General features: G+C 52.9%; 53 protein-coding genes and 1 tRNA gene (1 of these 54 cut by a window edge). 35 read left to right on the top strand and 19 right to left on the bottom strand.

The genetic code is table 11. The features are described 5' to 3' along the window. Positions 1-184 precede the first annotated feature (184 nt). On the bottom strand, positions 185-1,006 hold the full coding sequence (locus BLP45_RS04810) for an OmpA family protein (RefSeq protein WP_090370338.1): 822 nt from the start codon (positions 1,004-1,006) through the stop codon (positions 185-187). An 18-nt stretch (positions 1,007-1,024) separates the two neighbouring features. After that, the gene (locus BLP45_RS04805) at positions 1,025-1,414 is read right to left on the bottom strand and encodes a DUF4398 domain-containing protein (RefSeq protein ID WP_090370337.1); all 390 of its coding nucleotides are present in this window, start codon (positions 1,412-1,414) and stop codon (positions 1,025-1,027) included. Positions 1,415-2,088: 674 nt separating this feature from the next. Here BLP45_RS04805 and BLP45_RS04800 point away from each other — a divergent pair. From BLP45_RS04800 to BLP45_RS04780, 5 genes are all read left to right on the top strand, one after another. Further along, on the top strand, positions 2,089-2,274 hold the full coding sequence (locus BLP45_RS04800) for a CsbD family protein (RefSeq protein WP_090370335.1): 186 nt from the start codon (positions 2,089-2,091) through the stop codon (positions 2,272-2,274). 581 nt (positions 2,275-2,855) lie between these two features. Continuing rightward, the gene (locus BLP45_RS04795; protein WP_090370334.1) at positions 2,856-4,559 is read left to right on the top strand and encodes a RecQ family ATP-dependent DNA helicase; all 1,704 of its coding nucleotides are present in this window, start codon (positions 2,856-2,858) and stop codon (positions 4,557-4,559) included. 279 nt (positions 4,560-4,838) lie between these two features. Beyond that, entirely contained in the window at positions 4,839-5,873 is a 1,035-nt protein-coding gene (locus BLP45_RS04790; RefSeq protein ID WP_090370332.1) for an NAD-dependent epimerase/dehydratase family protein, read from the top strand. Between the two features lie 52 nt (positions 5,874-5,925). Further along, positions 5,926-6,639, top strand: a complete 714-nt coding sequence (locus tag BLP45_RS04785) for a type 1 glutamine amidotransferase domain-containing protein (protein ID WP_090370331.1) — start codon at positions 5,926-5,928, stop codon at positions 6,637-6,639. Between the two features lie 232 nt (positions 6,640-6,871). Beyond that, positions 6,872-7,639, top strand: coding sequence for a Kazal-type serine protease inhibitor domain protein (locus BLP45_RS04780; RefSeq protein ID WP_090370329.1), 768 nt, complete (start codon positions 6,872-6,874; stop codon positions 7,637-7,639). Between the two features lie 71 nt (positions 7,640-7,710). Here the strand turns inward: BLP45_RS04780 and BLP45_RS04775 are convergent, their stop codons facing one another. Beyond that, positions 7,711-7,998, bottom strand: coding sequence for a PEP-CTERM sorting domain-containing protein (locus BLP45_RS04775; RefSeq protein WP_176754665.1), 288 nt, complete (start codon positions 7,996-7,998; stop codon positions 7,711-7,713). Between the two features lie 567 nt (positions 7,999-8,565). Next, a tRNA-Met gene (locus BLP45_RS04770) sits at positions 8,566-8,641 on the bottom strand. A gap of 219 nt (positions 8,642-8,860) precedes the next feature. Here BLP45_RS04770 and BLP45_RS04765 point away from each other — a divergent pair. Together BLP45_RS04765 and BLP45_RS04760 are read left to right on the top strand one after the other, a co-directional pair. Next, a complete protein-coding gene (locus BLP45_RS04765; RefSeq protein WP_090370326.1) occupies positions 8,861-10,030 on the top strand; it encodes a UbiH/UbiF family hydroxylase in 1,170 nt (389 codons plus the stop codon). Between the two features lie 77 nt (positions 10,031-10,107). Beyond that, positions 10,108-10,821 carry a DsbC family protein gene (locus BLP45_RS04760; RefSeq protein WP_090370324.1) on the top strand — a complete coding sequence of 238 codons (714 nt, stop codon included), beginning with the start codon at positions 10,108-10,110 and terminating at the stop codon, positions 10,819-10,821. A 40-nt stretch (positions 10,822-10,861) separates the two neighbouring features. Here BLP45_RS04760 and BLP45_RS04755 read toward each other — a convergent pair whose 3' ends face one another. After that, positions 10,862-12,079, bottom strand: a complete 1,218-nt coding sequence (locus tag BLP45_RS04755) for a murein transglycosylase A (protein WP_090370323.1) — start codon at positions 12,077-12,079, stop codon at positions 10,862-10,864. A gap of 38 nt (positions 12,080-12,117) precedes the next feature. Between BLP45_RS04755 and BLP45_RS14885 the strand changes: the two genes are divergently transcribed. Further along, a complete protein-coding gene (locus BLP45_RS14885; RefSeq protein ID WP_256327684.1) occupies positions 12,118-12,243 on the top strand; it encodes a hypothetical protein in 126 nt (41 codons plus the stop codon). Positions 12,244-12,689: 446 nt separating this feature from the next. Next, positions 12,690-14,033, top strand: coding sequence for an NADP-specific glutamate dehydrogenase (gdhA, locus tag BLP45_RS04750; RefSeq protein ID WP_090370321.1), 1,344 nt, complete (start codon positions 12,690-12,692; stop codon positions 14,031-14,033). Between the two features lie 11 nt (positions 14,034-14,044). Here the strand turns inward: gdhA and BLP45_RS04745 are convergent, their stop codons facing one another. Then, positions 14,045-15,409, bottom strand: a complete 1,365-nt coding sequence (locus BLP45_RS04745; RefSeq protein WP_090370319.1) for an NAD-dependent succinate-semialdehyde dehydrogenase — start codon at positions 15,407-15,409, stop codon at positions 14,045-14,047. Positions 15,410-15,518: 109 nt separating this feature from the next. On the opposite strand from BLP45_RS04745, the gene BLP45_RS04740 reads away from it, so the two are divergent. The 3 genes from BLP45_RS04740 to BLP45_RS04730 are packed head-to-tail and all read left to right on the top strand — an operon-like array spanning position 15,519 to position 19,693. Then, a complete protein-coding gene (locus BLP45_RS04740) occupies positions 15,519-17,495 on the top strand; it encodes a lytic transglycosylase domain-containing protein (protein WP_090370317.1) in 1,977 nt (658 codons plus the stop codon). Continuing rightward, positions 17,492-18,430 (top strand): complex I NDUFA9 subunit family protein, encoded by a 939-nt coding sequence (locus tag BLP45_RS04735; protein WP_090370315.1) that lies wholly within the window; start codon positions 17,492-17,494, stop codon positions 18,428-18,430. The genes BLP45_RS04740 and BLP45_RS04735 overlap by 4 nt, the downstream gene beginning before the upstream one ends. Before the next feature lie 30 nt (positions 18,431-18,460). Continuing rightward, positions 18,461-19,693: a multifunctional CCA addition/repair protein gene (locus BLP45_RS04730; RefSeq protein WP_090370313.1), complete on the top strand. Its 1,233-nt coding sequence runs from the start codon at positions 18,461-18,463 to the stop codon at positions 19,691-19,693. 120 nt (positions 19,694-19,813) lie between these two features. On the opposite strand, the gene BLP45_RS04725 is transcribed toward BLP45_RS04730, so the two are convergent. The 5 genes from BLP45_RS04725 to BLP45_RS04705 all read right to left on the bottom strand — a co-directional run bounded on the left by BLP45_RS04725 (position 19,814) and on the right by BLP45_RS04705 (position 25,330). Continuing rightward, entirely contained in the window at positions 19,814-20,566 is a 753-nt protein-coding gene (locus BLP45_RS04725; RefSeq protein WP_176754670.1) for an SDR family oxidoreductase, read from the bottom strand. 157 nt (positions 20,567-20,723) lie between these two features. Then, positions 20,724-21,368 (bottom strand): thiol:disulfide interchange protein DsbA/DsbL, encoded by a 645-nt coding sequence (locus BLP45_RS04720; RefSeq protein ID WP_090370311.1) that lies wholly within the window; start codon positions 21,366-21,368, stop codon positions 20,724-20,726. A 59-nt stretch (positions 21,369-21,427) separates the two neighbouring features. Then, on the bottom strand, positions 21,428-22,042 hold the full coding sequence (locus BLP45_RS04715) for an SPOR domain-containing protein (RefSeq protein ID WP_090370309.1): 615 nt from the start codon (positions 22,040-22,042) through the stop codon (positions 21,428-21,430). A gap of 99 nt (positions 22,043-22,141) precedes the next feature. After that, positions 22,142-23,890 carry an arginine--tRNA ligase gene (gene argS, locus BLP45_RS04710; protein WP_090370307.1) on the bottom strand — a complete coding sequence of 583 codons (1,749 nt, stop codon included), beginning with the start codon at positions 23,888-23,890 and terminating at the stop codon, positions 22,142-22,144. Positions 23,891-24,067: 177 nt separating this feature from the next. Then, the gene (locus BLP45_RS04705; protein ID WP_090370305.1) at positions 24,068-25,330 is read right to left on the bottom strand and encodes a TIGR03790 family protein; all 1,263 of its coding nucleotides are present in this window, start codon (positions 25,328-25,330) and stop codon (positions 24,068-24,070) included. 126 nt (positions 25,331-25,456) lie between these two features. On the opposite strand from BLP45_RS04705, the gene BLP45_RS04700 reads away from it, so the two are divergent. The 15 genes from BLP45_RS04700 to BLP45_RS04635 all read left to right on the top strand — a co-directional run bounded on the left by BLP45_RS04700 (position 25,457) and on the right by BLP45_RS04635 (position 40,362). Beyond that, positions 25,457-26,638: a rhomboid family intramembrane serine protease gene (locus BLP45_RS04700; protein ID WP_256327683.1), complete on the top strand. Its 1,182-nt coding sequence runs from the start codon at positions 25,457-25,459 to the stop codon at positions 26,636-26,638. A gap of 328 nt (positions 26,639-26,966) precedes the next feature. Then, a complete protein-coding gene (locus BLP45_RS04695; protein WP_090370300.1) occupies positions 26,967-27,221 on the top strand; it encodes a hypothetical protein in 255 nt (84 codons plus the stop codon). Positions 27,222-27,635: 414 nt separating this feature from the next. Then, complete coding sequence (locus BLP45_RS14555) at positions 27,636-27,812, top strand: hypothetical protein (protein WP_176754664.1); 177 nt, start codon at positions 27,636-27,638, stop codon at positions 27,810-27,812. Between the two features lie 260 nt (positions 27,813-28,072). Further along, positions 28,073-30,934 (top strand): ribonucleoside-diphosphate reductase subunit alpha, encoded by a 2,862-nt coding sequence (locus tag BLP45_RS04690; protein WP_090370298.1) that lies wholly within the window; start codon positions 28,073-28,075, stop codon positions 30,932-30,934. A gap of 34 nt (positions 30,935-30,968) precedes the next feature. Continuing rightward, positions 30,969-32,165 (top strand): ribonucleotide-diphosphate reductase subunit beta, encoded by a 1,197-nt coding sequence (locus tag BLP45_RS04685; RefSeq protein ID WP_090370296.1) that lies wholly within the window; start codon positions 30,969-30,971, stop codon positions 32,163-32,165. A 283-nt stretch (positions 32,166-32,448) separates the two neighbouring features. Next, positions 32,449-33,021 carry a histone H1-like repetitive region-containing protein gene (locus BLP45_RS04680; RefSeq protein ID WP_176754663.1) on the top strand — a complete coding sequence of 191 codons (573 nt, stop codon included), beginning with the start codon at positions 32,449-32,451 and terminating at the stop codon, positions 33,019-33,021. 461 nt (positions 33,022-33,482) lie between these two features. Then, entirely contained in the window at positions 33,483-33,761 is a 279-nt protein-coding gene (locus tag BLP45_RS04675) for a hypothetical protein (RefSeq protein WP_090370292.1), read from the top strand. Positions 33,762-34,024: 263 nt separating this feature from the next. Further along, positions 34,025-35,431 (top strand): class II fumarate hydratase, encoded by a 1,407-nt coding sequence (gene fumC, locus BLP45_RS04670; RefSeq protein WP_090370290.1) that lies wholly within the window; start codon positions 34,025-34,027, stop codon positions 35,429-35,431. Between the two features lie 282 nt (positions 35,432-35,713). Then, complete coding sequence (locus BLP45_RS04665) at positions 35,714-35,968, top strand: hypothetical protein (protein WP_090370288.1); 255 nt, start codon at positions 35,714-35,716, stop codon at positions 35,966-35,968. Beyond that, a complete protein-coding gene (locus tag BLP45_RS04660) occupies positions 35,965-37,131 on the top strand; it encodes a patatin-like phospholipase family protein (protein ID WP_090370286.1) in 1,167 nt (388 codons plus the stop codon). The genes BLP45_RS04665 and BLP45_RS04660 overlap by 4 nt, the downstream gene beginning before the upstream one ends. A 227-nt stretch (positions 37,132-37,358) precedes the next feature. Continuing rightward, positions 37,359-38,093, top strand: coding sequence for a TerC family protein (locus tag BLP45_RS04655; protein ID WP_090370284.1), 735 nt, complete (start codon positions 37,359-37,361; stop codon positions 38,091-38,093). A gap of 38 nt (positions 38,094-38,131) precedes the next feature. After that, complete coding sequence (locus tag BLP45_RS04650; protein WP_090370283.1) at positions 38,132-38,557, top strand: universal stress protein; 426 nt, start codon at positions 38,132-38,134, stop codon at positions 38,555-38,557. Positions 38,558-38,611: 54 nt separating this feature from the next. Beyond that, positions 38,612-39,100, top strand: a complete 489-nt coding sequence (locus BLP45_RS04645) for a pilin (RefSeq protein WP_090370281.1) — start codon at positions 38,612-38,614, stop codon at positions 39,098-39,100. Between the two features lie 229 nt (positions 39,101-39,329). Beyond that, a complete protein-coding gene (locus BLP45_RS04640; RefSeq protein ID WP_090370279.1) occupies positions 39,330-39,779 on the top strand; it encodes a hypothetical protein in 450 nt (149 codons plus the stop codon). Between the two features lie 313 nt (positions 39,780-40,092). Next, entirely contained in the window at positions 40,093-40,362 is a 270-nt protein-coding gene (locus BLP45_RS04635; protein WP_143002396.1) for a hypothetical protein, read from the top strand. A gap of 390 nt (positions 40,363-40,752) precedes the next feature. Here the strand turns inward: BLP45_RS04635 and BLP45_RS04630 are convergent, their stop codons facing one another. After that, on the bottom strand, positions 40,753-41,214 hold the full coding sequence (locus tag BLP45_RS04630) for a sodium:proline symporter (RefSeq protein ID WP_090370275.1): 462 nt from the start codon (positions 41,212-41,214) through the stop codon (positions 40,753-40,755). A 482-nt stretch (positions 41,215-41,696) separates the two neighbouring features. On the opposite strand from BLP45_RS04630, the gene BLP45_RS04625 reads away from it, so the two are divergent. The 7 genes from BLP45_RS04625 (at position 41,697) to BLP45_RS04595 (ending at position 48,630) form a co-directional block, all read left to right on the top strand. Beyond that, positions 41,697-42,257, top strand: a complete 561-nt coding sequence (locus tag BLP45_RS04625) for a YqgE/AlgH family protein (protein WP_090370273.1) — start codon at positions 41,697-41,699, stop codon at positions 42,255-42,257. 41 nt (positions 42,258-42,298) lie between these two features. Further along, positions 42,299-42,781: a Holliday junction resolvase RuvX gene (gene ruvX, locus BLP45_RS04620; RefSeq protein ID WP_090370271.1), complete on the top strand. Its 483-nt coding sequence runs from the start codon at positions 42,299-42,301 to the stop codon at positions 42,779-42,781. Continuing rightward, positions 42,768-43,280 carry a bifunctional pyr operon transcriptional regulator/uracil phosphoribosyltransferase PyrR gene (pyrR, locus tag BLP45_RS04615; RefSeq protein ID WP_090370267.1) on the top strand — a complete coding sequence of 171 codons (513 nt, stop codon included), beginning with the start codon at positions 42,768-42,770 and terminating at the stop codon, positions 43,278-43,280. The genes ruvX and pyrR overlap by 14 nt, the downstream gene beginning before the upstream one ends. Then, positions 43,273-44,223 carry an aspartate carbamoyltransferase catalytic subunit gene (locus tag BLP45_RS04610; RefSeq protein WP_090370266.1) on the top strand — a complete coding sequence of 317 codons (951 nt, stop codon included), beginning with the start codon at positions 43,273-43,275 and terminating at the stop codon, positions 44,221-44,223. The genes pyrR and BLP45_RS04610 overlap by 8 nt, the downstream gene beginning before the upstream one ends. Positions 44,224-44,228: 5 nt before the next feature. Beyond that, the gene (locus BLP45_RS04605; RefSeq protein ID WP_090370264.1) at positions 44,229-45,503 is read left to right on the top strand and encodes a dihydroorotase; all 1,275 of its coding nucleotides are present in this window, start codon (positions 44,229-44,231) and stop codon (positions 45,501-45,503) included. 77 nt (positions 45,504-45,580) lie between these two features. Beyond that, on the top strand, positions 45,581-47,686 hold the full coding sequence (locus tag BLP45_RS04600; protein WP_090370262.1) for a M3 family metallopeptidase: 2,106 nt from the start codon (positions 45,581-45,583) through the stop codon (positions 47,684-47,686). Positions 47,687-48,057: 371 nt separating this feature from the next. Continuing rightward, positions 48,058-48,630 carry a cytochrome P460 family protein gene (locus tag BLP45_RS04595; protein WP_090370260.1) on the top strand — a complete coding sequence of 191 codons (573 nt, stop codon included), beginning with the start codon at positions 48,058-48,060 and terminating at the stop codon, positions 48,628-48,630. A 126-nt stretch (positions 48,631-48,756) separates the two neighbouring features. Here BLP45_RS04595 and secA read toward each other — a convergent pair whose 3' ends face one another. Together secA and BLP45_RS04585 are read right to left on the bottom strand one after the other, a co-directional pair. Next, positions 48,757-51,501, bottom strand: a complete 2,745-nt coding sequence (gene secA / locus BLP45_RS04590; protein WP_090370259.1) for a preprotein translocase subunit SecA — start codon at positions 51,499-51,501, stop codon at positions 48,757-48,759. An 86-nt stretch (positions 51,502-51,587) separates the two neighbouring features. Continuing rightward, positions 51,588-52,505 carry a M23 family metallopeptidase gene (locus tag BLP45_RS04585; protein ID WP_090370257.1) on the bottom strand — a complete coding sequence of 306 codons (918 nt, stop codon included), beginning with the start codon at positions 52,503-52,505 and terminating at the stop codon, positions 51,588-51,590. A 32-nt stretch (positions 52,506-52,537) separates the two neighbouring features. Between BLP45_RS04585 and BLP45_RS04580 the strand changes: the two genes are divergently transcribed. After that, positions 52,538-52,999: a DciA family protein gene (locus BLP45_RS04580; RefSeq protein WP_090370256.1), complete on the top strand. Its 462-nt coding sequence runs from the start codon at positions 52,538-52,540 to the stop codon at positions 52,997-52,999. 286 nt (positions 53,000-53,285) lie between these two features. Here the strand turns inward: BLP45_RS04580 and ftsZ are convergent, their stop codons facing one another. The 5 genes from ftsZ to murB form a co-directional block, all read right to left on the bottom strand. Beyond that, complete coding sequence (gene ftsZ, locus BLP45_RS04575) at positions 53,286-54,452, bottom strand: cell division protein FtsZ (protein ID WP_090370254.1); 1,167 nt, start codon at positions 54,450-54,452, stop codon at positions 53,286-53,288. Positions 54,453-54,518: 66 nt separating this feature from the next. Next, a complete protein-coding gene (gene ftsA, locus BLP45_RS04570; RefSeq protein ID WP_090370252.1) occupies positions 54,519-55,757 on the bottom strand; it encodes a cell division protein FtsA in 1,239 nt (412 codons plus the stop codon). A 41-nt stretch (positions 55,758-55,798) separates the two neighbouring features. Continuing rightward, positions 55,799-56,533 carry a cell division protein FtsQ/DivIB gene (locus BLP45_RS04565; RefSeq protein WP_090370250.1) on the bottom strand — a complete coding sequence of 245 codons (735 nt, stop codon included), beginning with the start codon at positions 56,531-56,533 and terminating at the stop codon, positions 55,799-55,801. Next, positions 56,523-57,440: a D-alanine--D-alanine ligase gene (locus tag BLP45_RS04560; RefSeq protein WP_090370480.1), complete on the bottom strand. Its 918-nt coding sequence runs from the start codon at positions 57,438-57,440 to the stop codon at positions 56,523-56,525. Before BLP45_RS04560 ends, BLP45_RS04565 begins: the two co-directional genes overlap by 11 nt. A 55-nt stretch (positions 57,441-57,495) precedes the next feature. Next, on the bottom strand, positions 57,496-57,671 hold the end of the coding sequence (gene murB / locus BLP45_RS04555; protein ID WP_090370249.1) for a UDP-N-acetylmuramate dehydrogenase. The gene runs 805 nt beyond the window's last position; 176 of the gene's 981 nt are visible here — the last part of the coding sequence; its start codon lies off the right edge, out of view — the gene reads right to left on this strand; its stop codon occupies positions 57,496-57,498.

Raw genomic sequence — 57,671 nt, 5'->3', positions numbered from 1 at the left:
TCACGATGAAATCGCGGTTGGTGAAGTCAGGCCGTCTACAGTCATGATGCCTTGATTACGTCGAAGGCGAGGTTCGTGAATAAGATACGATCCAGCTTCTAGACCATGGTTCATCGCTAGTACGGACTGTCGCGCTTTTTTTGATCATTCCTTTGCCGATAGGGCAGACGCCTTATGAGAACCTTTAGCGCGACCTGATATTCCCGCTTTCGTCGGATATGATAACTTCAACCCGCCGATTCAATTGCCGGCCTGCTTCATTACTGTTACTGGCGACTGGAAAGTTTTTGCCATAACCTCGTGTTGTGATGCGTGCGGCATCAATGCCCATGTTCAGCAGGGTATCCCGGACCGCATCGGCGCGCCTTTCGGAGAGCTCCTGGTTATAGTCTTCGCTGCCGGTGCTGTCTGTGAATCCCTCAATTGCAACGTTGCGTTGGGGATTCTGCTTGAGAACGTCAGCAAGTTTCTGCACCTCGCGAACTCCACCCGACTTGAGTTGCGCACGGTCGGTATCGAACAGCACATCGCCGAGGGTAATGACCATACCCCGGTCCGATTTTTTTGCGCTCAGTTCTTTAAGCTGCGATTCGAGCATGCTTGCCCGCATTTCAGCGCTCTGTGCCTGCTCTTGGGCCTTTTCCGCTTCCTCTGTTCTTGCAGAAAGGCGAATTTTATTGCGCTCGGCATCGGCGGAAGACACAACTGCTTCAGCGGCTTTCCGCTTTGCGGTTTCCTGCGCTATTGCAACTTGCTTTTGCGCCAGATCAGCTAGATGATCCACCTTGGCAGAATCTTTTCCTTTCCTCCAGGCATTCTCGGCTTCTGTCAGCGCGTCGCCTGCCTTCTTCAGTTCCAAAGGAGCGAGATTTGTAACTTCGGGATCGCTCTGGGCACTGCGATAGCTGCTACGGGCGCTATCCAGATGTGCGTTCGGTGTCGAAGCGCAGCCCGTCAGAACTGCAATAAACACAAACGAGATGGTTAAATAGCCATTTTTTTTCATGACATCTCCTTCAGGTAATTATTTTAATTTGCGGTTCATTTCGTCTTGCAGTGTTCGATCGCTTTCCTTCACTGCGTCTGCTGCCTGCTGTGCTTTCGCCGCGCGAGTTTTGGCGCTCGCTAATTGCGCATTTGTTTTCGCGTTTTCACCTAGCTTTTTGGCACGTTTGTAGTCATCCTCCATCGCTGCCTTTTCTGCTTCAGCCAGGTTTTCCTGGGCGATTTTCAATTCCACCGGGGCAAATTCCGGCGCCCCGGCGCTTACTGCGTCGGCGACCGCAGTTTTCGCAACCTCAAGCTGAGCCGCCATGTCTCTCTTTTCCGTGGTTGCGCAACCTGTTGTGAATACCGCAGCAAGAGCAATTACGCTCATCATTTGATGCCACTTATATTTCGAAAGGTCTTTCATTGCTCACCTCCTACCCTAAGATCAATAAAATCTCATTAACAAGATTACTGATGAGTCTAAGGAGAATAATTTAAATACTCGGTCTGTTAGCGCACGTAAGCTGTTAAATGTCACACATGAGTCAGAGGATTAAATGGCAAGCCTGGCTAGGGCCCGATTACAGGGCGCCGGAGTGTCCTCCAGCGGGACCTCCGCCAGCTCGGCGGAATTGGGCAGCGGTGAGGATAGGGGCGTCGGCTACAACGGAAAACTTGGAAGAACTGGATTTCGTGGGGTGAGGGAATTCATGGGAGCCATTTGCCAATGATAAACAGGGTATCAAGGGTAAAGGCTGGGCCTAAAGCGGCCAACTAGAGTCCACCCAAGCTAGTCCGGCTACCGCTGTACTTTAGTCCAATAGGCAAAGCCTGCTGGATGCGTAACAATGTAGTCAGGGTAACCGCTTTGCCCCAAGTTGGTAGTTGCCCTAGCCCGGTGGTGAGTTGAACCAGCTGCCGGCTTTATAAAATAAAATCTCCTTTATATTTCTACCCACCAAGCGTGGGTATTTTTTTGCCCTTCCCGCTTAATGTGCAGTACCGTACAGATGAGCTTCAGCTCGTTGTTAAAATGACTATTCCTGCGCATTCAGAATTAACAGCAGGCCATATTCACATTTATCCAGGAGAACATAAATGAACAAAGATCAAATCACGGGCACAACAAAAGATATCGCCGGGAAAATTCAGGAAGAGGCTGGCAATATAACTGGCAGCAAAGAAGATCAGGCGAAAGGCCTCGCCAAACAGGTCGAGGGAAAAATTCAAAAGGGCGTTGGAGATGCGAAGGAAACGATCAAGGACGCGGTCGACAAGCTATAAAATTACTGCGTAGATTAATAATCTTGAGCCGCTTCAGCGGGTTTTTACTGCCAGGCAGTGGGGGCGGCACGCACAATATCCGGGGCAATCCGGTTGACCTCCCGCATTGGGGTAAAAACACGGTTAAATCATCTACCCGTAAACCTTTTACCCGCTGGCCGCCTAACTCCTATCTGAAGTCCGCAACACCAAACCGCGGGCAAACCGCGGAAGTTGCTTGATGGAACCGCCTCAATCTGCTGGTGAACCTCAACAGTTCCAAATACTTTCGGCTACGCTGCACTCTCCAAGGCTTATCTCCGGCGTCATGACATACGTCATCAACGAAGCCAGATAGCTCGGCCTTTGCTTTATCCGATGCCAATTCTTCCACATGAAAGCTTGTGTTCGGTGCGGCGGCGTACATTGAAAGTGGATATTACATATTAATATGCACATAATTGAAGAGTACTTGTTTAATTAAAAACAGCCCCCTGACGGCTTTATTCCGCCGGCATGGCCCATCATTCCCGGCAATCGTCCTCCTCAATTCAAGTGTGATTGATCAAATGCGAGAAAGGAAAAATAGAAGGTTCTAAATAATGTATTCCGACCAGGTCAGGCTAAAGAATAGGTTACATAAGACGTTCGGCTTGCAATCGTTAAGGCCTGGACAGGGGCAGGTTATCCGGAACGTGCTGGATGGGCGCGATACACTGGTAATCATGCCGAGCGGTGGAGGCAAATCATTATGCTATCAATTGCCTGCTCTAAGTTTGCGCGGGACTACGCTTGTCGTCTCGCCTCTGATCTCCTTGATGAAAGATCAGGTGGAAAAACTTGGGGAGATCGGGGTGCAAGCCGATCAGGTTAACAGCTCTCTTAATGTGCAGGAAGAGTCAGAGGCATTGCGGAATATCTTGCAAGCACACAGCGATATCGTATTTGTAACGCCAGAACGTCTTGCCGATCCGGATTTCATAGCCCGTCTGCAGAGTCTTACCGTCAGTCTTTTCGTAGTGGACGAAGCCCATTGCATTTCTCAGTGGGGTCACGACTTTCGGCCCGCTTACCTCGGACTAGGCAGCGCCATCAAGGCGTTGGGTAATCCACCCATACTTGCTTTAACCGCCACTGCTACGCCCGACGTGGTGGATGATATAGCGAAACAATTAGAACGTGGGTCGATGCAGCTCGTAAATACCGGCCTCTATAGATCGAACCTTCACTTCAGGGTGATACATACCACCAACGCTGAAGAGAAAGTGGAAAAGCTTAAAAAACTGATACGGGCGACTGAGGGAAGTGGAATTATCTATGCTGCCACGGTAAAGGCGGTGGAAGATCTTGCCGCTTCACTTCATAAGGTCGATTCGACCGTGACGCTATATCATGGTCGCCTGACAAAGAAGGTTCGCAGCGAAAATCAGGACCGTTTCATGCAAGGTCAAAGCCGGATTATGGTAGCGACTAACGCCTTCGGCATGGGCATCGACAAGCCGGATATTCGATTTGTCGTGCATTTTCAAATTCCCGGGAATCTGGAAGCATATTATCAAGAGTGCGGCCGTGCAGGGCGCGATGGAAAGGATGCGGTCTGCACACTTCTTTATGCCGTCCAGGATAAGCGGATTCAGCAATTCTTTTTAGCACGGCATTATCCGAGCTCGGAGGAATTACAGGATGTCTATAGCGGAATACAAGAGCTGCTGACAGATCAACCTGCTGTTGAGTTCAGCCAGCTATGTGAAAGACTAAGCCGATTTTCTGTGCGAAGGCTTCAAATATTACTGAAGCTGCTAGAGGATAGCGGAATAATCGCCCGTAATAAAAAACTAGGCTATCGTCTCGGAAAAAGCGGCGGTGCTTCTGAAAAAATTCTCGAACTTGCTAACAGGGCAAGCGAGGAAGATATACACCATCGAAAGGCGCTGGAAAGCATGATTTTCTATGCCCAGGCGGGGGCTTGCCGATGGAGGGTATTGCTCGAATACTTTGAGGAAGAGCTGGCGTGCGAGCATTGTGGTCACTGCGACAATTGCCTCGAACCTCCGGAGCGGGCACTGGAGTCTTCCGCGCCAGACCAGAGTGCGAACATCTCTGAAGAAAAAGAGGTAAAGATTCACCTGCAACAGGAAGTCGCGATCGGAGCTTCCGTTTCCGTGCCAAAAAGAGGAGAAGGCCAAGTCATTAGTAGTAACGCAGACATGATCAAAATAGTTTTTCCCAACGGCGAAGAAGGTACTTACCTCAAAAATTACGTCAAGGTAGCAGGAAGCCCCTTGCAGGAACATGTTACGGCTTAGTTCTTAGCTGCTGAGAGCACTTAGGGAAGGATGATTAACTGCTATTCAAACTTATTCAATACCTCATTAATATTTACCTTTTTGACTTGTGCGTCCATTTTTTTAAGTACATATAGAAGCCTAACAAAGAAAAAGAAATTCGTTAATGGTCGAGTCGAATCCTGGAAAGGTCTCCGCTGGGCGCCGCAATGTAATGATGCTCGATGGTCGGCTCATTCATGGCGCGCACTTTATCCATTTGGGTGAATGGGTGCTGCCTACGGATGGGGCGGCGTTGCTATGGGCGCACCTTCATCACCTCACGATGTCGCTGAGAAATGGGATTGTGAAGTGAATTTGGTGACGGGCGGAGCGGGATTTATCGGTTCACATCTCGTGCAACAATTGCTCAGCAGCAACGAATCCGTGCGCGTTCTTGAACATCCTGCTGCCGTGGTAAGTCATTTACCCCTTGAACGCATTGAACTTGTTCGAGCAGATATTCGTGACTCAATAGCGGTGCGGAATATGATGCGCGGCTGCGATCGTGTCTATCATCTGGCTGCTGATCCGAATCTTTGGCGCCGCAATCGCTTTGAATATGATGAGGTTAATCATGTTGGTGCTCTCAATGTCATGCATGCCGCACTCGACAGCGGGGTGAGTCGCGCGTTATATGTAAGCACAGAAAGCATTCTTACATCGGCGCAATCCCGCGGTGGAGGGGTTGAATCCGCGCGTTTTCGCAAAGAGGACATGATCGGGCCTTACTGCTTGAGCAAATTCCAGGCGGAACAAGCCGTGTTCCAACTTGCCGAAGCCGGCGCGCCAATAATCGTGTGTAGTCCCACATTACCCATCGGGCCTGGAGACCGAAATCAAACGCCCCCAACTCGTCTTGCAGTGGCATTCTGTCAAGGAAAGGTTCCGGCATATGTTGATTGCCAATTGAACCTGATAGATGCTCGCGATGTCGCGGATGGATTGGTGCGCGCGATGCAACGCGGCCGGCCTGGCGTTCGATATCTACTCGGTGGACACAATTATCGGTTGATCGAGTGGCTTCAGATCCTTGGAGATACCGTGAATCGCCCGGCTCCGCAATGGACGATTCCTTATCCAGTGGCGCTAGCTATTGGTTGGTTCAGTGAATTATGGGCCGACTGCATTTCCCATCAAATGCCTTTGGCGACTGTAACGGGTGTGCGGCTGACAAAACGTTCCATGCACTTCGACCCTTCAGAAACCTTCGCCGAACTTGGCTTGAAGCCGCGGCCCATAGAGGAATCCGCTAAGGATGCCGTGAACTGGTATCGCCAGCAACATTGGATCTAGTGTAGTAAGTCACAACACTTCACTCTGCAATGAACCAATAAGGAGCAGAAATATGACCGCAACCAAGAAAATCCTCATCGTCGTTACCAATGATGACGAATTCGAAAAAGTGGGATTCAGAACGGGACTGTGGCTTGGCGAGCTAACCCATTTCTGGGAGGTCGCCGAGAAAGTGGGCTACCAGATGGATATTGCCAGTCCGTCGGGCGGAAAAGTGCCCATCGACCCGGAAAGCCTGATGATCTCGCAAGTTGCGGACGCAGTGGGTCTGAAAGGCGATCTCTCAAAGCGGTACGAAGACAAGGCCTTCATGAACCTGCTGGATAACACGCTGAAGGTGTCCGATGTGGATTCCGCGGCATACGATGCTATTTACATGACAGGGGGACATGGTGTCATGTTTGATTTCCCTAAAAGCGTGGCCTTGGCAGAGCTAACCGCCAAGTTTTACGAGTCCAACAAGGTTGTCTCCGCTGTGTGTCATGGCCCCTGCGGCCTGCTGGAAGTCAAGCTGAGCAATGGGGAACATCTGATTAAAGGTAAGAATGTAACGGGCTTTTCGTGGAATGAAGAAGTCATGGCAAAACGCGACCATGCTGTTCCATTCAATCTCGAGGAAGAGCTGCAAAGGCGGGAAGCCAAGTACAGCAAGGCGTTGGTGCCCTTTAACTCTCATGTAGTGGAGGACGGTCTACTGATTACTGGGCAGAATCCAGGAAGCGCCCATGCGGTGGGAAAGGCCGTAGTCAAGAAACTCAAAGAGTGAGCTGTTCGCTCATCCGGCTCAATAAAGTCTTCTCTCTTTCATTCGCTGGCTAATGCTGACGTTCCGCTGGTTATCGGGCAATCCGAGGGGATGGCTTGACTATAAAAGAAACACTGCTATGAATAAACTGTTGTTGGATCTTACGAACTTTCATTCTTCTGGTCACAACTTTTCAACCAATCATAGTCCGGATTCATTTGCACGATACTCGAACCAATAGGAGGCCATTATCATGAAACAGCTACGTGTGATCGGAGTTTTTGCCGCTTTGGCAGGTCTATGGGGCGGACCCGTAGATATGATTCGGGTATCCCAGGCAGAGCCGATGAAACCTTCAAAGACTATCAAGACGGAATATCAATACGCGGCGAAAGTCGCTTGTTCGCTATTGCTGCCACATCAGGATGGTACATTGGCAAGGGGGACCTATCGCACAACTATTAATATACATAATCCCACCAACAAGCAAATCACCGTTGCCGCTAAGGTGGCTCTCGCGACGCAGTTCGGTTCCGATCCAGGCCCATTTAGTGTTACGCCCTTCAAGGAAGCGGTTATCCAGCCGGATGGGGCGGTTGGCGTGAGTTGCTTTGACGTCGCCGGCTACTTTTGTCCGATCGATGGAGTTTGTGTGGACTTCGCGTTCCTGGAGGGGTTTCTGGTTGTAAAAAGCCCCGTACCGCTTGATGTCGTCGGTGTTTACACCGCGCGCCACACGGACGGAGAGGTGGAGTCCATAGACGTTGAAGCGGTACAGCCGCGGCAAGTTCGCGAGACGGTCAAGATTGGAGCTGGAGAACCCACCAAACCGGGGGGTGGAAAACGCATTGACTATCCGCCAAAGGGAAGCCCTGCATATGGCGACAAAGAAGCTAAGCAAATGTGTGGCGGAATTGCCGGATTTCCCTGTCCTGCCGGTAAGACATGTGTAGATGACCCCTCGGATAATTGCGATCCCGCCAAGGGTGGTGCCGACTGTAGTGGTATCTGTGTGAAGTAACGGGCGTGGGCTAATTAGAATAGCCTGAAAACAGGAAGCATCTATTCTGATTCCGCCACTTTTACTCTACATTAAGATTTGTCGTTGCGATCGGCCCGAGATCTTCCAGCTTTCAGGTTGCGTGATGCGACAACGCCTGCCAGGCCAATGAGGATAAGAGCGATACTTCCGGGTTCAGGTACGGCATGGACGTGTCCCAGCCCAGGGTGAGAATCATGTTTCTTATTTTTATCTGTGTCGAAAGTTAGAGACGTTATGGTGGAATCCGAGAGAAGACCTGGCGGCGGAGACCATTTTTTACCAACGGAGCCTTCATCAAGCTTCTTATCCGGCGCTGCTTGCGTTATACCGGTTGTCATTAAAAGACTCATTAGTCCCATGATTACGATAATGCCACGCATAATCTTAAGCCCTTCGTAAGTTACTCTGTGCTGCTATCTGGATAAACCGGTGGTTGCAATGCTGCGATTTGCTACCAAGCCATCCATTAACGGGCGGAGGCTGATAGCTATCTTAAATAAAATCTTACACTGTCTGACCGCGTTGCCTATTGGACTAAAGTACAGGTTTAGTAACGACGATAGGTAATGTTCACGTGCTATTTTTCTGGCAGACGAGGTTGACTCTAAGGTATCCGTACTAACGCTTCATCTGGCGCTACTTGGCTTTCCCTTGAATTAATTCACGAATAGGAATAAACGGTTTTTCCTGTAGGAAAAGAAGGGTGAGAACCTTGTCGGCAGCTAGGGGGTGTAAGGTACCGACGCTAGGCGCTCGATATGGCGTAACGCGTCAGATAAGAATAGATAAGTGAGGGAAAGCCGCTGATCAGAGCGAATCGTTACGGTGACGGCGCAAGATACAGAAACAGATAAAATATCATACTACCGCCAGCCAAATCACTGTGCGGCAAGGGGGCCAATCGTTGGTAGCGAATCCCAGATTCGAACTGGGGACCAACGGATTATGATTCCGCTGCTCTAACCACTGAGCTAATTCGCCACGTGCAAATACCGAGGGGATGGAATTGTGCCTTCCAAGGCAGACTCTGTCAAGGTTTACAATGGCTTGCGCTGACTTTACCTTTGATTTTACGGGAGAAAAGGCTTTGAGTGGCCTTTTATAAATCCAGTCGCTGTAAACCGCTCCGGGCGTTTTGGTATTAATTTACGAAACGCGGATACGTCGTTCCCGAGCTCGAAGCATCTGTATAATGAATCCATGGAATTCGATGTCGTTATTATCGGCGGCGGACTGGTTGGAGCAAGCCTGGCGCTTGCTCTCAAGGACAGCGGTCTCAAAATAGCATTGGTGGAGTCGCGGCCACCAAGTCCTCTTCCCCGCAATAACAGCTGGGATAGCAGGATTTATGCCATCAGCCCCGGTAGCGCCAGTTTTCTGCAAAACTTTGGCGTATGGCAGGTGCTTGACGAAGCCCGATTAACACCGGTCTATAAAATGGCGGTGTTTGGCGACGACAGCGCCGCGCGCCTTGATTTTAGCGCCTACGACATCGGTTTGACGGAATTGGCTTTCATTGTGGAAAATCGCCAGCTTCAAGCTGCCGTATGGAATGCGCTCAAGCGCCAAAAGAAGAAGATCAAGATTTTCTGCCCGGCGGAATGCGCCTCGATAACGTGGAACGAATCTCACGCCGAATTACGCCTGGGGGATGGCAGCGTTCTGCGAGCAGCGCTGATTGTCGGCGCGGACGGTCTGAATTCCTGGGTGCGAGCACAGGCGGAAATCAAGGTCATGCGGCGTTCCTATCAAGAACTGGGGGTAGTGGCCAATTTCGACGCCGAGCATCACCACCGTAATGTCGCCCATCAATGGTTCCGGCGGGATGGTGTGCTGGCGTTGCTGCCATTGCCGGACACGCTGGTATCCATGGTTTGGTCAACAAATGAACAGCATGCCAGGACGTTGCTTGATTTACCCGAAACGGAATTATGCCATCGTGTTGCCAAAGCCTCCTGCCATACACTGGGTAAGCTGCGGCTTGTTACGCAACCAGCCGCGTTCCCATTGAATTTTGTGCATGTGAATAAACTGGTACAGCCGCGGCTCGCACTCATCGGCGACGCCGCCCACGGCATCCATCCTCTTGCCGGGCAAGGCGTTAACCTGGGCTTGCGCGATGCGCGTGAGTTGGCCGCAACCATCATCGCGCGCGGCTTGCAATCCGATTGTGGCGATTACCTGCTGTTGCGCCGCTATGAACGTTCGCGCAAGGAAGACATTCTGGCCATGGAGCTTGTCACCAATGGCCTCCAGAAATTATTCCACAACACAAATCCGACGCTTGTTCGCTTGCGTAATTTAGGGCTGGAAATTACTAACCGGCTGCCTTTGATTAAAGACCAACTGATACAGCACGCGTTGAATTGAGGCCGAAGCCGCGTATCTTGCACGGCAGGAAAAAGTTAAACGCCGCAATATTTTTTACTCGAACCGGAGCGAACGTCATGCGCTTGAATCTCGTTTTTCCTTCCTTATTACTGTGCTTCGTTTTTGGCACGGCTTGCGCTGACGAGGCATCTTTAAAAAAAGCGCTCTCGGCAAACTTTCCGGGGGAAGAAATTGAAAGCCTGAAAAAAACCCCTTACATGGGATTATACGAAGTTGTAGTGGGAGGCGAACTGTTTTATACGGACGAGAAGGCGACGTACTTTTTTTTCGGTCATGTGGTTGATCCACAAACCAGGCAAAGTCTGACTAGCGAGCGCTTGCAGCAGGTCAAGGATGCCCGCCGGATAAGCATCGATTCCCTTCCATTGGAGCTTGCGATTAAAGCAATCAAAGGTAACGGAAAACGCCGGCTGGTAGTCTTTTCCGATCCGAACTGCCCCTATTGCAAGCGTCTGGAAAAGGAACTGAAAAAGGTTTCCGATGTGACCGTCTACACACTGCTTTATCCAGTGCTTAACGGTTCGGTCGCGACCGCCACGGCGATATGGTGTTCCGCTGATCGGCTCAAGGCGTGGGACGATTTCATGTTAAGGGATATCGCTCCGGCCGGAAAAAGTTGCGAAACGCCGCTCGACACCCTTCTTCAGGCGGGCCGGAAGCACGGGATAACGGGTACCCCGACATTGATCTTTGCCGATGGCTCGATCGTACCCGGAATGATTCCCGCTGAAACCATAGAAAAGAAACTGGGCGGGACGGCCGCAAAATGACAATCTGTAAGCTTATGGAGAATCCCGCGAATCAAATTCTTCAGCAGCACGTTTTTTGCGGTACCGGAGTCGGCGCTACATAGCCATTTACATAGCCATTTGGCATTAACACCCACATTTTACCGCTTTGCTTCATCTTCCCCGCCTGATCACCGGCCTCCTGGCCGAAGCCCCAGAAAAAATCGGCGCGCACCCCGCCCTTGATCGCCCCGCCTGTATCCTGGGCCACCATCAGCCGATGAAGCTGCTTATCAGTATTGGGCCAGGTGGTGGCAAGAAACACCGGCGCACCTTGCGGTATGGCGCGGGGGTCAACCGCTAGGCTTCTGCCCGCGGTTAAAGGCACGCCGAGCGCCCCCAATGGCCCAGGGAGCCCGGCCGGCAGCTCGCGAAAGAAAACAAAGCTCGAATTCTGTTGCAGCAATTCATTCAACTTGCCGGGGTTCCTCTGTCCCCATGCCTTGATCCCCTGCATGGACGCCTTCTCCAGCGGCAACTCGCCACGCTCCACCAGCAATCTGCCGATGGATTTATAGGGATGCCCATTTTGTTCAGAATAACCGACCCGCACGACCTCCCCGTTCTCGAGTTGCACCCGGCCTGATCCCTGGATCTGCAGGAAGAATAAGTCCACTGCATCGTCCACCCACAGTAGCTCGCGTCCCTGTAATGGTGCCGGATTCTTCTCTATCTCGGAACGGCTGTAATAAGGCACTACCTTGCGCCCTTGCAAACGTCCTCGCAGGCGCATGTTTTTAAGCTCGGGATACACTTCGCTTAAATCGACCACTAAAAGCTCATCTGGCGTGGTATAAAGCGGATAGCGATAACGTCCGGATCGCTTACGGCTGCCCTTCAGCAGCGGTTCATAGTAGCCGGTAATCAGACCATTCTCGTCGCCGTCGGAATTCAATACCTGGTGGGGAACAAAACGCCTCTCAAAAAATTGCCGCAGGATGGCGCCATCCTGCCCCCGCAGGGAATCAGCCTGAACACAGGTTTCCTGCCACAGTGGCTGATTTTTTAAAACAGCGCAGCTTCGAAGGAATGCATCCCACGCTGGCAAAATATCATCGTCCGTCCAGCCCGTAAGAGCGCCCCAGTCGGTCGGCCTAAGCAGGGCGATTGGAGATGGCACAGCTGGCGGAATAGAGGCAGCAGGCTTTTCTGGGGCAACGCGGGCACCAATTTGCATCGTCGAACAGGCGCTGAGTAACAGCAATGAAGCGACAGCAAGAAAACTTAATTGGTTTTTCATCGCGATTTGGTTAAAGTTGCGTTTGACAAATATACATCATGCTTGATCCTATGTGGATATTACTGCTGGAAGCGGGCGTAGCGCTGGCACTACTGATCACCATCGTCTGGTGGACCAGGCCGCGTAAAAAAGATGACGAACAAAAGGATGACGAGTCCCACTGAAGTACCGGAGCATGACGCATATTGTTCCGCTGCTGTTTTGCGCACTTCGTAAGTCGGAAAATTCAGCGGAGAAGTTAAACTCAAATTACACTGACACGGTTGCCAATTGGAAGTTTCCTGACTTGGACAGGCCGACCTGCCTGATTCGACGGACATGATTGCCCTATCAGTTTTGCTTTCTTTGGCCTTATCCTGATCTTTGCTAGAAGAATTCGATGGCTAATCGCCCATTTACTTGCATCAGCAAAGATTCCGGTATCGGAGACGTTTCAAATACATTCCGGATAAACTATCCCCCTATCCTTTCAATGGCTCACCGCCCGCCCGGCATGCAGCCCAATAGCGGCTCGCTCATACCCGCCGCGATAAATACAGTGCGGTTCCGCACATAATTTGGCAGAATGCACATCTTGCTGGAATGGTTTTGTTACTAAGGGGAGATCATAATGAAATACCATAGCTTTCAAGAATTCTGCGCTTACATAGCGGGGCATAATCCAGGTCAGCCAGAATATCTCCAGGCGGTCGCCGAAGTCATGGAAAGCCTGTGGCCTTTTATCACCGAGCACCCCCGTTATGCCGAGCACGGAATCCTGGATCGCCTTATCGAGGCGGAGCGAATCATTATTTTCCGGGTGTCCTGGGTGGATGATCACGGAGAGGTGAACGTTAATCGCGGTTACAGGATACAGCACAGCTCATCCATTGGTCCTTACAAGGGCGGCACGCGTTTTCATCCCTCGGTCAATCTTTCCATTCTCAAATTTCTGGCGTTCGAGCAGACTTTCAAGAATGCTTTAACCACGCTGCCAATGGGCGGCGGTAAAGGCGGTGCGAATTTCGACCCCAAGGGTCGAAGCAACGGAGAGGTGATGCGTTTCTGTCAGGCTTACATGTGTGAATTGTTCCGCCATATCGGCTCTGATATCGATGTGCCGGCCGGTGATATCGGTGTTGGCGGGCGGGAAGTTGGCTTCATGGCCGGCATGATGAAAAAGCTGTCTAATCGCGCCGATTGTGTTTTTACCGGAAAGGGGCTGAGTTTTGGCGGATCCCTGATCCGTCCCGAGGCCACCGGTTATGGCACGGTATATTTCGCCGAGGAAATGCTCAAATGCTCCGGCCGCTCACTGGATGGCCTGCGGGTTTCCATCTCGGGCTCCGGTAACGTTGCCCAGTACGCAGTGGAAAAAGCGATGGCGCTCGGCGCTAAAGTGATAACGGTTTCCGACTCTAGCGGCACCGTGGTTGATGAAGAAGGTTTTACTCCTGAGAAACTGAATGATTTGATGGAATGCAAAAATCTTCGTTATGATCGAATCAGCAGCTATGCCGAAACCGCAAAAGCCACTTTTATTCCGGGTATGCGCCCATGGCACGTTCCCGTAGACGTGGCTTTGCCATGCGCGACGCAGAACGAGCTGAATGAAGAGGATGCGGCAACGCTGATCAAGAATGGCGTGATCTGCGTCGCCGAGGGTGCGAATATGCCTTCCACGGCGGAGGCCGTGAAATGCTTCGAGCACAACAGGGTGCTATTCGCGCCGGGCAAGGCCAGTAACGCGGGCGGGGTAGCTACCTCCGGTTTGGAAATGAGCCAGAATGCCATGCGGTTGTCCTGGCCCCGGGAAGAAGTGGATGCCAGACTGCTTGAGATCATGCAGGCCATCCATAGATCCTGCCTGCAATACGGCCGCCGCAAAGATGGCAGCGTCAGCTATGTTGATGGCGCTAATGTCGCTGGCTTCGTAAAGGTGGCGGATGCAATGATCGGTCAAGGGGTAATCTGATCGCCCGGAAGTTACCGGATCCAGACCGTTTTAATATTGGCGAATTCTCGAATGCCATGATAAGACAACTCCCTGCCAAAGCCGGAAGCCTTGGTGCCGCCAAAAGGCAGACGTGGATCAGATCTGACCATACCATTGATAAAAGTGCAGCCGGCCTGAATTCGCTGCGCAATTTTCTCCGCATACTCGGCGTCCTGGCTCCAGACGCTGGAACCAAGACCAAAACGGGTATCATTGGCAATATGAACCGCCTCCTCTTCGTCCGCAGCGCGTATTACGGCGGCCACCGGCCCAAATAATTCTTCGTGATACGCCCGGGTTTTCGCCGTCACCTGCCCGAGTATCGACGGGGGATAGAACGCTCCCTCTCCCGCTACCGGCTCGCAGCCAAGAATCGCTTGCGCACCTTGCTCCATGGAATCGGTGACCTGCCGATGCAACGCCTCCCGCAAATCAAGCCGTGCCATGGGGCCGAGCTGGGTCGTTTCGCTCAATGGGTTACCCATTTTCAGCTCTGCCGTTTTTTTAATAAATAGTGACAAGAACTCGTCGGCGATTTCCGCAACGGGAATGATGCGCTTGGCCGCAATGCATGATTGCCCGCAATTCTGGAACCGCGACTTTACCGCAATACTGGCGGCTTGCTCCAGATCCGCATCCTTCAATACAATAAATGCATCCGATCCGCCCAGCTCCAGTACACATTTCTTCAAATGCTGACCCGCATGCGAAGCGACCTTGCGTCCGGCGCTCTCCGAACCGGTAAGCGTCACCGCATGAACGTAACGGCTGGCGATGGCGTCAGCCACATCGGCTGCTTCAATCATGAGCGCGGTAAAGAGATACGAAGGAAATTCGGCGTCGCGGAACAGTTGCTCCAGCGCCAATGCGCATTGGGGTACGTTGGAAGCATGTTTCAGAACACAGGCATTACCCGCCATCAACGCGGGTGCGGCAAAGCGGATCACCTGAAAGAATGGAAAGTTCCAGGGCATCACGCCCAGCACGACACCAATCGGATCATACGAAACATAGCTTTTGCCCGCATCGGTCTGCACCGTCTCCATTTTCATGAAATGCTCGGCATGTACCGCATAATAATCACAGGCAAGCGCACATTTTTCCGCCTCGGCGCGACCCTCGCGCAGTGGCTTTCCCATCTCGACAGCCATCAGCTCGGCATATTCATTGGCCCGCTCGTGCAGCAGTATGGCGGCACGATTCATACGCTCCGCGCGTTTTGCAAATGCCATTTGCGCCCAGGCCTGCTGAGCGTTGTATGCTTGCTCCAGCACTGCGGCGAGCTGATGAGTATTCCAGCTGGTAAATGTCTTTAGAGTCTTGTTGGTCGCGGGATTTAGGCTGATATAAGGCATGATGTGCTATTCTTTCAATAGACGTCAAAGTTGAAGGATAGTCGGCAAATCGATGGAACTGCTTCCCATTCAATTTTCCATTTCACATATTTATTATTTATAGCAGGTTATGAGAAATTTTTTGGTGGGGCTTTTTTTTGCGGTTTGCGTTGGAAATCTGATGGCCGGCCAGGACGACGATTTTATCGCGATGAGGGAAGCATTCCAGACGGGCAATGCCATCCGCGTGGCGGCGTACGCGCAGAATCTGCGGGGGCATGTGCTGGAACCCTATGCGGCCTACTACCAGTTGCGTCCGCAGATGGAGAATATCACTGTGAGTGCGGATGCAATCAAAAAATTTCTTTACCGCTATCAGGATAGCCCTCTCGGCGATCGGCTGCATGGTGAGTGGCTAAAAACTCTGGGCAAGGCACAGCAATGGGCGCTGTTTGCCGAGGCATATCCAGGACTGGTCAACGGGGATACCGAAATTACTTGCTATTCTCTGCAACAGCGCCTTGCTGCTCCACTGGAACAGCGACTTGCTGCAAACGATTTTAGCGTGTTCGACGAAGTCCGCCCGCTATGGTTTAGCGGACGGGACCTGCCGGAAAGCTGTACGCCACTGTTCAACGCGCTCATTACTGCGGAAGAGTTGACGGTGGAAGATGTATGGACGCGGCTGCGCCTGGCACTCGAAGCGGGCAACGTGAGCGTGGCAAAGCGCGTCAATCAGTATCTGCCGGCCAATGAGGCGCTCAATGAACGCAAATTAACCGCCGCTGCGGACAATCCGCTACGCTATCTGGAAAAACACCGGAACGAGATCAAGACTCGCGCCGATCGGGAAATTTCCCTCTTCGCAATGTTGCGCCTGCTCCGTAACGGTCCGGATCAAGCGTATGCCTATTGGCCGAGAATACGCGAGCGATTTAACGAAACAGAGCATTCCTATTTCATGGTGCACCTGGCGGATCAGGCGGCGCGCAGGCTTAATCCGCGCGCGCTGGATTGGTTCAGGGAAGCGGCCGATACCAGCGCCCCGGTTCCGCTATCGGATGCGCAGCTCGGCTGGAAAACCCGGGCCGCGCTGCGCACCGGGAACTGGACGTTGGTATTGGATACAATCGAAGCCATGTCTGCCGCGGAACAACAGGCAGGCGTATGGCGTTACTGGAAGGCACGGGCGCTCAAAGCCGGAGGCAAAATTGCGGAAGCCAATGCTATTCTTGCCCCACTGAGCACCGAGCACAATTTTTACGGTCAGCTGGCGGAAGAGGATATGGGGGTAATAATCGGCACCCCCGCTGAACCCTATAAAGCCACAGCGCAGGAAATTGCCGCAATCGGCAAGCTACCTGGGATTCAACGGGCGCTTGCCCTGTATCGCCTCAATCTGCGTACCGAGGCCACGCGCGAATGGGCCTGGGCAATACGCGGTTTCGACGACCAGCGCCTGCTCGCCACCGCTGAAGTCGCACGTCGTCATGGAATCTACGACCGCGCCATCCATACCGCCGACAAAACCGTGTTGCAGCATGATTTCAGCCTGCGTTTCCTGGCGCCACATCGCGATACGCTGCGTGACCTCCTGAAACAACAGGAGCTCGACGAGGCCTGGGTATATGGCCTGATCCGGCAGGAAAGCCGCTTCATCGCCGATGCGAGATCCAGCGCCGGGGCAATGGGCTTGATGCAACTGATGCCGGCCACCGCAAAATGGGTAGCGAAAAAGATCGGAATGCAGAAATACCACAAGAATCTGGCCAACGAGGTGAATACCAATCTGATGTTGGGGACGTACTATCTCAAGCACGTTCTGACTTTGCTCGACAACCAGCCGCTGCTGGCTTCCGCAGCCTACAATGCCGGCCCGAGACGACCGTGGCAATGGCGCGGCGAAAAGGCGCTGGAAGGCGCAATTTACGCTGAAACCATCCCTTTCAGCGAAACCCGCGACTACGTGAAAAAAGTCATGAGCAACTCCATGTATTACGCCAACACCTTCGGCCATCAGGTAAAAACCCTGACGCAACGCCTTGGTATAGTCGCGCCGAAATCAGCCGTCATCAGCGTTTCTGAAGAGGAAGATAAAGGCCCATGAAAATCGATAATGTATGCATTATCGGTGGCAGCGGATTTGTGGGGAAGCATATCGCCAACCTGCTGACAACGCAGGAAATCGGCATCCGAATCCCGACCCGCCGCCGAGAGCGCGCAAAAGAACTGCTCGTCCTGCCGACGGCGGACGTGGTGGAGGCCAATGTGCACGAAGATGCAGAACTTGACCGGTTGCTGGTTGGTATGGATGCGGTCATCAATCTGGTCGGCGTTCTGCATGGCGATTTTAGCGCCGTACACGTGGAACTGCCGCGCAAGATCGTGGCTGCATGCAATCGCAATGGAATAACCCGGCTATTGCATATGAGCGCCTTAAATGCTGGCGCCGACCGGCCCAGCGCTTATTTGCGATCAAAGGGAGAAGGCGAAAAGATCGTGATGACGACAGGCTTGACGACGACTATCTTCAGGCCGTCGGTCATATTCGGTCCGGGGGACTCGTCGCTTAGCCTGTTTGCCAGGCTGGCACGGCTTCCGGTACTGCTCCTGGCATCGCCCGATGCCAAATTCCAGCCGGTGTTCGTCGAAGATGTGGCGCGTGCATTCGCGGCCAGCCTGTCAGCTCCCCATACTTTTGGCCAGCGGTACGATCTGTGCGGCCCTGAATGTTACAGTCTGCGGCAATTGGTCGAATATGCGGGGCAAGTTACTGGCCACAACCCGGCGATCATCGGCCTCAACAACAGCCTCTCCTATCTTGAAGCGTCGGTGATGGAGTTTCTACCGGGCAAGCTCATGACCCGGGACAACTATCATTCGATGAAAGTAGACAGCGTCTGCGGGTGTGGTGGCCCCAATAAGCTCGCGGAAGTCTGGGGCATCCGCCCCACCGCGCTGGAAGAGGTGGCGCCGCTGTATTTGGCGAATCGTATGCCACGCGAACGGTACGACCGCTACCGTCATCGCGCAGGGCGATAAAAATTCGCTCTTCAAGGAATGGCGCAAATCATGAAAACCTATCTGGTGGGAGGTTCCGTACGCGACGAGATTCTGGGTCTACCCGTTACCGACCATGATTACGTCGTCGTCGGATCTTCTCCGGATGAGATGGTACGGCTAGGTTATCGCCCGGTAGGAAAAGACTTTCCCGTTTTCCTTCACCCTCAGAGCCAGGAGCAATACGCGCTCGCCCGAACCGAGCGTAAGGTTTCACGCGGATACAAGGGCTTTGAGGTTTTCGCCTCCCCTGAGGTTACGCTGCAGGAGGACCTGGCGCGGCGCGACCTGACTATCAACTCCATTGCCAAGGACCAGGCCGGCAACATCATTGATCCATTTGACGGAGTAGCTGACCTCGAAGCAGGGCTGCTGCGCCATATCAGTCCGGCCTTTACCGAAGACCCGGTACGAGTGCTGCGAACGGCTCGCTTTGCCGCCCGCTTCGGTTTTCGCATCGCGCCGGAGACCCTTGCGTTGATGAGCGAGATGGTGCACAACGGTGAAGTGGATGCGCTGGTACCCGAGCGGGTATGGCAGGAGTTCGCCCGCGGCTTAATGGAACATAAGCCTTCGCGCATGTTCTACGCGCTCCGCGAGTGCAGCGCCCTGACTCGGATCATGCCTGAAGTGAATGCCCTGTTCGGCGTACCTCAGCCAGCAAAGTATCATCCTGAGATCGATACGGGGGTACACGTGATGATGGTTATCGATCACGCCGCGTCCAAAAATCATTCCCTGCCGGTACGGTTTGCCGCCCTTACGCACGATCTTGGCAAAGGCACGACGCCACCGGAGGAATGGCCGCGACATATCGGTCACGAAGCACGCAGTGTCAAGCTGGTGCGGGATTTATGTGATCGCATCAAGGCCCCCAATGAGGCCCGTGATCTGGCGTTGCTGGTCGCGCGCTACCATGGCGACGTGCATCGAGCGGCGGAGTTGCGGCCCGCAACCATTGCAAACATGCTGCAAAGCGTGGATGCTTATCGCAAACCGGAACGCTTCGAAGAATTTTTGCAAGCTTGCGCATGCGATTTTCATGGACGGCCTGGCTATGCCGAAAAGCCTTACTCCCAGGCTGAGCGGCTGCGCGAGGCATACAGCGCGGCCAGAAGCGTGGACGCGGGGGCGATTGCCGCCGAGTTAACCAGAACTATTTCTGATCCCGCTCGCTTGCCCAGTGCAATCAATGCCAGGGTGAGCGAGGCGCGCATTGCCGAGATCAGAGCCCGGCTGGCTTAGGCTTAAGGAGACTCTGAATAAACACAACCTTGCCGACGGGCTGTGGGGCAGCGCGTGAGACGAGGATGCAAATTGCCGGCTCCCTTCTTTCAGGTTTCTGCAAGGCTGGATTCAGGATTTCTATCGCGGCTTGCGCGGCGCCTTGGCGAATATCGGGTCGTAGATAAAATCGGGCAGTAATTTCAGAATTGCCGCGACGATTGCCATTTGCCAGGGAATCACGGCGAATCGTTTCTTGCGCTCAATGACGCCAGCAATTTTTTCGGCAACGGCTTCCGCCGTCAGGATGAAGGGCATGCGAAAGGGATTATTTGCCGTCATCGGCGTGACAATATAGCCGGGGCAAACGGTAATGACGGATACCCCGCTACCGCGCATTTCCACTCGCAGGCTTTCCAGATAACTGATGGCGGCCGCTTTGGAGGCGGAGTACGCTCCCCCTCCGGGTAGACCGCGATAGCCAGCCACACTGGCGATACCGACCAGATTGCCTTGCCTGGCTGTTCGCATCGCCGCAGCAAAGGGTTGAAAGAGGTTGACCATGCCGAGGACATTAGTGGCAAGAATATCCTCGAAAACTTCGCTATCTTCGGCGTATTCGGTGAGGGTGCCACGACTAATCCCAGCATTGGCGATAACGATATCGGGGCAGCCATAACGGTGCATAAAATCTTGTGCAGCCGCCTGGATTGCGGAAGCATCGCGAACATCGGCGGCATAGATCGAGGTGGCCGATAATTCCGCCGCAAGGGTTTCCAGCAAGTCCTCGCGTCTTGCAATCAAGCCGAGCGTTGCGCCCTTGCCCGCGTAGTGTTGCGCCAGCGCTCTGCCCAAGCCACTGGATGCGCCGCTAATGATGACTTTCAATCCGATTCCGGCAGTCGATCATGCATTTTTTAGCGGCATCATGATCCAAAGGGACCTTTTGCCCCTTGACCTTCTCCATTTGATGCAACAGGTCGGATGCAGGTTGAATGGCATCAAATAGAGTTGTTCAAATTATTGCGCGGGCGGCCCGAAAAGCGCGGCGCTATTTTGCCGCCCTCTCCTTGCGTGCTTTCTCAATCAGTTCACCCAGAACTTTAATGGTGTCATGAGGCGTACCGCCCATTTTTCCGCTGGTCACGTATTTGCCATCCACCACCAGTGCTGGAACGCCCGACAGGTGATAGTCCTTGGACATTTGGGTGGACCGGGATACCTGGTTCTGAACCGAGAAAGAGTTATAGGCATCAATGAATTTTTGCCGGTCTATCCCCTGCTTTGCGATCCAGTCGAACAAAACCTCGTCCTTGGTCAAATCGATCTTGTCCAGATGAATAGCGTCGTAGACCTTGTCATGCAGTTTATCCCTTTCCGCAAGGGCCTCCAGTGCATAAAAGACTTTTGCGCCGGGAACCCAGTTGCTGCGAAAGATGGCGGGAACATAACGAAAGCTCACATCCTTGGGCATTGTCTTCAGCCAGGATTTGATGTGGGGATGCAAATCGTAGCAATGGGGACAGCCATACCAGAAGAATTCAAGAACTTCGATGTTTTTGCCGCTATCTGTTGGCCGGGGGTGAGGCAGGACAGTGTAATCGCGCCCTTCAACGATTTCGGCGCGAGCGCCGGAAATACCGGCGAGACTTATGCCGATCAGCAAAAGAGCCACAAATAAACGCATTGGATTCATTTTTTCTCCTTGAGATAAATTGGATGCATTTAGCCGGCCGACTGCGGGATCAAATGGTCTTACCGCGCTTCGTCATGGACTTTGATGAGACTGCTCGGCACGCCATTTTGCTGCAAGGAAGCGCGAACCTGATTGATGTCGTCAATTTTAGTGAAAGGCCCGACACGCACTCTGTGCCAAGTACCCTTATCTGACAAGTCGGCGGCTTGAACCGACGCCTCCACGCCGAGCATGGCGAGTTTCGCTTTCAAATTATCCGCGTCGTCCGCATTCTGGAAGGACCCCGCCTGGAGAAAATATTTGTCGTTGGACGATGGCTGCTTTGCCGCTTGTTTGATTTGCTGTTCCGTCACGGGTTCCTCCGCGCCGGGCAGTATTTTATAAAACTCAAAACGGGGCTTGCCGTCGGCGGCCTTGGCCGATTTATCTTCCATACCGGAGTTTTCTATCTTTTTTTGAGTTTGGCCATTCTGGCCGAGTGCGCCTTTTGCCGCCGCGCCGGCCGCGAGCTTATCCTGGGAGATGAACGGACTGGGTGCTTGGTTAATATACATCCACATGCCGATGGCGCTTAGAAGGCCTAGCGCATAGCCGATAAATAGCCCCAAAAGGAGGGGATTTCCAATGATGCCCGAGGCTGGAGAGCTGGGGCGGGTTTTGTAATCTCGGCTCATTGAAGACATTATCCTAAATCCGGCAATTGACCGCTCATTTTCCGTTCATTCCTTGGCTGCAACCACGACTGCAATGACTTTTTGCATCACTTGACCTGCTTACATTTTGTCCGGCGCGCTCACGCCCAGCAGTTCCAGGCCGTTGGTCAGCACTTGCCGTATCGCGGCGACGAGGCCGAGCCTGGCGAGCCGTAGCGGAGCCTCCGGCACGAGGAAACGGGTAGCATTATAGTAACTGTGGAACTCGCCCGCCAGTTCCCTGAGATAAAAGGCGACCAGATGAGGGGAAAGTTCCTTCGCTGCCGCCTCCACTATTTCCGGATAATCAATCAGCTTCTGCAGCAGGGACAATTCTACAGGACTGGTAAGTGAATCCATATCCGCGGTGGTCAGCGTTGCAATGTCTTCACCCCACTGCTCCAGCACGCTGCAAATCCTTGCATGCGCATATTGGATGTAGTAAACCGGGTTATCATTACTTTGCGATTTAGCCAGATCCAGGTCAAAGTCGAGATGCTGGTCGCTTTTGCGCAGTACGTAAAAAAATCGTGCTGCATCGTTACCCACTTCCTGGCGCAACTCGCGTAATGTAACGAATTCTCCCGAACGGGTTGACATGGGGACTTTTTGTCCATCACGGTAAAGTACCGCAAACTGCACCAGGGCAATTTCGAGCTTTGCGGGATCAAACGCTAATGCCTGCAACGCACTTTTCACCCGCGGAATATACCCGTGATGATCGGCTCCCCAGATGTCGATAACGCGCTCGAAGCCTCGCTCAAATTTGTTGAGATGGTAGGCGATGTCTGAAGCGAAATACGTGAATTGCCCGTTTTCCCGCTGCACGACCCGGTCTTTTTCGTCGCCGAAATCCGTCGAGCGGAACCATTTGGCGCCATCCTGCCGATATAAATAATTCCGTTGCTCAAGCAATCGCATCGCATGTGCCACCCCGCCACTGTCGAACAACGACTGCTCGGAAAACCATGTATCGAAAACGACACCGAATTCCATCAAATCATTGCGGCAGTCACCCAATTGCTCGGTAAGAACAAAATTGTGAATGTATGCATAATCCTGCCCCAGCAATTTCCTGGCGTTAGCGATTAATACGTCAAGCTGCGCCTCTGTATCGGTATCCGCTTCCGGGAAAATACCTTCAAACAGCAACTCGGGCTTGTGCACATAACGTCCCGCATGGGCCTTGTGAATCAGCCGTGCCATATCGCGCACATACTCACCCTGATAGGCGTTGCCGGGAAAGCGCACGGCAACCCCATTTAATTCGAGATAACGCAGCCAGGTGGAAAGCGCCAGAATGTCCATCTGCCGCCCAGCGTCATTAATATAATACTCGCGCGCGACGGAAAAACCATTGGCTGCCAGGACATTGGCAAGGCTTGCGCCAAAAGCGGCGCCCCGGCCGTGCCCAACATGCAGCGGTCCAGTGGGGTTGGCCGAAACGAATTCCACCTGGATGCTTTTGCCCGCGCCAGTGTTGCTATGACCAAACTTTTTGCCACCCTCCAGCACATCGCGCGGAAACCGCTGCTTGACAGAAGTCTTGAGAAACAGATTGATAAATCCCGCACCCGCAATTTCGATTTTTTCCAGGTAAGGTGAAGCGGACAGCGCATTGATCAGCAACGCGGCAATATCGCGAGGATTTTGACGCAACGGCTTGGCCAACTGCATCGCCAGGTTGCAGGAATAATCACCGTGGCTTGCTTGCTTCGGACGGGCGAACTCTATATTCACGTCTAAACCCACTGGCGCGATTCCACTCAAGGTCTGGCGCAGGAGTTCCGTAAAGTGAAATTTGAAGCTGTGCTGGACTGGTGAAGTCATGGTTGCGTCATGATGACAGATTGTGTAGCCGTTATTATAGCGGCGTGGGAATGAATTACGCTCGCCAGCGTGGCTTGCATGCCAGAGAAATAGCGATGGAAGATCAAAAAAGGGCTGGCGGGCTGCCAAGCGGGCTTGGCGTCACTGATGGCAAAGGAGTCCTTTGCTATCGTTATCTCACCATCGCAATCTCAAGTAGCCTTCTTTTTCAGCGAAATTAAAACGCACCAGGTTGGCGCCACGGCGTATCGGCGGTCGGTTTGCGAGAGGCCTGAAGGGTCCCGCGGCCGAATGAGACCGTTCAATTCGCAGCCGGCGTTCACGAGGTGAGAAAATCCGCAGTTCGAACTGCCCGGCGCGGATTTCCCGCAACTTGGGCGCGAATGGCTGGGCCAGAGGTTCGCCCACGAACACGCCTTCTCCCGGCCACGCCACACTCTTCCAATAGGCTTCGATAGCGCTTGCGCCAACCGCATAATGGAACATGGCAATACCAGGAACCGGAAACTTCTGCAAATGGTTGCAGGGCTCCACTACTGTGCCGTAGCTGGCAGTGGCGCCCGCTTCCAACCAGCGCAGGCTGCTCATCTGGCTTGAGTCGGTAAGCTGTCCACCAGCTGATGTCAAATGATCAGCCAATGCGCCCGGCAGGAAACCCAGCGTATGCAGTTGTGGCACATGTGCCAGCCCTGTGAAGTAAAAAAGGATGTCGTCGCGGCCAGTAATTGCATCGGTTTCCAGAATTTGTATGGGGAAAACGCCGGCCAATTCCTTTGCGGTCTTCTCAAAAAACCCTGCGCGTATGCTACGCGCATTGTCGGAGGTAACGACAAGGTAAGCGGTTCCCTCCGGGAAACTGTGATCAGCAGCGACGCCCCGGTCGATAAGCGTCTTGACCTGTTCGAAATTGACCCCGGCCAGCATCATCGCCGGCCGCAACTTGTGATCGTTGGCAGGATAAAAGCTAGGGGAGTTGAAATACGGGCTGGGGGCGGTCGGACCGCATCTGGACGAGCAATAACCTGGGTCGAAACCGAAGGCCAACGCTGAAGTCAAAGACATGCAGTCCACCCGGTAGGGATCGGTCCAAGCTACAGCGTAGGCTTGAACATGAGCGGGCGTGATTCGGTCAATCTTGGCCTTCAATTGCTGAAACTCGTCCTTCGAAAGCACGCTGCGGTCAGGCGGGAAATGCAGATGGATCATGTTGGCTGCAGGGATATGGCGCACCTTCTGATAGTAATCCCCGATTTGCCGTGATAGCGGATCATCATCGTTAATGATGACAGCAAGATCACCGGGAGCCAGTCCCGTTCGTGGTAGCTGTACTCGCACCTGCGCCTCGACAGGCAACGGCCCGAGTAGCAGGGCAATCAGCAGAGCGATGGAGAACGGCGCAAAGCGCTTCAAACTTCGGGAACCTCTAAATAAAACGGGCATGGAAAACTTGTTCGGAGGTTCCTATCGAGTAACGGGTGCGTCAACCGCGTATTCAGTGATATCCCATTCCAAAAGCATACCCCGTAAATAAGCTTCATCCTCATGCATAATAGCGGCTCAGGGAAAATGCGTCCACCACCCATGCCATCTCTTCATGATCTTCTCTACCAGCGCACGCGGCGAGTGCCCGTGACACAATTGCTGGTGATCGTCAATCTGCTGGTCTTCATCGCCATGCTGGCAGGTGGAGCGGGCTTATGGCACTCGTCCAATAGCGTGCAGTTGGCATGGGGAGCGAATTTCGGTCCGGCTACACAGGATGGAGAATGGTGGCGCCTGGGTAGCGCCATGTTTCTGCATTTCGGCGCTGTCCATCTGACGCTGAATCTATGGGCGCTCTGGGATGGCGGGCAGCTGGTTGAACGCATGTATGGGCACGCGCGTTTTGCCGGCATCTATTTCGCAAGCGGGCTGGCGGGCAACCTGTTATCGCTCATCGCGCATAGAGGATTAGCCGTGTCCGGCGGAGCGTCGGGCGCAATTTTCGGCATGTATGGCGCACTGCTGGTGTTTCTCTGGCGCGAGCGCCGCAATCTTCATCCAGAGGAGTTCCGCTGGTTTTTCTGGGGAGCCGCCAGTTTTGCGGGAATCGCTCTTGTCCTCGGGCTTTTGGTTACCGGCATCGACAATGCTGCGCATATAGGCGGTTTTTTAGCTGGAATACTTGGTGGAATAGTGTTCGCACGACCTATTGATGTCACTAAACCGGTGTCCCGCAGCAGCCGGCTCCTCGCGGGATGCGCGTTTACATTCGCTATCGTCATCCTCGTCAGTCAGATTCCTGTGCGCGCTTATCGCTGGAGCGAAGAGGCGCTGGCGCGCAAGGAGATTGGAGAGTTTTTACGTGACGATATTGCGATCACCCAAGCTTGGCAAAGCATACTTGATGAAGGCAAGCAGGGAAATATTTCATTCGAAGAACTGGCAGGGCGCATTGACACCGCTGTCAGCGACCGCTACGAAGAAAGCTTTGAGCAACTTTCCGATCTCCCGCCCAATCCTGCCCTGCCTTCCGCCGCTACCGTGGAAATGCTGCGCCATTATGCCGAGCGCCGCAGAGACGCCTCGCGCGCTTTGGCGGAAGGGTTGCGTGCCCATAAACCCGAGCAGATCCGTGATGCCCTCGAAATGGCAAGACAGTCGCGGCAGCTAGCCTCACCGGATAGAACGGAAGGTGACAAACCGAGGCAAAAAAATGCGACTGAACCGGGTATGGCGAAACCTGAAAATGAGCACCAGGATAAATAAACCCGTTAGCGTTCCGCTTTCCCGTGCTTGTCGTAACCGCTTAATACTCACCGCTGCTTAAAAAAAATCGTAACGCCTCCCCTGCCGCTCTTTTCATTACTTGCTTTTTCTCATTACAGTTGATGGGCATTCCGCCTTCTATGTGGTTCAACGCACGGATGCCAGAAAAAAAAAGGAAAATGATACTGGGGTAGGGTTGAACGCGAGCGCGGTGAATCGCATCACTTGTATTGCGTATGCGATATTCATAATGCCTTGCTTGCAGTCGCAAATCAGGAATTTGATGAGTGGATAGAGTATTCAGACGATTGATGGAAAGGAGACAAAGATGAATCGAAACTCGACAAATATGTCCGAAGTTCATTGGATGCTATGCGGCGTCGCGCTTGGCGCCTTTGCAATGTTCCTCCTGGATCCCGCTAAAGGAAATCGGCGCCGCGCATTGGTGAGAGACAAGATGTACAGTGCGCTGGTCAGGACGCGCAAACGCATTGACGCGAAGTCGCGGGACGTTGCCAACCGGGCAAAGGGACTTAGTGCGGAGGTGCGGCACATACTGCCCCAGGGAGATATGCGCGACTGATATCGGATTTTGATGGACAGTGTTTCATCCCCAACCGGGTGTGCTCTTCGCGGTCTGCGCGCGATTGAAGTTATTACCGCTAAGCATGAAGGTGCCGACTTGAGCAGCGCTTGTTTGACCTCTCCCCCGGCTTCCCAATGGTCCCCACGGCTATCTTGCAACCTTGAGCAACGGCTTCGCCCTTCGGTTGGCTTGTGTTTCTGATAATCCCTCGCCGCCCAAGAAAGCCGTCGCGGGTTGACTTTCGTTTTAGGGTAATGATTTGATTAATTTTGGGGCAACTATTACAGGACCAGGTGCCAAGGCTCGCGCACAGCTGCGTTCGATGATGCCTTCGTTTATCTCTTTGCGATGCGGCATTGTCCTGTGAACACTTCATCGGCTTTCTCTCGGCTCTCACAAGAGAAGCGCACAATGCATCTGCACTTTTCGCCGCTATCAAAAATTTCTTTGTGGATAGGCTTCCTGAAGCTTTTCCTCGGTCAATTATTTCGCAACGAAGCGCCAGCAAATACGGCGCTGACGCTAATTCAAAAAATCCGCCTGTCTGCACTTTTGAAAAACCTGGGGAATCCAATCGGCGATAGATAGTTGGCGGGCTGGCAGTCCATAAAGTAGCGGGCTTGTCGATACTTCCGGAATAGTATAGACAACGAAGATTTGTATATTGCGAGGCGTTAACAAAAAGTTTTGACACACATCAAAAAATATAGCACTATGGTTTCCGCGCACTAGTAGTAGTAAAATATGTTCGAGTTGAATACTAGATGTAGTGGTTTCTCAGTATCTATGGCATTCATCTCAACCACAGGGAAAGAGCAGATTTCCCGTATAGATGAGGAGAGTCCGACATGCAGCTTGCAGCAGATAATACAAATCATACAGTCGTATCGGGATACGATTTTTCTTCAGCCCCTTCCATCCCGGATTCGCGTTACTCCCCGTACAAGATCATTCGCCGCAATGGTTCAGTGGTCCCTTTCGAGCCCGCCAAGATTTCCATTGCCATGACGAAGGCGTTTATCGCCGTCAGTGGTCAGAGTGTGGCTTCCGCCAGGGTACGCGAAGTGGTGGCCAGATTGACTGATGATGTAGTGAATGCATTGATTCGCCGTCAGCCTGCCGGCGGGACTTTCCACATTGAGGATATTCAAGATCAGGTGGAACTGGCATTGATGCGCTCCGGTGAGCACGATGTGGCGCGCTCCTACGTGCTTTACCGCGAAGATCGCGCACGGAAGCGGGCCAAGCAGAAAGAAATGGCGGCAGTGGAAGCGCCGGCCAGTGTTCTGAATGTGTTGGAAAATGGACGCAGGACTCCCCTCGACACGACGCGGCTGCTGATGCTGATCGAATCTTCCTGCGCGGGTCTGGGCGAGGCGGTCAATCCCGCGCTGATACTTAAGGCCACGTTGAAAGACCTGTACGATGGCGTACCGGTAGAGGAGGTAAGAAAATCAGCTATTCTATCGGCGCGCGCACTCATTGAAAAAGAACCTGCCTACAGCTACGTCACCGCTCGGTTGTTGTTGCATACCATTCGTTTCGAGGTGCTGGGCGAAGAAGTCATACAGCAGGCGATGGCCGAGCGCTACGCGGATTATTTCCCGGATTTCATCAAGCGGGGGATCGATGCCGAGTTGCTGGATGAGCGTCTGGCGCAGTTTGACCTGCCACGCTTGGCTAAAACACTGGATGCTGCCCGCGACCTCAAATTTGGCTATCTGGGCTTACAGACCCTGTATGACCGGTATTTTCTGCATGTACAGGACCGGCGTATCGAGTTGCCCCAGGCATTCTTCATGCGTGTGGCGATGGGACTTGCGCTGAACGAAATCGACCGCGAGGCACGCGCCATAGAGTTCTACCATGTGCTGTCAAATTTCGATTTCATGAGTTCCACCCCGACCTTGTTTAATTCGGGCACCCGCCGCTCCCAGTTGTCTTCGTGTTACCTCACCACAGTGGCGGATAATCTCGATGGCATTTATGAGGCGATCAAGGAAAACGCCCTGCTCGCCAAGTATGCGGGAGGACTCGGCAATGATTGGACGCCGGTGCGGGCGATGGGTTCGCACATCAAGGGTACCAATGGCAAGTCACAGGGCGTAGTGCCGTTCCTCAAAGTGGTGTCCGACACCGCGGTAGCGGTGAATCAAGGCGGCAAGCGCAAAGGTGCAGTTTGTTCCTATCTGGAATCATGGCATCTGGATATCGAGGAATTTCTGGAATTACGCAAGAACACTGGCGACGATCGTCGCCGTACACATGATATGAATACCGCCAACTGGGTTCCCGATCTGTTCATGAAACGGGTAATGGAGGGGGGCGAATGGACGCTTTTCTCACCCTCCGACGTGCCCGATCTGCATGAAAAGTTTGGCAAGCAGTTTGAGCGGGCTTATCTTGCCTATGAGGAAAAAGCTGCGCGCGGCGAACTGGATCTGTACAAGAAAATTCCTGCGCAACAGTTATGGCGCAAGATGCTCAGCATGCTGTTTGAAACCGGGCACCCATGGATCACCTTCAAGGACCCGTGCAATATCCGTTCGCCGCAAAACCACGTCGGGATAGTCCATAGCTCAAATCTCTGTACCGAGATCACACTGAATACCAGCAATCAAGAAATCGCCGTGTGCAACCTGGGTTCGATCAATCTGGCGGCACACATCAAGGACGGTGAGCTTGATGCCGGCAAGCTCAAGCGTACCGTCAGTACGGCCATGCGCATGCTGGATAACGTCATCGACATCAATTTCTATGCGGTAGCCAAAGCACGCAATTCAAACCTCAAGCATCGTCCGGTAGGACTCGGTATCATGGGCTTCCAGGATTGCCTGCATAAGTTGCGCATCCCCTACGCCTCAAAAGAAGCAGTGGAATTTGCCGATCATGCAATGGAAGCGGTTGCCTATCACGCCTATTGGTCTTCCACGGAGATGGCCGAAGAGCGTGGCTGCTATGCTTCCTATCGCGGCAGCCTGTGGGACCGCGGGATACTCCCCCAAGACACTCTTGATCTGTTGCGCGAGGAGCGCGGGGGTTATGTCGAGGTGGATACGTCGGCCACGCTGGAATGGGATGCCTTGCGTGAACGCATAAAAAAGCATGGCATGCGTAATTCCAACTGCCTTGCGATTGCCCCGACCGCGACCATCTCGAACATCATCGGCGTATCAGCCAGCATCGAGCCGACCTTTCAGAATCTTTACGTCAAGTCCAACTTATCCGGAGAGTTCACCATGGCTGGCGAATACCTGGTAAACGACTTGAAAAAACTCGGGCTCTGGGACGAGGTGATGATTTCTGACCTCAAGTATTTTAATGGTGCTTTAAGCAAGGTAGACCGGGTGCCGGCTGACATTCGCAGACTTTATGCCACTGCCTTCGAAGTCGACCCCCAGTGGTTGATCGAAGCAGCATCACGGCGGCAGAAATGGATTGATCAGGCGCAATCGCTCAATATCTATATGGCGGGCGTTTCCGGCAAAAAGCTGGATGAGACCTATAAGCTGGCTTGGCTGCGTGGCCTGAAAACCACCTATTATTTGCGTTCGCTGGGCGCGACCTCGGCAGAGAAGTCCACGGTCCAAACGGGTGTCCTGAATGCTGTACCCGCAGAGGGAGACATGGCGGCAATGCATGCGACGGGGCCGGCAACTGACTTGAAATATTGTTCCATTGATGATGCCGAGTGCGAATCGTGCCAGTAGTTTTTGCGCAGTAACAGAACAAAAGGAGAAAGCTATGCTGACATTTGAGGACGAGATGGTGCAATCAGAAAAACCGCGGATGAATGGGACGCTGGGCGATGTACAAATGCTGAGTGCATCCCGGCCGGGGCCGGCTGCCGCTCGCGTCACCGGCATCAGAGGTATTGAAATAGAAAACGATGAGGATGAACGCTATGCTGCCGGTAATGCCAATCGCCGCTTATCGGTGGAAGATAAGCGCATTATCAACTGCAAGGCGGATGTTAACCAGTTAGTGCCGTTCAAATACAAGTGGGCATGGGAGAAATATCTTTCCGCCTGCGCTAATCACTGGATGCCCCAGGAAATCAACATGAGCGCGGATATTGCCCTCTGGAAAGATCCCAATGGTCTGACTGACGATGAGCGTCGCCTGGTCAAACGTAACCTCGGCTTCTTTGTCACCGCTGATTCGCTGGCCGCCAACAATATCGTACTCGGCACCTACCGGCACATCACCAATCCGGAATGCCGTCAATACCTGTTACGCCAGGCATTTGAAGAGGCGATTCATACGCATGCGTACCAATACATCGCCGAATCGCTAGGGCTGGACGAGGGCGAGATTTTTAATGCCTACCATGAAGTGGCATCAATCCGCGAAAAGGACGAGTTTCTGATTCCATTTATCGATACACTTACCGATCCGCAGTTCAAGACGGGTACGCCTGAAGCTGATCAGAAGCTCCTTAGAAGCCTGATCGTATTCGCCTGCATCATGGAGGGACTGTTCTTTTACGTTGGTTTTACGCAAATCCTGGCACTGGGAAGACAGAACAAAATGACCGGTGCGGCAGAACAATATCAATACATTTTGCGGGACGAATCCATGCACTGCAATTTCGGTATAGATGTTATTAATCAGATCAAAATGGAAAATCCACATCTATGGACCAAGGCATTCCGCGATGAAATTAATGCGCTAATGCAGCAAGCCGTGGAATTGGAATACCGTTATGCCGAGGATACTTTGCCGCGTGGTGTTTTGGGGCTGAACGCACCGATGTTCAAGGAGTATTTACGCTATATCGCCAACCGCCGCTGTCAGCAGATCGGGCTGGATATACTCTATCCCGGAGCCAGCAATCCTTTTCCATGGATGTCTGAAATGGTTGATTTGCAAAAAGAGAAAAACTTTTTTGAAAGGCGTGTTACCGAATACCAGACAGGTGGTGCGCTAAGCTGGGACTAAAATGGGAAAGTAAAATAAATGCTCCGTTTTTTATCTCATGATAATACTTTAGTCTATAACCGGATCTTGGCAGCGTATGTACGGGAGCTGGCCGGATCCGTATCACGGAAATATGTATCGATCTGAACGATGCGTATAACGACTATCTAGCAGGCAAGGCTGAATAAGCCACGCCGCGTAAAACGAACTGCGCCTGATTGGGTGACGGGAATGGTTCAATATCCGCTGACCCATAATTGCACATGTAGCGGTAGGTGTAGTAAATGTAGTGAGTTGTAATCCCATGAACTTTAATCTGGAGGTTGAAATGGCAACTACCAAAAAACCCGCAGCAAAGAAGCCTGCCGTGAAGGAGTCCCCATCTGTGAAAAAGCCGGCAGCCAAGAAAGCCTCAGCAAAAAAAACGTCACCCAAGGAACCTGTAGAGAAAAAAGCTGAGAAAAAAAACACGGCTGCAGCAAAGACAAAAGCGTCAGCCAAGAAAGAAGTTCCAGCAAAAAAATCGGCGGCCAAGAAACCGGCTGAAAAAAAGACCGAGAAGAAAGTTGAGAAGAAGGCTGAGAAGAAAACTACCGCCTCAGAAAAAAAACCAGCAGCGAAGACAAAAGCCCCGGCCAAGAAGGTAGCTCCGGTCAAGAAGACAGCTCCCGCCAAGAAAGCAGCTCCAGCCAAGAAAGCGGCCCCAGCCAAGAAAGCGGCAGCTAAAGAGACTACAGAGAAAAAAGCTTCAGCCAGAAAACCCACACCTGAGAAGAAACCCCCCGCCAAGAAAACAGCAGAAAAACCAGCGAATACATCTGGCCAAGCCGGCCCTGCCTCCAGCTGGCCGTTTCCGCTTTCGGGATCGCGCTCTTAAATTTGGCTGTTAAACCGCCCTTGACAATTGCTGCTGCGGATCAGCCTATTATCTTCCTCGGGTAACAGCTGCTCCGCAGATTTTATGTAGAGACTGGTTTTCGTTAAAATGCTAAGTGGGCTTATTTCTAAAATAAGCCAAATACATACGACCGGAAAGCATGGCGCGCCTCGACCGTACAGGCAATCCGACGATCGTCATCTTGTGAGCCTGCTTCGCTAATTCCTGGCGAGGGCAACCCTTTGCACCCTCGTCTTTTGGATGCCTTATCCCGGAAAGCATCGCCGTTGTGCCCCGTTGAATCTATTCAAAGATCCCTTGGCGGCGATCCGTTTATTTCTAAATAGGCCCATCCATATGATCTCCGCTACACAGAAATATTTACGCTGGTAAAATTTAGCGGACGAGGTTAACATTAACGCTAACTCAAACTTGCAAAATTGTGGCGAGGTGACTTGATTATGACTGATACAATTCCACAAGCGTCGCGCGATTATGACAACACACTTATTATCGAGCGCCCTGATGGATTTTACTGGCATGATGAGAATGAAAGCGAAAGGGTTTTTGGTCCCTTTCCCACCCTGCTCGACGCCATTCAGGATATGGAATATAACGCCGAATCAGATTATGAGCCGGGTGAAACCCTGGAGCAGGCGGAAGAAGAGATCGGTATATCCAGCTGGATTGATCATGAAACCGGGGAACCTGGTGAAGAGTCATTTCCTCATGATAACTGAATGGATACAACATCGACCCTACCATTTAATTGGTATCCGGTGAATTTGAAAATCGCAAAATGCTAACGAAGCGCATGCGATAAAATCCCAGTACTCTTGAAGGACGATGGCTTGATCCAAATCTCTTCATCAATGCGACTTGCCAGAGCTGTATCTCACCCCGGGCATTAAGCCTGAACCCAATCGCTGAAAATCAACCATCGCTTTGGCGCCGTTGTACTGGAATGTGAGGCGCAGATCTGTTTCCTTAGCTGAAGGTTTCCATGAGCTACCGCGAAGAGCAGGATACGATGGGCACTGTGCAGGTACCTGCCGGCGCACTATGGGGCGCACAGACGCAACGTTCCTTGCAGAATTTCAGGATTTCCGGCGAGCGTATGCCGTTCTCATTACTTCATGCGCTTGCGCTGGTGAAACGCGCAGCGGCAAGGGTTAACTGCGATCTTGGTCTGCTCGATACGAGCAGTGCTACTGCCATCATTCATGCTGCCGACGAGGTAATCTCAGGTCGTCACGACGCGGAATTTCCCCTGATGGTGTGGCAGACCGGCTCGGGAACCCAGACCAATATGAATATGAATGAGGTTCTGGCAAACCGCGCTTCCGAACTACTCGGCGGAGGCCGGGGAATCGAACGCAAGATTCATCCCAACGATGACGTGAACATGGGGCAATCTTCAAATGACGTGTTTCCGTCAGCGATGCACGTGGCAGCAATCCACTCGATCCATCATCAATTAAAACCAGCCATTCTTGCATTACGGCAAACCTTGGCTGCCAAGGCACAGGAATTTTCGGGTATCGTCAAAATTGGCCGCACGCATTTGCAGGACGCCACGCCCCTGACACTGGGGCAGGAATTCTCGGGTTACGTTTCGCAACTGGATCATGGGTTGGAGCATGTGGATGCATCGCTTCCGCATTTGCGTGAACTGGCCCTGGGTGGCACCGCCGTTGGCACGGGTCTGAATACGCATCCCGAATTCGCAGTTCGGGTAGCGGCGGAACTTGCAAGGTTGACGGAACTGCCATTTATCACCGCCCCGAACAAGTTTGAAGCGTTGGCCGCCAACGATGCGTTGGTTCACGCACATGGCGCACTGAAAACCTTGGCGGCATCCTTGATGAAAATCACCAACGACATCCGCTGGCTTGCTTCCGGACCCCGCTGCGGCATCGGCGAATTGAAAATCCCGGAAAATGAACCGGGCAGTTCCATCATGCCGGGTAAAGTCAATCCAACACAATCGGAGGCGGTCATCATGCTGTGTTGCCAGGTAATGGGTAATGATGTTGCGGTCAACATGGGCGGGGCAATGGGCAATTTTGAGCTCAACGTTATGAAACCGCTGATCATCCACAATTTCCTGCAAAGCGTGCGCCTGCTGGCGGATGGCATGATAAGTTTCAACAGCAATTGTGCGGCAGGAATAACGGCGCATGTCGAGCATATTGATGAGTTGATGCGTAATTCGTTGATGCTTGTGACAGCCCTCGCTCCCCATATCGGCTACAACAAGGCAGCGGGAATTGCCAAGAAAGCGCACTGCGAAGGCACAACGCTGAAAGAAGCGGCGATTGCGTCGGGACATGTTACAACGGAGCAATTCGAAGCGTGGGTAAGACCTGAGAAAATGATAGGAGCAAGTATCAGAAATTCCTGCTCTTGAATTTTTCCGTCAATTTCGCCCCTCCCGCCCCTTCCTTCCGCTCGTATCCTTGGCCAGGACGGTGCGAGAAGCTTTTGCTGGTCACGCTGCTCAACTAAAAATAAGCTGAAAAGTATCAGTAAATGCCGGCTCAGGTTTATTGATGACGCCGTGCATTCATAAAAGATCCTTTGGAGAATGTGCATATATCGGCACACATCGCCCCGCGTTAATAGTTATTGATTCTGGTATATTGCAGTATCGTGCCATACGCACTACGCTGGCATAAATGAGGACAGGCCCATGCCCCACAGCTTAAAAGAACAGGAGATTTCCATGCTGCGCGCCGAAATTGAAATGTTGATGAGTGAACGCCAGGGCTTGCTCAGAACAACGGGGGCGGCGGCGGTATTTATCGCCAATCTCGACAGCGACGCGTTGCCGGTCGGGACGTATGAAGCAGCTGAGATGCTGTCCAACTGCCTGAATGATCTTCCCGAGGAAACCTTGCGAGATGCTCTGGAAAAGGTAAGAGCAGAGCTGGCCATCGATGAATGAGTTTAATACAGCGGCCGTCGTCCTCTAGAGTCGGTCTTATTTTGACCGGGGGCGGGGCTCGGGCGGCCTATCAGGTTGGCGTATTACAGGCCATCTCTACCATGCTGCCCGAGGGGACGCGGAATCCCTTCCCTATCATTTGCGGCACATCCGCCGGCGCAGTGAATGCCGCCAGCCTTGCACTCTCCGCCCGGAATTTTCATGAAGGAATACGGCAGCTGTCGGCGGTGTGGGAGAATTCCCATGTCAGCCAGGCTTATCGCTCCGATCCCATCGGCGTGTTCGGAAATGTCGCCCACTGGTTAGCGTCGTTGCTGTTGGGTGGGCTGGGCAAGCGTAACGCAGTTTCCATGCTGGACAACTCTCCGCTTGCGCAACTGCTGGAACGCAGCTTGCCGCTTCATGGCATTCAGAGAAGTATCGAAACAGGCGCGTTGTATGCTCTTGGTATTACGGCATGGGGCTACACCTCCGGACAATCGGTGACCTTCTTTCAGGGCTCGGATCGTATAGCGCCTTGGAAACGAGAACGCCGTATTGGCATCACGGCACGCATTGGAATTGAACACCTCATGGCATCCTCCGCAATTCCAATCCTTTTTCCGGCAATAAGACTGAATCGTGAATATTTCGGTGACGGTTCCATGCGCCAGCTTGCGCCTATCAGCCCGGCGCTGCATCTCGGCGCGGACCGGGTTCTGGTAATAGGGGTGCGCAAAACGGCCGATACGCAGCCCGAACGAGTCAAGGTGGACAGCTATCCGACATTGGCACAGATAGGAGGGCACATTATGGGCAGCATTTTTCTCGATAGCCTGGATGTAGACCTGGAACGGCTGCAGCGCATTAACAACACCATACGCATGATCCCCGAAAGAAAGCTGAAAAATAACAACATGCCATTACGCCACGTGGAATCAATGGTGATTTCTCCCAGCGTGGAAATCAACCGCATTGCAGAGCAACACGCCCATACCCTGCCGCGTACCATACGCCTCTTTTATCGCGCCATTGGAGCGACGAGACGCGACGGCTCGGCACTCTTGAGCTATGTTCTGTTTGAGGCATCCTTTTGCCGGGCGTTGATCAAGCTGGGTTACGACGACACGATGCCGCTTAGATCCCAGATTTTGCAGTTCATTGGCGCGAAGGCAAAGGACTGAACAGAGACTGGTATAATTCCAGCAGCAATCCAGCCAGAATACGAGTAAACCTGAATCCGGCAGCCGCGCTCACTTTCGGCCCATTTTCAGTCAGGTGCCATGATCCGCATAAATTTGTTACATCGCGTGATCTTCACCTTTCTGGCTTGCTCGCTGCAACTGCCGGATTTAGGCTAAACGTTCGTCTCTGTCATTTCACGCAACCACCTTATTTTCAGAGATCATTTATGGACGTCACCAGTCCGCAATTCTGGATCGCGGTATTGCAAATCATCGCCATCGACATTGTACTGGGCGGGGATAATGCAATTGTCATCGCGCTCGCATGTCGGCGGCTACCGGAGAAGCAGCGAAACCTCGGTATTTTCTGGGGAGTGTTCGGTGCTATTGCCCTGCGAGTAGTATTGATTTTTTTCGCCCTCACGCTGCTGGCAATTCCATTTCTCAAAATCGTTGCCGCATTACTGCTGTTGTGGATCGGTATCAAGCTGCTCCAGCCTGAGCCTGAAAGCAATGGGCACAATGGACACCAGGTAGACGCGAGCACGACGCTTCTGGGCGCGATCAAGACCATCATCATCGCCGATGCGGTAATGAGCCTCGATAACGTCATCGCCATTGCCGGTGCTGCCAAGGACAGCATGGGACTGGTCATTTTTGGTTTGGTGGTGAGCGTGCCGATTATTGTCTGGGGTAGCAAATTGGTAATGAAACTCATGGATCGTTTTCCCATCGCAATTGCCATCGGTGCCGGTTTACTCGGCTGGATCGCGGGAGACATGAGCGTTACCGATGCCGTCACCAAGGAATGGGTTAATCTCAATGCGGCCTTTCTCCATTGGCTGGTTCCAATCTTCGGCGCAATGCTGGTTGTTGTGACCGGTAAGTGGCTTGCGGCGAGAGCGCAGGCAAGAATGGCGCCTATCGCCGATCTGGCGGATGACATAGACAAACCGTTATAGTGATCTCGACTATAACTGCCGCATTAAGGAGAAATACAATGCTGAAATTCCTGTTGCCGGTGGATGGTTCCGATACTTCCAATAGAGCAGTTGCGGAATTCATCAAGCTGCTCGATTGGTACAGAGAAAAACCCGAAATTCACTTGTTGAACGTGCAATTTCCACAGCGTGGGAATGTCGCCCTATTTATCGACAAGGAAAGCATCGATCTGTATCACCGGGAAGAAGGCATGAAAGGGTTACAAGCCGCCCGCCGCCTACTGGACCGGGCGGGTATCGCCTGCGGGTTTCATATCACCGTCGGAAATCCGGAGGAAATGATTGTACGTTATGCAAAAGAGATAGCTTGCGATCAGATAGTCATCGGACCTCGTGGATTTGGGGCCGTCAGGGGTTTGTTGCTGGGTTCAGTAGCCAGCAAGGTAATGCAGCTTTCAACCGTACCAGTGCTGCTGATCAAATGAGAAAATACCAGGTATTGGATAGTATGGGGTTTAATAAAAAGGAGTTTTATCAAGATGGAGCAGCGTCAGAAAGGCTTGACTTTGATCGAATCAATGATGATATTCGCCATTATCGGTATCCTGGCGACAATCGCAATCCCCCCGGCATATCAGGCTTATGAAGATTCCGTGGCTCAGGAGCAGGTAATTGAAGCCATCGGTCTTCTGGACGCGGCAAAACCTCCTGTTGCCGCGTTTTATTCCGATAAGGGGAGATGGCCGACAAGGGAGGAGTTTGACGCCTTGGTCCCGATTCAGGCTGGAAGGTATGTTGCAGGACTCGCACCTTTAACAGTTGCTGCCGGTTTTCAAGTCACCGCGACGTTCAAGAAAAGCGGGGTAAACACCGGCCTTTTGAATGAGGGAGCGGGCAGGACACTGGTGATCGCAACAAAAGATGGCGTGAAATGGATTTGCAATGACAATACCGATCCAGCAACCGGTGTTCCCGGCCTGATTGCCGGCAACGTTCTCGCCCAGCATCGTCCTCAGGCTTGCAAATAGCGCGGCCCCGAATCCATTATAGTTGACCGTTACCCCTTAAAGCTTATAATCACCATATGTTGATTCGCTCCATTGAGCTGGACCGTGGTTCAGCCCGCCAGGCTTTATCCGCCACCGCTCGCCTCGAGCCTAAATTCAAAAGAGAAAAAATGGAACAGGACAGTAATCAGGACAGCTTACGGCGCCCCTTCGCATGTTCGGTTAGCATGTTCAGAATCGGAAAAAGTATATGAACGAATATACCGACCAAATATCCGGATACTTTAACCAGGTACCCATGTGGCCTTTGGTTTTGCTCGCCGTAGCAATCGTTATCTCTGGAGTTTATGAGTTGTTCCATCGCAAACGCCTTGCTGACGCCGCCGACAATTTTCGTTCAGCGATTCTCTCTACGCTTGCAGGTCTTTATCCCGAACCAACCAACTGGCCGAAAAGTATCGACACATATCTTTGCGCCAGATTGCCTGTCATGCAGGAAATTATCGACGACTTCAAGCCTAACGTTCGACAGGAAAGCTTACCGGCCTATAACAGGGATTGGGAAGACTATTACCAATTCTGCCGCACCGAGGTGACTGACGATAAGTGCGTGGCGGCGGGACTGAATCCCGGCAAAGAACCGGATCCAAAAAAAAAATTCCATGCCCTTGTTTCCAATCTTTTACGTTATGCAAAATGAACCTTTATTGAGCATGCCGATAAAACATTCCCAATCGCACGCGGTTTACGCTTCACTCCCACGCATCCTGTAGAATTGTATAGAGGACATTAGAGAGGAGAGTATGGCATACGGTAAAATCGGCACGTTTCCGGGAAATACGTGCGGAAGAGATCGCGCGCCGCTTTGGATTTGTGGTTTGTAGCGGTGATAAGTGCAGGACCTTTCAGTCGTTAGCCATGACCGGGTACTGCTTGCATGACAAATGAAACATCGGGACGGAAAACAGGAAATTCAGTTTTATAATGATCAATTTCATACCTTGGAGAAGAAAATGAGCAAACTGTTATCTATGCTGACTGCAATCGCTTTCGCCGCCGCCTTCAGTTTTAACGCTGCCGCCGAAAAACATAATGGCCATGGTAGCCACGGGAGTCATGGAGCCCATGGCAAGCACTCATCAAAAGACCATGGCGGCGAAAAAGCAAAGGCGCATGCCGAGAAAGATGAAGCGCATGCCAGGGAGGCAAGAGAGCACGCCGAGAAAGACGAGGCCCATGCCAAGAAAGCAAGAGAGCACGCCGAGAAAGACGAGAAAAAGTAGTCAGCTCATTCTTCCACGCATGGAGAGGCAGGGATCTGTCCCTGTCTTTCTTGTTGCCCTGCGTCGGTGTTTGCTGCCCGAATTAAGGAAATCGTCTGCAGAAGCGCTGGTCTGTTCATGTTTTCGCAACTTTTGGGCCAATAGGACGGCCAGGCTTGAAAGCCGACATCTGCCCTCACCCATCACTTTTTTCGCTTCGATTTCCCCCATTCCGTATGAATAAACGAAGGAATGTTAAAAATGACTGGATTGGCGTCAGGCAAGCGCCAGGCGGCGCATAGTTATTCCTGTGCAACGACGAGCAACGCAGTATGGCGGCAATCCAGTTATTTTTAAGTAGCGATATCTTTAACGCACCAAACTAGGGCGGGAACCATGGTTTCAGGTGCGTCAACGCTTATGCCTGGCTAATGCCTTGTACGTGCCGGCTATTGAAATTCCGAACACGACATGCGTAAGGACCGTAATCCAGTCGCGGACTTCCGCGAACCAGGGGAACACGAGCGTTACTCCGTACATATTTACTCCATACAGGATCAACCCGTAAAGGGAGCCCGCCAGCAAGGAAAGCATCATACCGAGACGAGATATCAGGCAAGCCAGAATCATGCTGTACGCAATAGAAATTACAAAATGAACAAACGACGCGACAATCATCACCTTCCAGTCGAACGTAGCCGGGGGCGGTAGAACGTCCTGCCCCATCAGGATTGCCGCGGTCAGGCGCGCATCGCGATATAATATCGAAGGAAGCGCATCCAGGAACATCCACCACAGCGTAATCTGCGCTCCGGTGGCAATTACTCCCGCGGCAATACCGGCGCCTACCGCCGCGCTCCAGTTCAACGGCATGCTATTAAGAAAGAAGGATTCATGCCCTTAATCATTTGCATCGTCACGAAATGAGGAATTCTGTTTTGCCGATTACGTGGCATACCAACTGCCAGAAGGTACGCTATTTTTTGACGAGAATGGGGTTTATGAATCAGCAAGGAAACTTCCGATTGCGTTTAATTTTGAAATGCGGTTCGATTATCGCAAGCTCGGCAAGCCGTCGCAATGACGGCGCGCAAACGAAAAATTGCTGAAACCGGATAGCGCGATAAAACCGGTCTTGCTCATCTCAGCCGTAGCATCAAGCCTGATTCTTTCCAAAACACACTACTGGAAACCGATTCGTTCTACAATGACAACAAGGCGGCTCGCGCAAACAAATAATGGCCATATTATTATGTAGCCTGTCTTTAATTGTGAGCATCAAAAGCAATTCGCGGGGCGGATGTTCGCAAGCCCGGGTTTTTAGACACCCAACAGAGTATGCAAATACCCTATCCATGCGAAGCGTAGATTTAACCAACCATTTTCTGATTGCCATGCCTGCCATGGCGGATCCTTTTTTTTCCAAGACTCTGACTTATATCTGCGAGCATAATGAGCAGGGCGCGCTAGGATTGGTCGTTAACCGGCCCATTGACCTCACGCTGAAAGATCTGTTCGATCAGTTGGGTATCTCCTTTGATGATCAGGCTCTAGGAGGACTGCCGGTGATGTTTGGCGGACCGGTACAGCTGGATCGAGGCTTCGTGCTGCATCAACCCGTGGGCGACTGGCAATCCACCATGATAGTAAATCACGAAGTGGGCCTCACGACTTCGCTTGATATTTTACGGGCAATTGCCAGCGGAGAAAGTCCCAAACAGTTACTGGTCGCACTCGGTTATTCAGGATGGGCGCCCGGCCAAATCGAGCATGAACTGTCCATGAATGCCTGGCTCACAGTACCTGCTTCGCCTGGCATCATCTTCGAACTCCCATCCGAGGAACGGTTAACCGCGGCGATGCACTCGTTGGGAGTCGATTTCTCAAGCTTGTCAGACGAGGTGGGGCATTCTTGAAGCAAACCTTTGTTGTTCACGGCTATCGGTAATTTCATTTCATGCAGAATCAGACAACACAACACTTGGCACGCAAGATCGAGAATAGCAAGCCCCCCCTTAGCGGGACAATTCTGGCTTTCGATTTTGGCGAGAAACGCATCGGCGTAGCGGTGGGTAACCTGGAGCTGGGCCTGGCGCATCCTCTTGCTACAGTCAATGAAGAGAAGGCGGTGGCGCGCTTCGATCGTATCGCCAACCTGGTCGAAGAGTGGCGGCCGGCTCTACTTGTGGTGGGCCTGCCCACCCATGCCGATGGCACGGAGCACGAATTGACCAAGCTGAGCCGACGCTTCGCACGTCGTCTCGAAGGGCGTTTCGGCATCAAGACTGTACTCGTGGATGAACGCTATACTTCCATTAGTGCCAGCGAAGCATTGCGGGAAGCAGGCGTCAAAAGCAGAAAGCAGAAATCCATTCTGGATCAGGTGGCGGCGCAGCTGATATTACAGTCCTATTTTGACAGACAAGATGCAGCTGCCTGACGCGGAACAGCTGCTTGCGGACCTGACTGGAAAAATACGGCCTGATGTCGCCGCGAACACCGCGTTGGTGGGAATTTACACGGGAGGCGTGTGGCTGGCGGAACGGCTACACCAGGATTTAGAGCTCAGTCTTCCCCTGGGCACTCTCGATGTCTCATTCTACCGCGACGATTTTGGCCAAATCGGCTTGCATCCCCAGGTCAAGCCTTCGGACATCCCGTTCGAAGTGGAAGGCAGCCACATAATCCTGGTGGACGATGTGCTCTACACAGGGCGTACCATTCGCGCTGCCATTAATGAATTATTCGACTACGGGCGGCCGGCGAGCATCCGCCTGGCCGCACTGGTGGACCGGGGCGACAGGGAGTTGCCCATCACCGCGCAGTATGTCGGCACGATACTTTCTCTGCCATCGGATAAAATGCTGGCGCTGGAAAAAGGCCTCGGTGGAAAACTGAGCCTGAGCTTATATAACAAAAGTCTCCGGGACAATGAATAACAACCCGCAGTTGAATAAGAACGGCGAACTGCAACATCTTCTCACCACCGAGGGGCTACCTGGCCCCATTCTGCTGAACATACTCGACACCGCCGAATCTTTCGTCGGGGTTACCGAGCGCGACGTAAAAAAAGTACCGTTGCTACGCGGAAAATCCATATTCAATTTATTCTTCGAGCCCAGCACTCGCACCCGTACAACGTTTGAAATTGCCGCAAAGCGCTTGTCCGCGGATGTGGTGAATCTCAATATCGCAGCGTCCTCACAATCCAAAGGGGAAACGCTGCTGGATACGGTGAATAATCTCTCCGCCATGCATGCAGATATGTTCGTAGTGCGCCATTCGCAAAGCGGGACAGCCCATTTGATAGCGCGCCATGTGCGGGCCGAAATTCACATTATCAACGCCGGTGACGGCAGGCACGCCCATCCCACCCAGGGGTTGCTCGATATGTTCACTATCCGCCACTACAAACGCGATTTTCATAATCTGCGCGTCGCCATTGTCGGCGATATCTTGCACTCGCGCGTGGCGCGCTCTCAGATTCATGCACTTACCACGCTGGGGGTACCGGAAGTGCGGGTCATCGCCCCTAAAACCTTGCTACCCGCCAAAGTCGAGCGTCTCGGCGTGCATGTTTACCACGATATGGCGCAAGGGCTGAAAGATGTGGATGTTCTGCTGATGCTGCGGTTGCAAAACGAACGCATGCTAAGCGCACGACTTCCTAGTGCGGAAGAATACTTCAAGTATTACGGGCTTACGCAGGAAAAATTGGCACTGGCGAGACCCGACGCTATTGTGCTGCATCCTGGCCCGATGAACCGCGGCGTTGAAATTGATTCCGCCGTCGCTGATGGCAAACAGTCGGTAATTCTGCCACAAGTAACGTTCGGCATAGCGGTAAGGATGGCGGTAATGTCGATTCTGGCGGGAAATTGAGCGATATGAAGCTTTCCATCAATAACGGCCGTGTCATAGACCCGAAAAGCGGAATTGATGCCATTATGGACGTCTGTGTCGCCGCCGGGAAAATCGTGGCCATCGGCGCCGCGCCGAACGGTTTCCAGGCCAACCGTGAAATAAACGCGAATGGCTTGGTGGTATGCCCCGGCCTAGTGGATTTATCGGCGCGCTTGCGCGAACCCGGATTTGAATATAAGGCTACGCTGGAATCCGAAATGGAAGCGGCTGTAGCGGGCGGTATTACCAGTCTGGCATGTTCACCGGATACCGATCCGCCGCTGGACGAGCCGGGATTGGTGGAAATGCTTAAGCATCGCGCCAGAAGCCTCAACCAGGCTCATGTTTATCCTATCGGCGCGTTGACGCAAGGTTTGAAAGGCGAACGACTGACGGAAATGGCTGAGTTACGCGATGCGGGCTGCGTGGCATTCGGTCAGTCCGAGATACCGCTTACCAGCATCCGCGTGATGATGCACGCGATGCAGTATGCTTCTACCTTCGGCTTCGGGGTATGGTTGCGCCCTCAGGATGCGAGTCTCGCCAACGGTGGTGTGGCCCACGACGGTGAAGTGGCAACGCGGTTGGGCCTGCCGGCGATTTCCGTATGTGCGGAAACTGTAGCCTTATCGAATATCATTCTGATGGCAAGAGAAACTGGCGCCCGGGTACACTTGTGTCGGATATCCAGTGCGGAAGGCGTCGCCATGGTGCGGGCGGCGAGGCAACAAGGTCTGCCCATTACCTGTGACGTGGCGGTCAATCACATGCATCTGACCGAAATGGATATCGGGTTCTTCGATTCCAATTGTCATCTCATCCCGCCGCTGCGAGGGCTGAGCGATCGCAATGCGCTACGTACCGCTCTACTGGATGGTACGATAGATGCAATATGCTCTGACCACACGCCAGTAGACGAAGATGCCAAGTTGTTGCCGTTTGGCGAGGCCGAGGCCGGGGCCACCGGTCTTGAATTGCTGTTGCCGCTTACTTTGAAGTGGGCAGCCGAAATGAAGATTCCACTTACCACCGCCTTGGCAAAGGTTACCGCGGAACCTGCGCGGATACTCGGTGTGGATGCCGGCTACCTATCCCCCGGCGCTGCCGCCGATCTATGCATTTTTGATCCCGATCAATACTGGAAGGTGGAAGCGGCAGCGCTCAAGAGTCAAGGAAAAAATACACCATTTCTGGGAATGGAACTGCAAGGCAGAGTAAAATATACATTGGTTAATGGCCACATCGTTCACCAAGGTTGAGCCGCGGGACCAGCAACCTCTCTCTCACGCGTAACAGGCATTTATCGTCCTGCCACCTGAAAATTATCCTGGACAATATGACAAACCCTCTGCTTGATTTTTCCGGACTACCGCGCTTTGCGGATATTCGAACCGAACACATTACGCCCGCGCTGAAGCAACTGCTAACCGATAACCGCGCTATTATTGACAGAATACGCAACGATAAAACGGTGCCGACCTGGCAGAATTTCGTGCAGCCAATGATCGACGCCAACGAGCGCCTGTCTCGCGCCTGGGGACAGGTGTCGCACTTGAATGCCGTGGTAAATAATCCGGAGTTGCGCGAAACATATAACGCCAGCCTGCCCCTGGTTACCCAGTATTATGCCGAGCTGGCGCAAGACCAGGCGTTATTTGAGAAATTCAAGCAGCTTCACAATAATGCGGAATTTGAGAACCTGAGCCGCGCGCGAAAAAAGATAATCGAGAACGAGCTACGGGATTTCCGCTTGGGTGGAGCAGAGCTTCCGCCGCAAGAGAAAGGGCGTTTTCTCCAAATCCAGGAAGAGTTGTCGGCCCTTTCTTCCAGATTCAACGATAACCTGCTGGATGCCACCAACCGTTTTATCCTGCATGTGGAGAATGCCGATGAGCTGTCGGGAATTCCTGCTGATGTCTTGCAAACAGCAAGAGAGATTGCGGAAAAAGACGGTGCTCCCGGCTGGAAATTTACATTGCATGCTCCCTCCTATTTGCCCGTCATGCAGTATGCAGATAATCGGGCACTGCGTGAAAGAATGTATCGTGCGTATTCCACTCGTGCCAGCGAGATCGATGCTCCTGCTCCAACCGACGATAGCGTGACCAGTTGGGATAACACGCCGCTCATCGGCAGGATACTGGAATTGCGCAAGGAAGAGGCACGGATGCTGGGGTTCAAATGCTTCGCCGAGGTGTCACTCGCAACGAAAATGGCCTCGACGCCGGAACAGGTCCTGGATTTTCTTGGCGAGCTTGCCGCCAAGGCCAAACCTTACGCTGAACGCGACCTGAGGGAACTCGGTCAATTCGCCACCGATCGGTTGCAACTGGAAAAACTGGAGTCATGGGATCTCGCCTATGTCAGCGAGAAACTGCGTCTTGAACGCTATGCCTTCTCGGAACAGGAGGTGAAGCAGTATTTCCCTGAAACCGCCGTACTACCGGGCATGTTCAAGCTGGTACAAAACCTTTACGGCATTGTTATTGCTCCCCCAGCGAAAACGGTCAACGTTCAACTTTGGCATCCCGATGTAAAATTTTTCAATATAAGCGGCGCCGATGGAAAATTGATCGGCCAATTTTATCTTGACCTTTACGCACGCCCCGGCAAGCGCGGCGGGGGATGGATGGATGATGCAGTCGGCCGCCGCCAGGTCGAAGCCGGGGGAAGCGGAGAGCAAGGCATCCAGACGCCGGTGGCATACCTCAACTGTAATTTCTCGGCACCTGTCCGTCTTGATGGTCAGGTTCGTCCCGCCTTGTTCACCCATGATGAAGTCATAACGCTGTTCCATGAATTTGGTCATGGCCTTCATCACCTGCTCACCCAGGTGGAAGACCTGGATGTATCAGGAATCAATGGTGTGGAATGGGACGCAGTAGAATTGCCCAGCCAGTTTATGGAAAACTTTTGCTGGGAATGGGAAGTGGTAAGCAATATGACCAGGCATGTCACTAACGGCGAGTCTATTCCGCGAGCGTTGTTCGACAAGATGCTGGCGGCGAAGAATTTTCAGAGTGGCCTTCAAATGCTGCGCCAACTGGAATTCTCCCTGTTCGATATGCGTCTGCATTTTGATTTCGATCCAGGTGGAGGCAAAACCGCGCAGCAGTTGCTGGATGAAATTCGCAAGCAGATAGCGGTCATTATCCCACCCGAGTTCAACCGTTTTCCCAACAGTTTTTCGCATGTTTTTGGTGGGGGCTATGCGGCCGGTTATTACAGCTACAAGTGGGCGGAAGTCTTGTCGGCCGACGCTTACAGCCTGTTTGAGGAAACTGGTGGCGATGAAGTGATCAATGATGAAACCGGCGCCCGTTTCCGGAATGAGATTCTCTCGGTTGGAGGCAGTCGCCCGGCGCTGGAGTCATTCGTCGCATTTCGTGGACGCGAGCCAAGAATAGATGCGCTATTGCGTCATAACGGAATGGCCGCTTGAATGATGCCGTAATGATTGTGGTTGTTGACGGTATCACAGCCAGGATCCGAATGGAATAGGTGGGCCGCAGAGCAGTGATTCCTGCAATAACGTTCAAACTAGCAGTCCGACATGGAGAATCGAAGCGAAAAAATGACTGGAGAGGATGGATTTGAGGATTCCAAGTGTTAATGGTTGTTTATAGAACTCTATGGCACGCAAGAGTGAAGTATGTAACGGTCCACCACGCGCTTTTTGCAGCCTATTTCCTTTGAGTCAGGCAGGCTGCTAAAATAGCATGCGAGGCCAGGTCTAAATGAGCGGCAAAACGGGTGCTCCACGAAGGACTTATTCACAGGTCCCCTAGTATCGATGACAAAGGAGAAAACCAGATGAAATGTGCTAAATGGGTTGTCACGGCCACGGTATTGGCGACGGTACTAATTGGGTGCGCACAAACGCCGCCCACGCCCCAAGTCCAGAAATACGGGGACGGCGAGTTACCGGTTCCTGCGGACTACAAGAGCTGGCCTAAATTCTTGTCTGATATCCAGCGCACTGATACCAAGCAGGTCCGCGAAATCTACATCAACCCTATCGGGCATAGCACAAAAATGGGCGAGGCTTTTCCCAACGGTACCATTTCCGTCATGGAGATATACAAGGCCCGAGAAGCGGCTGACGGTACGCCGCTGAAAGGCCCGGATGGTAAATTTGTCAAGGGCGAGCTGCTAAAGATCGGGGTGATGGGTAAAGGCGCCGAGTGGGGCGACACCGTTACGCCTCCGGAACTCAAGAATGGTGACTGGGTATACGCCATGTATCTCGCCGATGCGAAAACGAAAGCGCCGGACGATACCGCAACCTGCCGCGCCTGCCATTTGCCACTCGCGGATAAGGATTATATCTTTCGCTACGACGAGTATTTCCAGAAACGAAGCGATAATCCTGGCTCCGGCGGTTGATCACTCCCTTCAGCTTGGCGACCTTGGGTTTGTACGAGCGGATTCAGGATTGACAAGACCGGTTCGGGGGTTGTTAAGGATTGTGCGGCTCTGATTTAATGGATGCCCGGCGAATTAACTGAGGAATTAACTGAGCTTGCCGTGACATTGCTTATATTTCTTTCCTGACCCACAGGGACATGGATCGTTGCGGCCGACCTTCTCACCCTGGCGCACGAATGGCTGATGCTTCTCAGTGCGCCCCTGATCTTCAAGACCTGCACGGCCTTCCTCTTCTTCGCCCAGTACCTCCTCATAAGCCGCATGGTGATACTGCACATTCACCGGCGCGTGCTGCGTCTCCGCCACCGCTTCCACCTGTTGCTCACTCCTGATCTGAACAGTCATGAGAGTTCTGGTGACCTCTGTCTTGATCTCCTCAAGCATGGCGGTAAATAGCTCAAAGGCTTCGCGTTTGTATTCCTGTTTGGGATTTTTCTGCGCATACCCGCGCAAATGAATCCCCTGGCGTAAATGATCCAATGCCGCCAGATGCTCACGCCAGTGAGTATCGACGCTTTGCAGCATCACCGCGCGCTCGTACTGATGCATGATCCCGATACCGACCTGCTCTACCTTTCCAGCATAATGCGCATGTGCTACCCCCGCAATGCGTTGACGGAGGTTCTCTTCATGCAGCTCGGACTCTTTCTCCAGCCACTCCCGCAATGGCAATTGCAACTGATATTCGGCCGCCAATGCCTTCTCCAGACCCGGTATATCCCATTGCTCCTCGACACTCTCCGGCGGAATATGGAGAGCAACGAGACTATTGAACACGTCCTCGCGCATTGCGGTGATAGTCTCTGAAATATCCTGTGATTCAAGAAGCTCGTTACGTTGCTGGTAAATCACCTTGCGCTGATCGTTGGCAACATCATCGTATTCCAGCAATTGTTTACGCATGTCAAAATTACGGGCTTCCACTTTGCGCTGCGCATTTTCAATGGCGCGCGTCACCCACGGATGCTCGATGGCCTCGCCTTCCGGCATGTTAAGCCGCTGCATGATGCTTGCAACGCGATCAGATGCAAATATACGCAGGAGCGGATCTTCCAGTGAAAGATAGAAACGACTGGAACCAGGGTCGCCCTGACGGCCGGAACGGCCGCGCAACTGGTTATCCACGCGCCGGGATTCATGTCGTTCGGTACCGATAATGTGCAGCCCTCCTTGCTTCAGCACCTCATCGTGAAGGTGCTGCCACTGCCCTTGCAATTCCGCAATACGCTCAAGCTTGGCCGGCTCGCTCACATTCTCGTCCGAGCGAATACGCTCAATTTCCGGCTCCGGGTTGCCGCCTAGCACGATGTCGGTGCCTCGCCCTGCCATGTTGGTAGCAATGGTGATCATTTTGGGACGACCGGCCTGCGCGACGATCTCCGCCTCGCTTGCATGTTGCTTGGCATTTAGCAATTGGTGCGGCAATTTCTCACGCGTGAGTAATTCCGACAGTAGCTCATTGTTCTCAATAGAAGTCGTTCCGACCAGAACAGGTTGCGATTTCTGGTAGCAGTCTTTAATTCCTTCAATGATGGCGCGATTCTTTTCGTCCATGGTGCGGAATACCTGATCCATGCGATCGTCACGTATCATGGGACGGTGGGTGGGAATGATCACGGTCTCCAGTCCGTAAATTTGCTGAAACTCGTACGCCTCGGTATCCGCGGTACCCGTCATGCCGGCCAGCTTGTGATACATGCGGAAATAATTTTGAAAAGTGATCGAGGCAAGCGTCTGATTTTCCTTCTGGATAGGGACGCCTTCCTTTGCTTCTACCGCCTGGTGCAGACCTTCCGACCAGCGCCTGCCGGACATGAGCCGGCCGGTAAACTCGTCGACAATGACCACTTCGCCATTCTGTACCACATAATGCTGGTCACGAAGAAATAAGGCATGGGCACGCAAGGCAGCATAAAGGTGATGAACAAGGTTGATGTTGGCCGGATCGTAAAGACTGGTTCCAGGGGAAAGAAGCTCAGCCTGGACAAGCAATTTCTCGGCATTTTCAAAACCTGCCTCGCTTAAAAGCACCTGCTGGGATTTTTCATCCACGCTGAAATCACCCGGGCTGTTCTCTTTTTCCTGGCGGGAAAGCTTCGGAACTAGCGCGTTCATGCGTACGTATACTTCGGTGTTGCCTTCGGCCTGACCGGATATAATCAATGGAGTACGCGCTTCGTCGATCAAAATGGAATCGACTTCGTCAACGATGGCATAGTTGAGCGCACGTTGCACCCGCTCGGCAGGGTGAGTCACCATGTTGTCGCGCAGATAATCGAAGCCGAATTCGTTATTGGTACCGTAGGTTATATCAGAAGCATAGGCGGCCTGTTTATTATCGTGATCCATCTGTGAAAGGATCACCCCAACGCTGATACCGAGGAAGTGGTAGATGCGCCCCATCCATTCCGCATCGCGTTTAGCCAGATAATCGTTCACCGTGACCAGATGAACGCCCTTCCCAGCCAAGGCGTTGAGATACGCGGGCAAAGTCGCCATTAGCGTTTTACCTTCTCCTGTTCGCATCTCTGCGATCCTGCCGCTGTGAAGCACCATACCGCCGATTAGCTGCACGTCGAAATGACGCATTCCCAGCGTCCGTTTACCGGCTTCACGCACCACCGCAAACCCTTCCGGCAGCAACGAATCAAGAGTTGCCCCATCGGCGATACGCTGCTTGAACTCTTCGGTCTTGGCGCGCAACTCAGCGTCGCCAAGCGCTGCAATCCTGGCTTCCAAGGCATTAATCTTCCCCACGGCCTGGAAATATTGCTTGATGAGACGGTCGTTACGGCTTCCGAAGACTTTCTTGAGCAGGTTGTTCAGCATGAAGTTCGAGAAATTCTATTTAAACAGGCGTCCAAAAATAAAGGGTGAGGTTTTTGGCCTCACCCCGCAGCAGAATATTGGTCCGGTCAACCGGGCATCTTCAAGAACCGCGATGGATTTTGTGGTAAGCCCCTGTGCCTGACTTCAAAATGCAGATGCGGACCGGTAGAGCGGCCAGTGCTACCCACTTCCGCAATCTTCTGTCCCCGCACCACCACCTGGCCCTGCGTGACCAGGCGCTTCGAAGCATGGGCATAACGGCTGACGAGATCATTGCCGTGGTCAACATCAATCATATTACCATATTCGGGATGGTAACCGGAATACACGACTACGCCCCCCGCCGCAGCCACAATTGGGGTACCCGTTGCAGCCGTGAAATCCACGCCTTCATGGAAAGCGCTCCTTCCTGTGAAGGGATCAATGCGCACGCCGAAGCCGGAAGAGTACCACTTTGTGCTCACCGGCATAATGGATGGAAGCATCTTTTTCTTGAGCCTGTCTTGCATTAGGACAGAATCCAGTGCACCGAGCTTGTCGGCGCGGTCATCCAATATGAGCGACAATTCCTGGATCTTATTGTTAAACTCTACAAATGAAATGTCCTCTGATGGCAAGGTGGAGAGGATTCCTCCCTGTCCTGGGCTTTGATTGAATAGAAATTCCTGGGGTTTGATTCCGGATAGCTCTGCCAGACGCGCTCCCACTGAATCGAGCCGCAGCAATTGCGCCTGCATCTGGCCCATTCTAACGGCCATGGCGTTAAGGCTATCGCGCAAATATGACTGGGTTTTCTGATGTTCCTCCTGCTGTACGCTTAACACCAGGGATCGCAACGAGGGACTGTCAATCTTGTCTGCATAACGCAGGGAAAGATAGTTCAGGCCCATTGCCAATAACACGATAGCAAGCAGGAACCCTCCCGCCAGAAGCACAAGATGGGCGCTGGTTAGGGTTAACGTTCTCGCTTTTGCCAGGTTATTGGAAATTAGAATAACATTCATCTTATTCCCTCATTTATTATTGAGCCAGATCCATGACCACGCGCAAGATCAATTTTTTCCTCGGCGCTCTTAGATTGACACCCCATCACCAACGATTATTCGGCCACATGGATGAGTTAACCGCGATGCAACGGGTGTTCATGGAAATCGCCCCGCCTCAACTCGCTCAATGCTGCACTTTAGGCGGGTTTTCTGAAGGAAACCTGACCATATGCACGCATAACGGGGCAATCGCAGCAAAACTTAGGCAAACCCTGCCGTCATTATTATTAAGATTTCAGGCGAAGGGTTATGAGGTTACTGCAATTCGGGTTGCTGTGCAAGCAGATTACCTTGCAATCACGGGAAATTCCTCATCAACCGTCTTGCCAGAGAGGCGGCGGAGAATAGGCCCCGCAGGCATGGAAAGCCTGAACGGCCTGGCGACGGAATTACCTCCATCGCCTCTAAAAACCGCGGTCGAATCATTGCTGAAAAAGCAGAAGAAATCCTGAAAACGCCGCCACAGACGCCGGAAAACAGCGCGGTACTCTGCCGATCAACACGTTCTAAAACCCGAGCGGTTTTTATGACCGAAAGTTGGCCCGCAGCCTGGCTACGCTGGTCAGGCCTGCTTCCGCCGGCCGGCGCACCCTGCAGATCCGGCATCCCCTCCTTGACAGACAAAACAATTCGGACGCACTTAGCCGGCGGATAATCGGAATGCGGCAGTGCGCAGGATCAACTAATTACACGAATAGTTTCCCGCTTCTGAAAATGATGACAGCCAGCGATGAGCACTCAATCGGCTTGCTTCCTCAGGAACGCGGGAATATCCAGCATATCCACCCCCGACTGTTTCATCGCTTCCACTGCCGCGTCGCGCCTCCTGTTCGTACGGATCGCGGCGGGAGCGTCCAAATCCTTCCAGTTCACCACATCCGTCAATGTGGCATTATCCGTCCCGGTGCGTGTGTGGATGACACTGAGCGGCTTGGACTGCATGCGGTTAACAATCTCGCCGAGCCCTGTCGCCACCATTGTCACCCGCAGATTGTCCTGCATGTCCTCATCGATCACGGTGCCGACTATCACTGTGGCATCCTCAGCCGTAAAGTCCTTGATAGTGCTCATCACCTCGTGGACCTCCCGCATCTTCATGCCCGAACTGGCGGTAATATTTACCAATATTCCGCGGGCACCCGAAAGATTCACGTCCTCCAGCAGAGGGCTTGCCACCGCCTGTTTCGCCGCCGCGCGTGCACGATCCTTACCCGACGCAAATGCCGAACCCATCATTGCCATTCCCATTTCCGACATGACGGTTTTCACATCGGCAAAATCAACATTGACGAGGCCGGGGCAATTGATAACTTCCGCGATTCCCGCTACCGCGCCGTATAACACGTTATTGGCGGCTTTGAACGCGTCCAGCATGCTGATATCTTCGCCCAGCACGATCATCAGCTTATCATTGGGGATCACGATCAATGAATCGACATGCTGTGACAGCGCTTCCATTCCGGCTTGTGCCGCTTTAAGACGCCTTCCTTCGAAGGAAAAAGGTTTGGTCACCACCGCCACGGTGAGAATATCCATTTCCTTCGCTACCTGCGCCACCACCGGCGCGGCACCGGTACCGGTGCCGCCACCCATGCCGGCGGTAACAAACAGCATGTCTGCGCCTTCAATCAATTCGGCGATACGGTCACGATCTTCCATCGCTGCATCGCGCCCGATTTCAGGATTCGCTCCCGCACCTAATCCCTTGGTGATGGCGGATCCCAGTTGCAGCAGCGTGCGGGCCTGATTACGCTTCAACGCCTGGGCGTCGGTATTGGCACAGATGAACTCGACACCCTGAACGCCGTTCTGGATCATGTGATCTACAGCGTTTCCCCCGCAACCGCCGATGCCAATGACCTTGATGACGGCTTCCTGTGTTTGTGTATCCATGATTTCGAACATAATGCTTCTCCTTTATGAAAATGAAACTGACAAATTACGCTTTACCCCGCCGTCCTTCCGGAAACTTCAAAAATTACCTTGAAACCAACTTCGCATCCTTTCCAGAATCCGCTTGAATGAATTGCCTTGCAGCCTTGTATGCTGATGGCGTTGAAACTGCTCCATGCCGGAAATAATCAAACCGATACCGGTAGAGCATCGCGGCGTAAGCACCACTTCCGCCAGGCCGCCGCGATAGTGCGGCAAGCCCAGCCGCACAGGCATGTGAAATATCTCCTCGCCGAGTTCCACCATGCCTTGCAGAGAACTGCTGCCGCCCGTGATGACGACCCCGGATGAAAGCAATTCCTCGAATCCGCTGCGGCGCAGTTCAGCCTGAACCAGCGAGTAGAGTTCCTCCACACGCGGCTCGATGACTTCCGCGAGGGTCTGCCTGGAAAGCTGGCGTGTGCCACGATCTCCGACACCTGCCACTTCCACCATGCCTCGGGGATCGGCCATGCCGCGCAGCGCACAACCGTAGCGACATTTGATGTCTTCGGCATCCTTGGTAGGCGTACGCAGCGCCATTGCAATGTCATTGGTGATCTGATCGCCCGCAATCGGGATCACAGCGGTATGGCGAATGGCGCCGTGAGTGAACACCGCGATGTCAGTCGTGCCGCCGCCGATATCTACCAGACATACGCCGAGATCTTTTTCATCCTCCGATAGCACGGCCATCGCCGAGGCCAGCGGTTGCAGCACCAGATCGCGAACTTCCAACCCGCAACGGCGAACACACTTCATGATGTTCTGCGCCGCCGATACCGCTCCGGTCACGATATGCACTTTCACTTCAAGCCGTACTCCGCTCATACCGACAGGCTCGCGCACGTCTTCCTGCCCATCGATGATAAATTCCTGATTGAGGACATGGAGGACCTGCTGATCGTTAAGAATATTCACTGCTTTGGCGGTTTCCATCACGCGCTCCACATCCAGCCGCGACACTTCCTTGTCCTTGATCGCCACCATGCCATGAGAATTAAAACTTTTGATATGACTACCCGCAATTCCGGTATAAACCTCCCGTATTTTGCAATCCGCCATTAGCTCCGCTTCTTCCAGCGCGCGCTGGATTGCATTCACCGTGGTCTCGATGTTGACTACCACGCCTTTCTTCAGACCGCGTGACGGATGGGTACCCATGCCGATAACCTCGAATCCGCCTTCAGGCTTCACCTCTGCGACAATGGCGACAATTTTCGATGTGCCGATATCAAGGCCGACAATCAGGTTCTTATTTTCATTGACTCTATTCATCGACTTTACGAATCCTTAATTTCACGCCGCTTTCTTTCAACCTAAATCCCTTTCTTGCCCATTGCCGTGTCGTTTCGCACAGCAAATCCATTGGGATAACGCAAGTCCACGTAACGCAATTGCTGATCGAACTGCGCAATGCTTTTGTCATGCACCTGGACGTAACGCTCCAGTCGCGCTTCCACCTGTTCACGCCCGAGCTCCAGTGTGGTTCCGTTTTCAAGGTGAACCTGCCAGGCGCGGCGGGGGGAAAGATTGATCTGCTCGATGTTCTGCTGCAATGGCTGCAACAATTTACTGAAAACCGCGTACTGCCGTACCATATCGCGCGCGCTTTCCTCCGGCCCGGCGAACACCGGCAATTTCTCGTCGGAAGCACCGTTGAATATTTCGCCATGCGTATTCACCAACGCGGCCTCGCCCCAGCGTGCCAGCGCCACATGTTCCTCAAGCGTCACTTCCACCCTCTGTGGCCACTGCCGCCGCGCGCTTGCGACGCGCACCCATGGCAACTTCGTGAAGACGTCACACATCGCATTCAGGTCGACTGTTAAAAAACTTCCTATGAACTCACTGCGAACCGCGCCATTGATCTGTTCCCGTGTCACATGCTTCAGCCTGCCGCCGCTGCTGTTGACGCCGCTAACACTCACCTCCTTCACCGGAAGCACAGGTAAATTCAGCGCCCAGTAGCTCGCGGCATAGACCGTCGTCAATACAACCAGCGCAAACAGTGAACTGGCCAGCAGATCCAGTGCCTGGTGGTTATCCCACATGGGCCAACTCCAGTATTCGCAGCACCAGGTTCTCGAACGATATACCCGCTGCTTTTGCCGCCATCGGTACAAGGCTATGGTCAGTCATGCCAGGCGAGGTGTTGGTTTCAAGAAAATAGGGCTGTCCCGATTTATCGAGCATCACATCCACTCTTCCCCATCCCTCACACCCTAAGACCCGGTGCGCTTGCAGCGCCTGTTCCTGGATCACCTGCTCCTGTGCCGCGGATAATCCACTCGGGCAAAAGTACTGCGTATCCTCAGAAATATACTTGGCCTGATAATCGTATAGGCCGCTCGCGGTCTCGATTCTCACCACCGGAAGCGCGATCTCGCCGAGAATGCCAACGGTCAGCTCCATTCCTTCAATAAATTGCTCCGCCAGCACCATCCTGTCATGTTTCGCCGCCAACGCGCATGCGGCCGGCAGGTCCCTTGCGGCCGTCACCTTCGTCAAGCCGATGGTTGATCCTTCTCTCGATGGTTTGATAATCAGCGGCAGACCAAGCTCTTTTACCACAGCGTCCAGGTCACTCTGGGCATCCAGCAAGGCATGGCGGGGTGTACTGATTCCCACCGCCTGCCATAGCAACTTGGTACGCCATTTATCCATCGCCAACGCACTCGCCATGACCCCGCTGCCGGTATAGGGCAGCCCCATGATTTCAAGTGCGCCTTGCACCGTTCCGTCTTCGCCATAACGGCCATGCAGCGCGATATGCACACGATCGAATCCCTGCTGCAGGAGCGCCTCCATGGGTTGTTCAGATGGATCGAACGGATGTGCCTTCACACCTTGGCGGCACAGCGCATCAAGCACGGCCCTACCGCTTCTGAGTGAAATCTCCCGTTCAGCGGAACGGCCACCCAGGAGAACCGCGACTTTTCCAAAATCGTAGCGACTCACGATTGATTTTCCCCCGAAAGATATGTCCAAGGCACACCTTGCGATCCAGCAAAATTCACGCAGTGGCTCCAATAATTCGCACTTCCTGCTCCAGTTCAATTCCAGTCTGCTTTTTCACGGTTTTACGTACCGCTTCGATCACCGCTTCGATATCTGCCGCCGTTGCCTCGCCGGTGTTCACGATAAAGTTTGCATGCTTGGGCGATATCATCGCGCCGCCAATAAGAAAAC

This window comes from Nitrosospira sp. Nl5 (assembly GCF_900102495.1).
In the GTDB taxonomy this organism is placed as follows: domain Bacteria; phylum Pseudomonadota; class Gammaproteobacteria; order Burkholderiales; family Nitrosomonadaceae; genus Nitrosospira.
The sequence above is the reverse complement of the archived record's forward strand: the minus strand, read 5'-3'. Positions and strand labels throughout refer to the sequence as shown.

Coding starts and splice junctions, on each gene's coding strand:
- BLP45_RS04810 (WP_090370338.1), bottom strand. CDS start 1,006: ATGAAAAAAAATGGCTATTTAACCATCTCGTTTGTGTTTATTGCAGTT.
- BLP45_RS04805 (WP_090370337.1), bottom strand. CDS start 1,414: ATGAAAGACCTTTCGAAATATAAGTGGCATCAAATGATGAGCGTAATT.
- BLP45_RS04800 (WP_090370335.1), top strand. CDS start 2,089: ATGAACAAAGATCAAATCACGGGCACAACAAAAGATATCGCCGGGAAA.
- BLP45_RS04795 (WP_090370334.1), top strand. CDS start 2,856: ATGTATTCCGACCAGGTCAGGCTAAAGAATAGGTTACATAAGACGTTC.
- BLP45_RS04790 (WP_090370332.1), top strand. CDS start 4,839: ATGGGCGCACCTTCATCACCTCACGATGTCGCTGAGAAATGGGATTGT.
- BLP45_RS04785 (WP_090370331.1), top strand. CDS start 5,926: ATGACCGCAACCAAGAAAATCCTCATCGTCGTTACCAATGATGACGAA.
- BLP45_RS04780 (WP_090370329.1), top strand. CDS start 6,872: ATGAAACAGCTACGTGTGATCGGAGTTTTTGCCGCTTTGGCAGGTCTA.
- BLP45_RS04775 (WP_176754665.1), bottom strand. CDS start 7,998: ATGACAACCGGTATAACGCAAGCAGCGCCGGATAAGAAGCTTGATGAA.
- BLP45_RS04765 (WP_090370326.1), top strand. CDS start 8,861: ATGGAATTCGATGTCGTTATTATCGGCGGCGGACTGGTTGGAGCAAGC.
- BLP45_RS04760 (WP_090370324.1), top strand. CDS start 10,108: ATGCGCTTGAATCTCGTTTTTCCTTCCTTATTACTGTGCTTCGTTTTT.
- BLP45_RS04755 (WP_090370323.1), bottom strand. CDS start 12,079: ATGAAAAACCAATTAAGTTTTCTTGCTGTCGCTTCATTGCTGTTACTC.
- BLP45_RS14885 (WP_256327684.1), top strand. CDS start 12,118: ATGCTTGATCCTATGTGGATATTACTGCTGGAAGCGGGCGTAGCGCTG.
- gdhA (WP_090370321.1), top strand. CDS start 12,690: ATGAAATACCATAGCTTTCAAGAATTCTGCGCTTACATAGCGGGGCAT.
- BLP45_RS04745 (WP_090370319.1), bottom strand. CDS start 15,409: ATGCCTTATATCAGCCTAAATCCCGCGACCAACAAGACTCTAAAGACA.
- BLP45_RS04740 (WP_090370317.1), top strand. CDS start 15,519: ATGAGAAATTTTTTGGTGGGGCTTTTTTTTGCGGTTTGCGTTGGAAAT.
- BLP45_RS04735 (WP_090370315.1), top strand. CDS start 17,492: ATGAAAATCGATAATGTATGCATTATCGGTGGCAGCGGATTTGTGGGG.
- BLP45_RS04730 (WP_090370313.1), top strand. CDS start 18,461: ATGAAAACCTATCTGGTGGGAGGTTCCGTACGCGACGAGATTCTGGGT.
- BLP45_RS04720 (WP_090370311.1), bottom strand. CDS start 21,368: ATGAATCCAATGCGTTTATTTGTGGCTCTTTTGCTGATCGGCATAAGT.
- BLP45_RS04715 (WP_090370309.1), bottom strand. CDS start 22,042: ATGAGCCGAGATTACAAAACCCGCCCCAGCTCTCCAGCCTCGGGCATC.
- argS (WP_090370307.1), bottom strand. CDS start 23,890: ATGACTTCACCAGTCCAGCACAGCTTCAAATTTCACTTTACGGAACTC.
- BLP45_RS04705 (WP_090370305.1), bottom strand. CDS start 25,330: ATGCCCGTTTTATTTAGAGGTTCCCGAAGTTTGAAGCGCTTTGCGCCG.
- BLP45_RS04700 (WP_256327683.1), top strand. CDS start 25,457: ATGCGTCCACCACCCATGCCATCTCTTCATGATCTTCTCTACCAGCGC.
- BLP45_RS04695 (WP_090370300.1), top strand. CDS start 26,967: ATGAATCGAAACTCGACAAATATGTCCGAAGTTCATTGGATGCTATGC.
- BLP45_RS14555 (WP_176754664.1), top strand. CDS start 27,636: ATGCATCTGCACTTTTCGCCGCTATCAAAAATTTCTTTGTGGATAGGC.
- BLP45_RS04690 (WP_090370298.1), top strand. CDS start 28,073: ATGCAGCTTGCAGCAGATAATACAAATCATACAGTCGTATCGGGATAC.
- BLP45_RS04685 (WP_090370296.1), top strand. CDS start 30,969: ATGCTGACATTTGAGGACGAGATGGTGCAATCAGAAAAACCGCGGATG.
- BLP45_RS04680 (WP_176754663.1), top strand. CDS start 32,449: ATGAACTTTAATCTGGAGGTTGAAATGGCAACTACCAAAAAACCCGCA.
- BLP45_RS04675 (WP_090370292.1), top strand. CDS start 33,483: ATGACTGATACAATTCCACAAGCGTCGCGCGATTATGACAACACACTT.
- fumC (WP_090370290.1), top strand. CDS start 34,025: ATGAGCTACCGCGAAGAGCAGGATACGATGGGCACTGTGCAGGTACCT.
- BLP45_RS04665 (WP_090370288.1), top strand. CDS start 35,714: ATGCCCCACAGCTTAAAAGAACAGGAGATTTCCATGCTGCGCGCCGAA.
- BLP45_RS04660 (WP_090370286.1), top strand. CDS start 35,965: ATGAGTTTAATACAGCGGCCGTCGTCCTCTAGAGTCGGTCTTATTTTG.
- BLP45_RS04655 (WP_090370284.1), top strand. CDS start 37,359: ATGGACGTCACCAGTCCGCAATTCTGGATCGCGGTATTGCAAATCATC.
- BLP45_RS04650 (WP_090370283.1), top strand. CDS start 38,132: ATGCTGAAATTCCTGTTGCCGGTGGATGGTTCCGATACTTCCAATAGA.
- BLP45_RS04645 (WP_090370281.1), top strand. CDS start 38,612: ATGGAGCAGCGTCAGAAAGGCTTGACTTTGATCGAATCAATGATGATA.
- BLP45_RS04640 (WP_090370279.1), top strand. CDS start 39,330: ATGAACGAATATACCGACCAAATATCCGGATACTTTAACCAGGTACCC.
- BLP45_RS04635 (WP_143002396.1), top strand. CDS start 40,093: ATGAGCAAACTGTTATCTATGCTGACTGCAATCGCTTTCGCCGCCGCC.
- BLP45_RS04630 (WP_090370275.1), bottom strand. CDS start 41,214: ATGCCGTTGAACTGGAGCGCGGCGGTAGGCGCCGGTATTGCCGCGGGA.
- BLP45_RS04625 (WP_090370273.1), top strand. CDS start 41,697: ATGCGAAGCGTAGATTTAACCAACCATTTTCTGATTGCCATGCCTGCC.
- ruvX (WP_090370271.1), top strand. CDS start 42,299: ATGCAGAATCAGACAACACAACACTTGGCACGCAAGATCGAGAATAGC.
- pyrR (WP_090370267.1), top strand. CDS start 42,768: ATGCAGCTGCCTGACGCGGAACAGCTGCTTGCGGACCTGACTGGAAAA.
- BLP45_RS04610 (WP_090370266.1), top strand. CDS start 43,273: ATGAATAACAACCCGCAGTTGAATAAGAACGGCGAACTGCAACATCTT.
- BLP45_RS04605 (WP_090370264.1), top strand. CDS start 44,229: ATGAAGCTTTCCATCAATAACGGCCGTGTCATAGACCCGAAAAGCGGA.
- BLP45_RS04600 (WP_090370262.1), top strand. CDS start 45,581: ATGACAAACCCTCTGCTTGATTTTTCCGGACTACCGCGCTTTGCGGAT.
- BLP45_RS04595 (WP_090370260.1), top strand. CDS start 48,058: ATGAAATGTGCTAAATGGGTTGTCACGGCCACGGTATTGGCGACGGTA.
- secA (WP_090370259.1), bottom strand. CDS start 51,501: ATGCTGAACAACCTGCTCAAGAAAGTCTTCGGAAGCCGTAACGACCGT.
- BLP45_RS04585 (WP_090370257.1), bottom strand. CDS start 52,505: ATGAATGTTATTCTAATTTCCAATAACCTGGCAAAAGCGAGAACGTTA.
- BLP45_RS04580 (WP_090370256.1), top strand. CDS start 52,538: ATGACCACGCGCAAGATCAATTTTTTCCTCGGCGCTCTTAGATTGACA.
- ftsZ (WP_090370254.1), bottom strand. CDS start 54,452: ATGTTCGAAATCATGGATACACAAACACAGGAAGCCGTCATCAAGGTC.
- ftsA (WP_090370252.1), bottom strand. CDS start 55,757: ATGAATAGAGTCAATGAAAATAAGAACCTGATTGTCGGCCTTGATATC.
- BLP45_RS04565 (WP_090370250.1), bottom strand. CDS start 56,533: ATGTGGGATAACCACCAGGCACTGGATCTGCTGGCCAGTTCACTGTTT.